At 63.7% G+C, this 44,088-nt stretch carries 26 protein-coding genes; 8 read left to right on the top strand and 18 right to left on the bottom strand.

The window, feature by feature from the left end; translation table 11 throughout:
- Positions 1–125: 125 nt before the first annotated feature.
- From truB to H3H36_RS24815, 8 genes are all read right to left on the bottom strand, one after another.
- Positions 126–1,049, bottom strand: coding sequence for a tRNA pseudouridine(55) synthase TruB (truB, locus tag H3H36_RS24780; protein WP_182220726.1), 924 nt, complete (start codon positions 1,047–1,049; stop codon positions 126–128).
- 46 nt (positions 1,050–1,095) lie between these two features.
- Positions 1,096–1,518, bottom strand: a complete 423-nt coding sequence (rbfA, locus tag H3H36_RS24785) for a 30S ribosome-binding factor RbfA (protein WP_182220727.1) — start codon at positions 1,516–1,518, stop codon at positions 1,096–1,098.
- A gap of 86 nt (positions 1,519–1,604) precedes the next feature.
- Entirely contained in the window at positions 1,605–4,439 is a 2,835-nt protein-coding gene (gene infB, locus H3H36_RS24790; protein ID WP_182220728.1) for a translation initiation factor IF-2, read from the bottom strand.
- Between the two features lie 46 nt (positions 4,440–4,485).
- Entirely contained in the window at positions 4,486–6,051 is a 1,566-nt protein-coding gene (nusA, locus tag H3H36_RS24795) for a transcription termination factor NusA (protein WP_182220729.1), read from the bottom strand.
- Entirely contained in the window at positions 6,048–6,536 is a 489-nt protein-coding gene (rimP, locus tag H3H36_RS24800; RefSeq protein ID WP_182220730.1) for a ribosome maturation factor RimP, read from the bottom strand. Before rimP ends, nusA begins: the two co-directional genes overlap by 4 nt.
- 291 nt (positions 6,537–6,827) lie before the next feature.
- Entirely contained in the window at positions 6,828–8,888 is a 2,061-nt protein-coding gene (locus H3H36_RS24805) for a pseudouridine synthase (RefSeq protein WP_182220731.1), read from the bottom strand.
- Positions 8,875–9,678, bottom strand: a complete 804-nt coding sequence (scpB, locus tag H3H36_RS24810) for an SMC-Scp complex subunit ScpB (RefSeq protein WP_182220732.1) — start codon at positions 9,676–9,678, stop codon at positions 8,875–8,877. The genes H3H36_RS24805 and scpB overlap by 14 nt, the downstream gene beginning before the upstream one ends.
- Before the next feature lie 350 nt (positions 9,679–10,028).
- Positions 10,029–11,054, bottom strand: coding sequence for a glucokinase (locus H3H36_RS24815; RefSeq protein ID WP_182220733.1), 1,026 nt, complete (start codon positions 11,052–11,054; stop codon positions 10,029–10,031).
- A gap of 269 nt (positions 11,055–11,323) precedes the next feature.
- Here H3H36_RS24815 and H3H36_RS24820 point away from each other — a divergent pair, with 269 nt between their 5' ends.
- Positions 11,324–11,818, top strand: a complete 495-nt coding sequence (locus tag H3H36_RS24820) for a hypothetical protein (protein WP_182220734.1) — start codon at positions 11,324–11,326, stop codon at positions 11,816–11,818.
- On the opposite strand, the gene H3H36_RS24825 is transcribed toward H3H36_RS24820, so the two are convergent.
- Genes H3H36_RS24825 through H3H36_RS24845 form a run of 5 tightly spaced genes read right to left on the bottom strand, consistent with a single transcriptional unit; the run spans position 11,796 to position 18,354 of the window.
- Positions 11,796–12,758: a VTT domain-containing protein gene (locus tag H3H36_RS24825; RefSeq protein WP_182220735.1), complete on the bottom strand. Its 963-nt coding sequence runs from the start codon at positions 12,756–12,758 to the stop codon at positions 11,796–11,798. The genes H3H36_RS24820 and H3H36_RS24825 overlap by 23 nt on opposite strands.
- 28 nt (positions 12,759–12,786) lie before the next feature.
- A complete protein-coding gene (locus tag H3H36_RS24830; RefSeq protein WP_182220736.1) occupies positions 12,787–14,478 on the bottom strand; it encodes an ABC transporter ATP-binding protein in 1,692 nt (563 codons plus the stop codon).
- Positions 14,475–15,608: an ABC transporter permease gene (locus H3H36_RS24835; protein ID WP_182220737.1), complete on the bottom strand. Its 1,134-nt coding sequence runs from the start codon at positions 15,606–15,608 to the stop codon at positions 14,475–14,477. Before H3H36_RS24835 ends, H3H36_RS24830 begins: the two co-directional genes overlap by 4 nt.
- Positions 15,609–15,617: 9 nt before the next feature.
- On the bottom strand, positions 15,618–16,556 hold the full coding sequence (locus H3H36_RS24840; protein WP_182220738.1) for an ABC transporter permease: 939 nt from the start codon (positions 16,554–16,556) through the stop codon (positions 15,618–15,620).
- 28 nt (positions 16,557–16,584) lie between these two features.
- Complete coding sequence (locus tag H3H36_RS24845; protein WP_229220094.1) at positions 16,585–18,354, bottom strand: ABC transporter substrate-binding protein; 1,770 nt, start codon at positions 18,352–18,354, stop codon at positions 16,585–16,587.
- A 499-nt stretch (positions 18,355–18,853) separates the two neighbouring features.
- Here H3H36_RS24845 and H3H36_RS24850 point away from each other — a divergent pair, with 499 nt between their 5' ends.
- The 3 genes from H3H36_RS24850 (at position 18,854) to H3H36_RS27235 (ending at position 22,493) form a co-directional block, all read left to right on the top strand.
- Positions 18,854–21,637, top strand: a complete 2,784-nt coding sequence (locus H3H36_RS24850; RefSeq protein WP_229220095.1) for a TonB-dependent receptor — start codon at positions 18,854–18,856, stop codon at positions 21,635–21,637.
- 196 nt (positions 21,638–21,833) lie between these two features.
- On the top strand, positions 21,834–22,106 hold the full coding sequence (locus H3H36_RS27230; RefSeq protein ID WP_229220096.1) for a hypothetical protein: 273 nt from the start codon (positions 21,834–21,836) through the stop codon (positions 22,104–22,106).
- 60 nt (positions 22,107–22,166) lie between these two features.
- A complete protein-coding gene (locus H3H36_RS27235; protein WP_311196690.1) occupies positions 22,167–22,493 on the top strand; it encodes a TonB-dependent receptor in 327 nt (108 codons plus the stop codon).
- A gap of 65 nt (positions 22,494–22,558) precedes the next feature.
- On the opposite strand, the gene H3H36_RS24860 is transcribed toward H3H36_RS27235, so the two are convergent.
- The gene (locus tag H3H36_RS24860; RefSeq protein ID WP_182220740.1) at positions 22,559–25,468 is read right to left on the bottom strand and encodes a TonB-dependent receptor domain-containing protein; all 2,910 of its coding nucleotides are present in this window, start codon (positions 25,466–25,468) and stop codon (positions 22,559–22,561) included.
- 1,070 nt (positions 25,469–26,538) lie between these two features.
- Between H3H36_RS24860 and H3H36_RS24865 the strand changes: the two genes are divergently transcribed.
- Positions 26,539–29,268, top strand: coding sequence for a TonB-dependent receptor domain-containing protein (locus H3H36_RS24865; protein WP_182220741.1), 2,730 nt, complete (start codon positions 26,539–26,541; stop codon positions 29,266–29,268).
- Between the two features lie 119 nt (positions 29,269–29,387).
- On the opposite strand, the gene aroG is transcribed toward H3H36_RS24865, so the two are convergent.
- The 4 genes from aroG to H3H36_RS24885 form a co-directional block, all read right to left on the bottom strand.
- On the bottom strand, positions 29,388–30,461 hold the full coding sequence (gene aroG, locus H3H36_RS24870; RefSeq protein WP_182220742.1) for a 3-deoxy-7-phosphoheptulonate synthase AroG: 1,074 nt from the start codon (positions 30,459–30,461) through the stop codon (positions 29,388–29,390).
- 313 nt (positions 30,462–30,774) lie between these two features.
- Entirely contained in the window at positions 30,775–32,235 is a 1,461-nt protein-coding gene (gene tldD / locus H3H36_RS24875) for a metalloprotease TldD (RefSeq protein ID WP_182220743.1), read from the bottom strand.
- 44 nt (positions 32,236–32,279) lie between these two features.
- A complete protein-coding gene (locus H3H36_RS24880) occupies positions 32,280–33,077 on the bottom strand; it encodes a carbon-nitrogen hydrolase family protein (RefSeq protein WP_182220744.1) in 798 nt (265 codons plus the stop codon).
- Between the two features lie 18 nt (positions 33,078–33,095).
- A complete protein-coding gene (locus H3H36_RS24885; RefSeq protein ID WP_311196691.1) occupies positions 33,096–37,241 on the bottom strand; it encodes a YhdP family protein in 4,146 nt (1,381 codons plus the stop codon).
- Between the two features lie 210 nt (positions 37,242–37,451).
- Here H3H36_RS24885 and glnE point away from each other — a divergent pair, with 210 nt between their 5' ends.
- The 3 genes from glnE to H3H36_RS24900 all read left to right on the top strand — a co-directional run bounded on the left by glnE (position 37,452) and on the right by H3H36_RS24900 (position 43,943).
- The gene (gene glnE, locus H3H36_RS24890) at positions 37,452–40,181 is read left to right on the top strand and encodes a bifunctional [glutamate--ammonia ligase]-adenylyl-L-tyrosine phosphorylase/[glutamate--ammonia-ligase] adenylyltransferase (RefSeq protein ID WP_182220745.1); all 2,730 of its coding nucleotides are present in this window, start codon (positions 37,452–37,454) and stop codon (positions 40,179–40,181) included.
- Between the two features lie 245 nt (positions 40,182–40,426).
- Positions 40,427–43,279 (top strand): TonB-dependent receptor plug domain-containing protein, encoded by a 2,853-nt coding sequence (locus H3H36_RS24895; RefSeq protein ID WP_182220746.1) that lies wholly within the window; start codon positions 40,427–40,429, stop codon positions 43,277–43,279.
- A gap of 205 nt (positions 43,280–43,484) precedes the next feature.
- On the top strand, positions 43,485–43,943 hold the full coding sequence (locus H3H36_RS24900) for a cache domain-containing protein (RefSeq protein WP_182220747.1): 459 nt from the start codon (positions 43,485–43,487) through the stop codon (positions 43,941–43,943).
- Positions 43,944–44,088 lie beyond the last annotated feature (145 nt).

The raw sequence follows: 44,088 nt of genomic DNA on the forward strand, positions 1-44,088 counted from the left end.
ACTGAGAAAACGGGCGCGACAAGCGTTTGCGGCTAAGGCAGGCAAGAAATTGCGCCTCGATAAAATCGAGGCGCCGGGACAGTATTATCGACTTGACGCTGGTTGGCTAATGGGTGACCCCGGTTTTAGCCGTGGGCGGTGGCGATCAGGCGCTCGGGTGCCAGGATGCTGTATTCGCCCAGCTGGGCCGTGCCCAGCAGCTTGTCGTCCAGATAGACGCGCACCCGGCCCTGCTCGGCCGGCACGGTCACGGGCTCCTTGCCCAGCGCCAGGCGCTGGCCTTGCAGGAAACGCTTGGCCAGCTCGGCGTTCAAATGCACGGCCGGGAAGCTCGACAGCAACGCATCGACGGGCGCCAGCAGGCTGCGCGGTTCCGGGTGCGCCAGCAACGCGTCCAGCGTGATCATGCCGTCGGCCGTCAGCGCGCCCACTTGCGTGCGGCGCAGCGCGTTCAGGTGGGCGCCGCAACCGAGCGCTTCGCCGATGTCCTGGCCCAGCACGCGGATGTAGGTGCCCTTGCTGCAGGTGACGGACAGCTTGAGGAATGGCACCTCGTAGCTGATCAGCTCCAGCTTGTGGATGACGACGTTGCGCGCTTCGCGCTCGAGCGTGATGCCGGCGCGCGCGTATTCGTACAGCGGCTTGCCGTCGCGCTTCAAGGCCGAGTACATGGGCGGCACCTGGGCGATGGGGCCGCGGAAGCGGGCCAGCACGGCGTCGATCTGCTCCAGCGTGACGTGCACCTCGCGCGTGTCGACCACCTCGCCTTCGGTGTCGCCGGTGTCGGTGGTCTGGCCCAGGTGGACCACGGTTTCATAGGTCTTGTCCGCTTCCAGCAAGTCTTGCGAGAACTTGGTCGCTTCGCCGAAGCACAGCGGCAGCAAGCCGGTGGCGAACGGGTCCAGCGTGCCGGTGTGGCCGGCCTTCTTGGCGTTGAGTACGCGCTTTGCCTTGATCAGCGCGTCATTGCTGGAAAAGCCGACCGGCTTGTCGAGCAGCAGCACGCCGTCGATCAGGTCGCGGACTTTCTTGGGATGGTTTGGCTTCATGTTGATGGCGGCGGGGGCCGGGGCGCGCGAGGCGCCCCACCCTTGCTTACTCCGCGTCCTTGTCAGCGTCCGTGCGCTGCTGGCTCTGCTCGTCGTCGAGCGCGCGGGTGGCGTTGGCCTGGTCGATCAGGGCCGACAGTTCCATGCCGCGCGCGGTCGACACGTCGTGCACGAAGTGCAGCTGCGGCAGGGTGTGGATGTGCAGCCGCTTGCCCAGCTGGTTGCGCATGTAGCCGGCCGCCTTGTTCAAGCCTTCGATGGTGTTCTGCACGGCTTCCTTGCTGTCCTTCAGCATGGTGAAGAAGATCTTGGCGTGCGCGTAGTCGGGCGTGAGCTGCACTTCCGTCAGCGTGATCATGCCCACGCGCGGGTCCTTCAATTCGAACGCGATGATTTCGGACAGGTCGCGCTGGATCTGGTCCGCCACGCGCTGGCCGCGCTGTGGAATGGTTTTGCTATGTTTTGCCATGATTCGATACTGCCTTCCTAAAACGGCAAGTGGACGGGAGCGCTGCGCCCCCGTCCACTTGCCTGGTCTCGCCGATACGTTGTGGATTACAGCGTACGTGCGATTTCCTGTACTTCAAACACTTCCAGCGAGTCGCCCACCTGGATGTCGTTGTAGTTCTTCAACGACAGGCCGCACTCGAGGCCGGCGCGCACTTCCTTCGCATCGTCCTTGAAGCGCTTGAGCGAGTCGATCTCGCCCGTCCACACGACGATGTTGTTGCGCAGCAGGCGTACCGAGGAGGTGCGCTTGACGACGCCATCGGTGACCAGGCAGCCGGCAATCGCGCCCACTTTGGACACCAGGATGACCTGGCGAATCTCGACCTGGCCGATCACGGTCTCGCGCTTCTCCGGCGCCAGCATGCCCGACAGCGCCGACTTCACGTCATCGATCGCGTCGTAGATGATGTTGTAGTAACGGATATCCACGCCGTTCGACTCGGCCAGCTTGCGCGCCTGGGCATCGGCACGGGCGTTGAAGCCGATGATGACCGCTTTCGAGGCCACCGCCAGGTTGACGTCCGATTCCGTGATGCCGCCGACGGCCGCGTGCACCACCTGCACCCGCACTTCCGAGGTCGACAGTTTCTGCAGCGAGCTGACCAGCGCTTCCTGCGAACCCTGCACGTCGGTCTTGATGATCATCGGCAGGTTCTTCACTTCGCCTTCGGCCATCTGGTCGAACATGTTCTCCAGCTTGGCGGCCTGCTGCTTGGCCAGCTTCACGTCGCGGAACTTACCTTGACGGAACAGACCGATTTCACGCGCCTTGCGCTCGTCGGCCATGACCATCACTTCTTCACCGGCTTGCGGCACTTCCGTCAGGCCCTGGATTTCGACCGGGATCGAAGGACCGGCTTCCGAGATCGGCTTGCCGTTCTCGTCCAGCATGGCGCGCACGCGGCCATAGGAGGAGCCGGCCAGGATCACGTCGCCGCGCTTGAGGGTACCGGACTGCACCAGGATGGTGGCGACCGGGCCCTTGCCCTTGTCCAGGCGGCCTTCGACCACCAGGCCACGGGCCGGCGCTTCCACCGGCGCCTTCAGTTCCAGCACTTCGGCTTGCAGCAGCACTTGCTCCAGCAGCGCGTCGATGCCCTGGCCGGTCTTGGCCGACACCGGCACGAATGGCGATTCGCCACCGTATTCTTCCGGCACCACCTGCTCGGCCACCAGTTCCTGGGTGACCCGGTCCACGTTGCCGCCCGGTTTGTCGATCTTGTTGATCGCCACCACCAGCGGCACACCGGCCGCTTTCGCGTGGGCGATCGCTTCCTTAGTTTGTGGCATCACGCCGTCGTCGGCCGCCACCACCAGGATCACGATGTCGGTCGCCTTGGCGCCGCGGGCACGCATGGCCGTAAACGCTTCGTGGCCCGGCGTATCGAGGAAGGTGATGATGCCGCGCGGGGTTTCCACGTGGTAGGCACCAATGTGCTGCGTAATGCCGCCGGCTTCGCCCGACGCCACTTTGGAACGGCGGATGTAGTCCAGCAGCGAGGTTTTACCGTGGTCGACGTGGCCCATCACGGTCACCACCGGCGCGCGCGGCACGGCTTCGAAGTGCGCGTGTTCACCCTGGTCGGCCAGCAGCGCTTCCGGATCGTCCTGCTCGGCGGCGTAGGCCTTGTGGCCCATTTCCTCGACCAGGATCATGGCCGTTTCCTGGTCCAGCACCTGGTTGATGGTGCACATCTGGCCCAGCTTCATCAGTTGCTTGATGACCTCGGATGCCTTGACCGACATCTTGTGCGCCAGTTCGGCCACGGTGATGGTTTCAGGCACGTACACGTCCTTGACCACGGCTTCCGTCGGCGCCTGGAAGTTGCTTTCGCGTTCTTCCACATGGCCGCCACGGCGACCACCGCCCTTGCCGCCGCTGCGCCATGCGTCGCGGCCGCCGGTCGGGGCATTGCCACGGCCTTTCGATGCGCCCGGCGCGCCGCGCTTCTTGGCGTCGTCCTGCCAGGTCGACGAGACATTGGCCGACTTGATCGACTTCTTGTCGGCCGTGGCCGGTTTCTTGTCTTCTTTCTTCTCGCCAGGTTTCTTGTCGGCAGGCTTATGCAGCGTGCCTTCGGGCGCCTTGGCCTTGACCGGGGCCGGCGCCGGCTCCGGCGCCTTGATGGCGCGCCGTGGCGCGTTCATCATGGCCTTGATCTGTGCCACTTCGTCGGCCACGGCCTTGCGGGCGCGCTCGGTGGCGGCCGCTTTTTCGGCGGCTTCCTTGGCGGCGGCCTCGGCCTTCTTCTTGGCTTCCTCGGCGGCAGCGGCTTTCTTCGCGTCCTCGGCGGCGTCGGCGGCCGAGGCGGCGGCGCCCGCTGCGGCGGTGGCGGCGGCCTGCTTGGCGTCCGCTTCCGCTTGTTTCTTCGCTTCCGCTTCGGCGGCAGCCTTCGCTTGCGCTTGCGCTTCCTTCTCCGCGTCCAGCTTGGCCAGCGCTTCCTGCTTCTCGCGCAGTTCCGCTTCCTGGCGCGCGATCAGTTCAGCCTGCTTGCGGGCTTCCTCTTCGCGGCGCGCCACTTCGGCGGCGTCGATCACGGGCGCGGCCGGCGCGGCCGGCGCTGGCGGCACGATGTCGTCGCGCTGCACGAAGGTGCGCACTTTCTTGACGGCGACCTGGATCGTGCGCGACTTGCCCGTGGCGTCGGCCTGCTTGATCTCGGTGGTTTCCTTGCGCGTCAGCGTGATCTTTTTCTTTTCGGTGTCAGCCGCTGCGCCGTGGGTACGGCGCAGGTGATCCAGCAACTTATCCTTATCATCTTTCGACAATGGATCTGACGTCGAACTTTTCTCGACGCCGGCAGAACGCAGCTGCGTCAGCAGCAAGTCTGCAGGCATCTTCAGTTCGGTGGCAAATTGGGCTACGTTGTTACTCGCCATTCAGTCCTCTTTTCTATGTGTCGCGGAGATGATAAAGATACTCAAATTAAGCCTTTGCGGATTCGGCAAGACTCCAGGCCTTGGCTTGCAGCGCCTTGGCACGGTCGTCGTACTTCGAGTCAACCAACTTCATCTCATCGTCGGTCACATCTTCAAATTCACTCTTAATCAGTTCTCGTGCCCGGTCGGACGACAGCGCCAGGATGGCACCGAATTCGTCGTAGGCCAGTGCGGCGAATGCTTCCACGGTCTTGATACCAGCCAGACCCAGCTTGCCGGCGGTGATGCGGTCCATGCCTTCCAGACCGACCAGCGCCTCGTCCATGCCTTCCAGGCCTTCTTCCGAAGCGATCGCCTCGGTCACCAGCGCGTCGCGGGCGCGGGTCCGGAGTTCATTGACGGTATCCTCATCGAACGATTCGATTTCCAGCATTTCGGAGATCGGCACGTAGGCGATTTCTTCCAGGCTGGCGAAGCCCTCTTCCACCAGGATGTCGGCCACTTCCTGGTCGACGTCGAGCTTCTCCATGAACAGGGCGCGCACGGCGGCCGTTTCCTGGGCAGCCTTGTCGGCCGATTCCTCGGCCGTCATGATGTTGATCTTCCAGCCCGTCAGATCGGACGCCAGGCGCACGTTCTGGCCCGAGCGGCCGATGGCGATGGCCAGGTTTTCCTCGTCCACCACCACGTCCATGGCGTGCTTTTCCTCATCGACCATGATCGACGAGACGTTGGCCGGGGCCAGCGCGCCGATCACGAACTGGGCCGGGTCTTCCGACCACAGCACGATGTCCACCCGTTCGCCGCCCAGCTCGCCGGTCACCGCTTGCACGCGCGAACCGCGCATGCCGACGCAGGTGCCGATCGGGTCGATGCGCTTATCGGCCGTGTAGACGGCGATCTTGGCGCGCACGCCGGCATCGCGGGCCGCCGATTTAATTTCCAGCATGCCCTGCTCGATTTCCGGCACTTCCAGCTCGAACAGCTTCATGATGAATTCCGGCGCCGTGCGCGACAGGATCACCTGCGGGCCGCGCATGTTGCGGTCGATGCGCAGGATGTAGGCACGCACGCGGTCGCCGATACGCAGGTTCTCTTTCGGGATCATCTGGTCGCGCGGCAGGCGCGCTTCGATCTTGCCCGATTCGACGATGGCGTCGCCGCGCTCCATGCGCTTGATGGTGCCGGTCACGAGCGAGTCGCCGCGTTCCAGGAAGTCCACCAGGATCTGTTCGCGCTCGGCGTCGCGCACGCGCTGCAGCACCACTTGCTTGGTGTCCTGCGCGAAACGGCGGCCGAATTCCACGGATTCGATCGGCTCCTCGATGTGGTCATCCACTTCGATGTCAGGGATCTGTTCCTTCGCTTCGAACAGCAGGATTTCCTGGTCCGGCAGCTGGAGGCCAGCTTCGTCCGGCACCACGTGCCAGCGGCGGAAGGACTCGAATTCACCCGACTCGCGGTCGATCGAAACGCGGATATCGACTTCACCTTCATAGCGTTTCTTCGTGGCTTGCGCCAACGCGAATTCCAGCGCGCCGAATACGACATCCTTATCGACGTTCTTCTCACGCGCCAGCGCGTCTACCAATAACAAAACTTCGCGACTCATGCTTTGCGTCCCTTAAAATCCACCTGCGGCACCAAGCGTGCCTTATCCACATCGGCGAGCGTAAACTCCAACAGCGCCGGACCATCTGTTCCTTCAAATTCCAACGACAATTTCTCGTCCTGGGGTTCCTGCAGAACGCCCTGGAAGGTGCGCCGGTTGTTCGTACCCGGCATGGCCACGCGCAGCTTGACGCTGGCTTCGCAGCCGGCAAAGCGCACATAATCGGCCAACTTGCGCAGCGGGCGGTCGAGGCCCGGCGACGAGATTTCCAAACGTTCGTAGTTGACGTTCTCGACCGTCAACACGTGCGACAGCTGGTGGCTCACGGTGGCACAGTCCTCCACGGTGATCGGGCCTTTTTCGGCCGCATCCTCCGCCGAGAAATCGATATACACGCGCAACAGTCCACGCTCGGCCCGTTCGACATCAACCAGCTCATAGCCCAGACCGGACACGGTCTTTTCAATTAATTGCGGCAGCTGCAAGAAATTCTCCAGTTCAAAGTCCGTTTCCACTTTGAAAAACGGACCACTCAAAACGGTTCACCAAAAAAAAAATGGGCATCTGCCCATCTTCTTGTCATTCCAACCAGACGGAAGCACTCTTGGCAAACAGACCTTGCGAAGAACTCCAATCAGGCTGTGAATTATAACCCGTTCTTCCCTGTGCCGCAATGCCGGACATACCCCAACAACGGCCTTACAACAAGGAAAATCGGGCTACACGGCCCAAAAACAAGCCAAACAACAGGCGACGGCCGGGCCGCCGCCCTCCCATCAACCTTTACGGCGACGCGGCATGCCGTGGTCGATGGCGCCGCCACGTGGCGGCTGGTTGCGGCGCGGCGCGCTGGCGTTGCCGAAACCAAAAGTTGTTTGCAGCGGATCAGGCTGGCGCGGACCGCGCTGCGGCCCCTTGGCAGCGCCAAAACCCTGCCCCTGGCCGCCCTGGCCACCCTGGCCGCCCTGTCCACGGCCCTGGGACTTGCCCCGGCCCTGACCCTGGCCTTCGAAACCGCCACCGAGCGGACGGCCGCCGGCGTAGGCGCCCAGCGTGCCGCCTTGCGGACGGCCACCGGGACGACCGCTTTGGCCCATGCCCATGCCCATGCCGCCACGGCCCTGGCCGCGACCCTGGCCACGAGCCGGTTTCGGGAATGGCAGCGCATTGTCATTGCTGACATCGAGGCGGTTGCCATTCGGCTCGTCGCGCTCGTCGCGCTCGCGCTTGGCGTTACCGCCCTTGGCATTATTGCCACCACGCTGCGCCTCGCCGCCGCCTTTCTTTTCCACGCCATAGGCGGCCATCAGGTCGCGCACGGTGTTTTCTTCCATTTCCTCCCAGCGGCCACGCTTCAGGCTGCTTGGCAAGGTCATGGCGCCGTAGCGGGTACGGATCAGGCGCGAGACGGTCAGGCCGATGGCCTCGAACATGCGGCGCACTTCGCGGTTGCGGCCTTCGCCGATCACCACGCGATACCACTTGTTGATGCCTTCGCCGCCGCCGTCGGCGATCTTGGTGAACTGCGCCAGGCCGTCTTCCAGCTCCACGCCGGCCAGCAGTTTCTGGCGCATGCCCTCTTCCAGCTCGCCCAGCGTGCGCACCGCGTATTCGCGGTCGATGCCGTAGCGCGGGTGCATCAGCCGGTTGGCCAGGTCGCCCGAGGTGGTAAACAACAGCAAGCCTTCCGTATTGAAGTCCAGGCGGCCCACGGCCAGCCATTTGCCGGCCTTCATGGTCGGCAGGCGGTCGAACACGGAGGGACGGCCATCCGGATCGTCATGGCTGACGATCTCGCCGGCCGGCTTGTGATACACCAGCACGCGCGGCGGCTTCTTGCTGACGCGGCGCTGGATCAGCTTGCCGTTGATACGGACCTGGTCTGTGCCCAGGATGCGCTGGCCGATGTGGGCCGGCTCGCCATTGACCGACACGCGGCCGGCGATGATCAGCTCTTCCATGTCGCGGCGCGAACCGAGGCCCGCTTCGGCCAGCACCTTGTGCAGCTTGGGCGCGTCGTCGTCCGAGGTCAGGTCGCGGCGCACGGCCTTGGCTGGCGCACGGCCCATGCCGCCTTCTTCGGTGTCGTACGCTTCCGAGGTCACGAACGAGAACACGGCGTCGGCATCGGCCACCTTGGGCGCGCCGCCTTTGCCACCTTGGGCGCCGCGCTGTTGTGGCTTGCCGCCCTTGCCTTTCTTCTGGTTCGGCTGGCCTTTGCCGTTGCCGCGCGCTTCGTTGCGCGGGCCTTGTTCGTGGCGTGGCTTGCCTTCCTTGGCGCGCACCACTTCACCTTCGGCAGGCGCCTCGCCTTCCACGGCGGCGACCGGCTCAGGACGCGGCATGGCAGCCTGGCGGGCTGCGCGCTGCTCGCGCATCTGGCGCGGACCGCGCGGCGGGCGGGGGCCGCGTTCGGCACGCTGGCCGCCGGCTTCGACCGGGGCTGCGGACACCGCGGCGACCGGCGCCGCATCGACAGTAACCGTGGCGGCGACAGGAGCGGCAGCGGCAGGCGCCGAGGCGACAGCCGGCGCCGGTGCTGGCGCCGCTTCTGGCGCGCCAGCACCGGCGCCAGTCGACTTGGCGGCCGGCTTGGCGCGCGGCTTCTTGACTGGCGCCTCAGCCGCAGCGGCAGCAGGCGTGTCGGCCGTCGCAGCCGGAGCCGCTTCGGCGACTGCCTTGGGCTTGCGTTTGGGCTTGGCCGCGACCGGCTCGCCGGCGGCGGCAGCGGCCGCTGCGTCGGCTTCGATCTGGGCTTTGGTGCGGCGTTTAGGCTTGGCGACCACTTCGGCGGCCGCAGTGCCGCTGACTGACTCTGGAGAATTAGGATTGTTCATTATTCATTTCTTGGTTGTGCTCAGCGTCAACCGTTAAATCGGGCGCAGGGCCGTGGGTAATGGCCGGGGCCGCCGAATCATCGGCCGCCCCCGCGTCGTGGCCGGCATCCGGGCTGGCCGTGACATCCACAGCCACTTCCGCCTCACCATCCGTACCAACTGCTTGTTGCGCGGCATTATGCGCCGCAAAATTTTCCTGCAGGGCCGCTTCCAGCGCTTCCATATCGGGACCGCCGCCCTGCATTTCGCTGATTTGCTGCAACGGCGGCAGCTGGGACAGCGAATTCAAGCCCAAATCATCCAAAAACTGCTTGGTGGTGCCCAGCAAGGCCGGGCGGCCCACCACATCGCGGTAGCCAATCACATCGACCCAGCCGCGGTCTTCCAGCATCTTGATCGTCTGCGAGTTGACGGCCACACCGCGGATTTCCTCGATGTCGCCGCGCGTCACCGGCTGGCGGTAGGCGATGATGGCCAGCGTTTCCAGCGTCGCACGCGAATATTTGGGCGGCTTTTCCGGATTCAGGCGGTCCAGGTACAACTTCATTTCCGGCCGGCTCTGGAAGCGCCAGCCACTCGACAGGCTGACCACTTCGATGCCCTTGCCGGCCCAGTCCAGCCGCAATTCTTCCAGCAAGGCCTTGATCGTATCGGCGCCCACGCCAGGCCCGCGTGGCCGGCCCTGGTCGTCCACTTCGACATACAGCTTTTTCAGACTGTGGATCGACAAAGGCTCATGCGCGCACAGCAGCGCGGTTTCGAGGACTTTTTTCGCCTCACCAGTATTCATAGCGATCTTATGGTTGCATTCACATGCAAGAAAGAAATCAATAACAATCAGTGAGGCGTATGGCTGGCATACGGGATGCCGCCTGGCTGGAGTACTCGCTGAAGCTGGTTTTTCCGACGCTAGTGCCGATGTGCGCTGAGCGGGAGGGAGAGACAGACCACTTACGGCACCGCCGCGACGACGCGGCAGCTACCGTTGATTTCAAGTGAAACGCAGTCCTGGCGCGCCGTTTTCGGGCGAAAAGCGGTGCGCACTACCTGGAACGATCCATGCCGTTTCATCCAACAGTGCGAATTGTACCTGATAAAAGACTGAAAAGCGCATTTCGCTACCGCGAAATGTAACAGGGCTTACGCTTGAGCAAGTCTTTCGGACAAGATTGCAGAGACGCCGACGAAGGCCGGGTATTCCGCCGTGATGACGAAAGTGGGCACTTTGGCCAGGTACGCAGCGAAGCGGCCCTTCTGTTCGAAGCGGGCGCGGAAGCCGGAGCGGTCAAAGCGCGCGCCCAGGCGAGGCACGATGCCGCCGCCAATATAGATGCCGCCTTGCGCGCCCAGGGTAATGGCCACGTTGCTGGCCACCGTGCCCAGCATGCAGCAGAAGGCCTCGATGACCTGGTCGCACAGGGCCGACTCGCCGGACAGTGCGCGGCGCGTAATTTCCGGGGCACCGATGGCTTCCGCCGGCACACCCGTATGATCAGCCAGCGCGCGGTAGATCAGTTCGATCCCCACGCCTGACATCAAGCGCTCGGCCGACACGTGTTCGAATTCACGCCACGCGAATTGCAGGATGGCCACTTCCGTCTCGTTGAAAGGCGAGAAACTGACGTGACCGCCCTCGCTGAGCAAGGCGGTCCAGCTGTCGCCGGACGGAATCAGGCCCGACACACCCAGGCCCGTGCCGGCGCCGATCAAACCCAGCGGCGCGCCAGCCTGCGCCACACCGCCACCGACCTGGTGCTTCTGCTGGTCGGACAACAACGGCAGCGAACGGGCCAGCGCCGTGAAATCGTTGACCACCACCAGCGTCTCGAAGCCGCACTCGACGCGCAGCGCTTCGATCGAGAATTCCCAGTGATGGTTGGTCATGCGCACCAGGTCGCCCGTGACCGGATTGGCGATGGCGATGGCGCCCTGCCGGACCGGGCCCAGATTGGCCTGCACCACGGCCGGCAAGGCCAGGTAAGCCTGCAAGGCGGCGGCCAGGGTCGGGTAATCGGCGCATGGCAGCACATTGATCAGCTCAATCTTGCCCGGCGCCAGTTCCAGAGCGAAACGGGCATTCGTCCCCCCAACATCCGCCAGCAGGCGCGGGCCGCCCGGAAAAGCGATGGATGGGGACTGTGGTGCGTGCAAGGACTGGGCTGTCATGATGAACCAAAAGAAGTTGAGCCCTAAGCTTAAAGGATTTCTTAGCCGATCCGCAAGCCTTCTTTGTAGTTTTAGTACACACTCAGCGAAATTTCCTACAAAAAATTACATTATGAAATATTGGTGTCGTAGTATGACTACCACTTACTTTCATATGTGCAAGCATTTTCGTCGATTGCACGGCACTTGCGAGCACTCAAGAATCTGTTCAAACGGGGCGGGTAGGCTGCAAAATCGAAGCACGAAGACGACAAAAACCGGAGCGGGCAATGCGCAAGCACAATGGCCAAGCGGCGCAATTGAAACAGAAGAAAAGGTGCGTGCTGGCAGCCGCATTTGCTACCGCGTCGACCTTGGCGAGTCCAAACGCGATGCCGGGATTCGCCCGATACCAAGTAACGCAACACTATGCAGGCCCCATGGCAAAGCCGGTACTGACCACCCGGCAGGACAAAGCGTTTCAACGCCAGCTACGTCGCGCCGCACATGGGCAGCCTAACTTCGCCGGCCATTATCGGGTCGTCACGTTTGGATGCGGCGCCTCGTGCGTGATGGGCGCCATGATCGACGCCAAGACTGGGAGAATAGTGTGGCTGCCGTTCACCGTGCGCTGCGGCAGCGATGCCAACAAGCCACCCGTGGACTTTCGCTCCGACAGCGCCCTGCTCGTCATCAACGGCATGCGCAATGAGGCGGGCGACGGCACGCATTACTACGTGCTCAAGGACAATCGACTGAAGTTTATTGGCTCACGCCCTCAATGACTTCCACAGTGGCAGCGGCCTGCTCCGGCGCGAACGCCGCGTTCCACGCCTCCAGCCCGCCATGCAGGGGCCGGGCACGGTGGAAGCCGTGGGCCAGCAATTCCTTGGCCACCTGGGCCGCCGTAACATCGTTGGGGCAGCTGCAATAGACGATGATGTGGCTATCCTTGTCCAGCGCCGCCAGTTCCGGCAGCCCTGCGCCGCCCTTGAACAGCAGCGCGCCCGGCACCGCCGGCTCCAGCGATTGCGCCGTGGCGCTGCGGGCATCCACCAGCACCGGCTCGTGGCCCTCGTCGAGCAGGCTTTTCAATTCGTCGATGGTGATCCGGTCCATTTGCGTGGCCTGATGGAAGCGCTTGCGCTCCACGTATTTGAACGTGACAAACAAGGCCAACAGCACACCCAGCACGATCAAGGCCGTCGTGCCCATGGTGCTGAGGATGCCCAGCACCTGCGCCACGCTGGTGTGGAAATACGCACCGATGCCGATGCCGGTGCCACTCCACAGCAAGCCGCCGGCCATGCTGAAGCCCAGGAACGTGGCCTTGGCCGTGCCCATGGCGCCGGCCAGCGGCGAGGCGATGGTATTGAAGCCAGGGATGAACTTGGACACCATCAGCGCTTTCGGCCCCCAGCGCTTGAAGTTATCTTCCGTCTGGCTCACGCAGTAGTCAGGCGACAGGGAAATGCGGCACAGCAGCTTGAGGATGCGCTTGCCGAAGTGGCGCCCGGCATGGAACCAGAACTGGTCGCTGATGACGCAGGCGATCAGACTCACGGCCAGCACGCCCGGCCACGCCAGGTCGCCATCCTTGGCCAGCGCCCCGGCCACAATCAGCACCGGATAAGCAGGAATGGGCAATCCGATCTGCTCGACCAGCACGACGGCGAACACGATCAGGACGCCGTATTGTTGCAGCAGTGGGATGAGATTGGCCATCCCGCTATCTTAACGTAAAACGGAACGGCTAGCCGGGCAGTCCGCGCGGGATGGCCGCCAGCAAACTGCGCGTGTAGGGATGGGCGGGATTACGGTACAGCTCGTCCGAATTGGCCAACTCCACCACCCTGCCCTGCTGCATCACCATCACCTGGTCGGCCATGTATTTCACCACCGACAAGTCGTGCGAGATGAACAAGTAGGACAGCCCATATTCGTCCTGCAAATCCTGCAACAGATTGAGCACCTGGGCCTGCACCGACACGTCGAGCGCCGACACGGATTCGTCGCACACGAGGATTTCCGGCTGCATCGTCAGGCAGCGGGCGATGGCGATACGCTGCCGCTGGCCACCGGAGAACTCGTGCGGATAGCGATGCATGGCCTGCGCCGGCAGCCCGACCCGCTCCAGCAACTGGCAGGCGATGGCGGTGCGGGCACGGTCGTCCGCACCGATGGCGTGGATGCGCATCGGCTCCAGCAATATCTGTCCCACGGTGTAGCGCGGATTCAGTGAGGCGTAGGGATTCTGGAAGATGATCTGGATGCGCCGCTTGTAGGGCAGGAATTCGCGCGCGCTCATGGCCAGCAGGTCGCGGCCTTCGAAGATGGCGCTGCCGGTCGTGGCCTGATGCAGGCGCAACAGCGTCAACCCTACCGTCGTCTTGCCCGATCCCGATTCGCCCACCACGCCCAGCGTCTTGCCGCGCGCCAGCGTGAACGACACGTCGCGCACGGCCTGGAACGCGCGCCGGCCGAACCAGCCTTCGCGCACATAAAAACTCTTGCCCAGGTTCTTCACCGTCAGCACGGTATCGTCGCCGGGCGCGTAGCCGCGCTCGCGCGCAGGCGTGGACTGATCGGCGCCAGCCTTGCCTTCCAGGTAGTCGGCGATCACGGGTAGCCGCCACGGCCGCGCCGCCAGCGGCGGCCGGCAATGCAGCAGCGCGCGCGTGTAGGCATCCCGCGGCTGGTCGAACACTTGCCGCAGCGTCCCCGCCTCGCGCACTTCGCCATGGCGCATGACGATCACGTGGTCCGCGATTTCGCCCACCAGTGCCAGGTCGTGTGTGATGAACAGCACCGACATCTGGTGCTTGCGGCGCAGATTGGCCAGCAAGGCCATGATCTGCTTCTGGATCGTCACGTCCAGCGCCGTGGTCGGTTCATCGGCGATCAACAGCTTCGGCTCACAGGCGATGGCCATGGCGATCATCACGCGCTGCTGCTGGCCGCCCGACAACTGGCCGGGATAGGCGTCGATCTTTTGCGCCGGATCGGGGATGCCCACTTCGTCCAGCAGCGCCAGCGTGCGGGCACGTGCTTGCCGACGATTCATGCCCATGTGCTGGCGCAGCACCTCACCGATCTGGAAGCCGACCGTGAACACGGGATTGAGCGAAGACATGGGCTCCTGGAAGATCATGGCCACATCCTTGCCGCACAAGGCGCGCCGTGCGCGCGCATCGAGTGCCAGCAACGCGCGTCCATCGAAGCGGATGCTGGACTCGGGCGCGATGGCGGCGCTGTCCGGCGGCAGCAAGCCCATCACGGCCAGCGCGCTGACGGATTTGCCGCTGCCCGATTCGCCCACCAGCGCCACGGTGGCGTCGCGCGGCACGTCGAACGTCACGCCCTTGACGGCTTCCACGCTGCGCTGCCGGTCCACGCGGAAACTCACGCGCAGGTCGCGCACTTCCAGCAAATGGCCGCCGCTCATGCCAGACTCCTTACCTTGGGATCGAGCGCGTCGCGCAGCGCGTCCGTCAGCAGCGAGAACGCCGTCACCAGCAGCGCCATGGCGGTAGCGGCGGCCGTCAGTTGCCACCACTTGCCCAGGATCAGTTCGTTCTGCGCTTCATTCAGCATGCTGCCCCACGACACTACGCCGACCGGCACGCCAAAACCAAGGAAGCTCAGGATCACCTCGGCCTTGATGAAGCCCACCACCAGGATGGACAGCTGCACCAGCGCCACGTGGCTCACGTTGGGGAAGATGTGACCGAACATCTTGCGCCAGTGCGAGGCGCCGATGGCGTCCGCCGCCAGCACGTATTCGCGGCCCTTGTGCTTGATGTACTCGGCCCGGATCAAACGGTATGGCCCGGTCCAGCCTGTCAGTCCCAGGATCAGCACGATGGTCAGCACGCCCTTCTGCTGCAACACGGCGGCCACGGCCAGGATCATCAGGATCGAAGGGATGGACGTGAAGATACTGTAGAACCAGTTGAACAAATCGTCGACCAGCCCGCCGAAATAGCCGGACACGGCGCCAAACAGCGTGCCCAGCGCCACCGCCAGCAAGGCCGCCACCAGCCCCACCACGATGGAGGTCTCGCCGCCCTTGATGGTTTTCTTGAGCACGTCATGGCCCCACTTGTCGGCCCCGAAAGGCAGGCTGGACAGGCGCGCGCCGTGGCCGCGCGACTGCGCCGGCAGCGTGGCGCGCAACCGGGCCAGGTCGGCGGCCAGCGGATCGGTGAGGCCATACATGTCAGGCACAGCGGCGCCCGGTTCCTTGCGTTGGGCGCGCAATTCAGCCAGGTCGGCGGCCAGCGGGTCGAAGGGATTATCAGGCGGCGGTGCGGCGGCGGATGCGCCTGCCGAGGCTGCAGCAACGGCCGCTGCACCGGCCAAACCCTGCGCCACATGGTCGAGCAGGAAGGTGGGCGGCGCGTAGTTGACGGCCACCTCGTCCTCCCAGTCCGCCACGATCAGGCCGCTGGCCGACAACAGCAGCATCAGCAGGAACGCCACCACCACGGCCAGCGCCGCCATGGCCAGGCGGTCGGCCCGCAAGCGGCGCCAGGCCAGCGCCCACAGGCCGGGGGATGCCAGCGCGTCACGCATCGCTCGTCCTCATGTCAGTTGCACCCGTGGATCGACGGCCTGGTACAGCAGGTCGGTGAGCAGGTTGACCAGCATGGTGGCGGCCGCCACATAGATCGTGATGGCTTTGATGACGGGAAAATCGCTGCGCTCGACGGCCAGGATCACTTCCCGCCCGATGCCGGGAATGCCGAAGAAGCGCTCCAGCAAAAAGGCGCCGATCAACAACGCCGGCAGGTTGGACATCACGTAGGTAATGATGGGAATGGCGGCGTTGCGCAGCACATGCACCCACATCACGCGCCGCTCGGACAAACCCTTGGCGCGGGCCGTGCGCACGTAATCCTGCCCGACTTCATCCAGCACGAAGCTGCGGAACAGGCGCAGCGTGGGCGCCACCGACACGGCCAGCCCGATCAGGATGGGCAGCGGCGCAAAACGCAGCAGGTTGATCCAGAAGCTGTCACCCCAGCCTTGCACCGGAAACAGCCCCAGCTTGTATGCCAGGCCATACTGGAACACGATGATGTAGACCAGGATGCTGACCGACATGCCCACCGTGCACGCCACCATCACGGCGCGGTCCGTCAGCGAACCGCGCACGAAGGCGATGGCCAGCGCCAGCGCGATGCCCAGTGCCGTCTCCAGCACGGTCAGTGGCACCAGCACCGTCAGCGACGGGCCCAGCCGGGTGGTCACGATGCTGGACACGGCCTCCCCCGTGGCCCAGCTCTGGCCAAAATCAAACATCACGATCTGCTTGATAAATATCCACAACTGCACGTAATAAGGCTGATCCACGCCCAACTGGTGCCGAATGTTGGCGATGCTCTGGGCATTGGCCATCTTGCCAGCAAGAATATAAGCGGGGTCACCGCCCACCCAGTTAAACAGGATAAACACCAGCAGCACCACACCCAGCATGGTGGGCAGCATTTGCCACAAGCGGCGGACAATATAAGCAAACATACTATTTTTCTTCTTCTATAAGCTGCGCTTATCTGGCTGGCCCGGCCGTGCGGTCCAGGTCGATGAATGGCCATTCCTGGTGCAGGATGGGATGCTTTTTATACCCGAGTACGGCCGGCTGCGCCAGCATATTGCGGTAGCGTGCGTAGCCCATCAGGGCCACGCCATTGACTTCGAGGCTGCGCGCCATCTTGTGGTACAGCGCGTCACGCTCCGGCCCTGCCGGCAAGGCATGGCTGGCGGCGTACCAGGCGTCGTATTGCGCATCCTGGTAGCAGGCGGCGTTGTTCTGATGCACGTTCGGGCCGTAGAACAATTGCATGAAGTTATCGCCATCGGGAAAATCAGCGATCCACTGGAAGTTGCGCGTTTGCAGCTTGCACAGGGTTTCCGCCTTCATGATGTCACCGAGGATGAGCCGGTCATTGTCCATGTGGATGGCCAGCGCATTGTAAGTCTTGCGCCACAGCTCCGCCTGCAACACGCCGCTGGCCTCGTTGCGCGACGTGTAGCGCACGTGCAGCGGCTTGCCGTCGGGCAGTGTGCGCCAGCCGTCGGCGCCCTTCTTGTAGCCGTAGCGGTCGAGCAGCTTGTTGGCCAGCACGGGATCATATTGCAGCAGGCTGCGGTAATGGGGATCGTGGCCCACCACGCCAGGCGGGATCGGATATTGCACCGGCGTGGCCTGGCCGTTCCACACCAGCCGGATTTCCTCGTCCACGTTGTGCGCCATGGCGATGGCGCGCCGCAGGGCGATCTTTTCCTTGCTCAGGCCGCCCAGCACCGGGTCCTGCATATTCCAGTAGTAATACGTGATCTCGGGGTCGATCAGGCGCGACAGCTGTATGCCCCTGGCTGCCAGTTCCGGCCGCAGCTTGCCGTCGATCAGGGCCTTGGGCGCCAGCGGGCCGTCCAGCCAGAACAGGTCGGCTGCGCCGCTGGTGAAGGACAGCCAGCGCGACTGGTCCTCCAGCTGCACGGTGATCTCGATGCGGCCGATCTGCGGGATTTTCTTGCCCCGCATCTGGCGCACGATGCGCTGGTCGTCAGGATCGTCGCCGGGCTGGAAATTCCATACCATGGGCCGGTGGCCGGGATTTTCGTCGAGCACGATGCGGCTGCCGCGCACCCACTGCCCCAGCAGGTAAACGCCCGTCCCCACAGGATGGTCGGCCACCTCGCCCTTGGCGTCGCCATAACGTTCCACCACTTCGCGCGCCACCGCCGCCAATGGCACATAGGCCAGGATCATGCCCAGGCTGAAATCGGTCTGCGTCAGGTGGATGCGCAGCGTGTAGCGGTCGAGCTGCTCCAGTCCCGCGACGGGGCGGTCGTAATCGAATTTGCCGCTGCGCGCGGCGTCAGCGGCCAGCTGGTCCAGCCCGACGATCTTGCCTTCAAGCAGCCAGGTGTGCGGTGAGGCCAGCCGCGGATCGAACAGCCGCTTCCATGCATACACGTAATCGGCCACCGTCAGTTCACGCCGCTTGCCGCCGAACGCGGGGTCGGGCGTGAAATATATGCCGCGCTGCAGGTGGATGGTGTAGGTCTTGCCGTCGGCTGATATCTCGGGCAAGGCGGCCGCCGTCTGCGGCGCCAGCTTGACGGGCCGCGCCAGGTAATCGTAGGTGAACAGGGTTTCGAAGATGGCTTCGTTGACGTGGCCCGTGTACAGGTCGCGCGCGATGGCCGGATCAAAACTGGTCTCGGCCGCCGGCAAAATGTAGTGCAATACCTTGGCCGGTTCCGCGCCGTGCGCCGGCGTGGCCGCCGGCAAGCCGAGCAGGCATGCCAGCATAAATACATTCTTGATGAGTGTTGCCGGCATCCGGGCGCTCGCGATAGGGTTTCTGATGAGCAAACAACCATAACGATAACCGAATTCTCCCCGCCGGCAATGGACAATTTTGCATCAATTTGGTGCATTTTTCGCACCGTCAAGGTGCAAGCATATTGCGGCGCAGCATATTCGAGCTAAGTTTGCTGCAATGCCACGCAACTCGCAGGCCTGCTTTCCTGCCGTTTCCCCAACTCTGCCATAAAGTTCGGTGCTGCAACGCAGCAAAGAAAAATTTACGCATTTACATAGTGCAAACAAAATGTTGCATTCATACGTCAAAAGCAACGATTTTATTTGACAACCAAGGTCGCGCGGTGTTCTTATGCGCCCCTTCTGAAAATACATTAAGTGATTTTTGGAAAGAATTGGCGACTGATGCTTTCCGCTCCGCTACCCACGAGGTGGCAGGGCGGGCGTTTTGCCGCCGTCTAGATATCTTTCTATGGAGTTTTTGGTAATGATGATGGAAACGGTAATTTCCCGTTCCGTGCGCCTGATGTTCTCGGGCGGCGTGGCGGCAGTAAGCCTGGGCCTGGCCCAGCCGGCATTCGCACAAGACGCCAACATCCAGCGCGTCGAAATCACGGGTTCGAGCATCAAGCGCGCATCGGCGGAAACCGCTTCGCCAGTCCAGATGATCGGCCGCGAAGAACTGATGAAGTCGGGCAAGGCGACGGTCGCTGAATTCCTGCAAACCCTGACCGTGGACGGCGCCGGTTCGCTGCCGACCGGTTTCGGCAGCGGCTTCGCCGCCGGCTCGACCGCCATTTCCCTGCGTGGCCTGGGCGCCACCTCCACCCTGGTGCTGCTGAACGGCCGCCGCATGGCGCCGTACGCCCGTGCCGATGACGGCCAGAAGAGCTTTACCGACCTGTCCAACGTGCCGATGCAGATCGTCGAACGCATCGAAGTGCTGAAGGACGGCGCCTCGTCGACCTACGGCGCCGACGCCATCGCCGGCGTGGTCAACATCATCCTGCGCAAAGACTTCGAAGGCGTACAACTGAAGGCCGACACCGGCGCTTCGCGCTACAGCGACAACAAGCAGAACAACATCGCCCTGACCGTGGGCAAAGGCAACCTGGACGACGACAAGTACAACGTCGTGTTCAACGCCGAGTACAAGAAGTCCGACCTGCTGGCCGCCAGCGACCGCGCCGACCGCGGCTGGATCGGCCATGGCGACATCCGTCCATGGGGCTACATCCAGAACACCCAGTACATGGGCGGCTACATCACCCCGGGCAATTCGTCCTACACCCCGACCGGCGCCCTGCGCGATCCGAAGACGGGCAATTTCGTGTCGCTGGGCGGCTGCAGCCAGTTCTCGCAAACCGTCAAGCAAGACCCGGCCGGCGGCTGCCTGTGGTCGCAAGACCAGTTCCGCTCGCTGCAACCGAACGTGGAATCGGTCAACCTGTACACCCGCGGCACGCTGCAGCTGAACGCCGACAACCAGATCTACACGGAACTGGGCTACGCGCAGCGTAACAGCTCGTTCATGCTGGCGCCCGTGTCGGCCACGCCGAACGTGACCTTCCCGGCCAATGCGGCCAATCCGACCGGCATCATCCTGTACACCAACGACTTGCTGATGGCCGCCTCGCACCCGCAGAACATCTTCGGCGTGAACACCCGCATGCGTTATGCCATGTTCGACGTGGGTCCAAGCAACCACATCGCCAACAACCAGTTCAACCGCTTCGTCATCGGCGCCAAGGGCACGGCCTTCGGCTGGGATTACGACACCGGCCTGACCCACTCGGAATCGAAGCTGCACATCGAGTGGACCAACCAGCTGAACATGCCCGTGCTGAAGGCCGCCCTGGGCGACCCGACCAGCAAGTTCTTCCCGTACTACATCGGCAGCCAGGCGTACAAGAACCCCGCTTCGCTGTACGCGGCCATGGTGACGAGCCCCACCTCCGACTCGACCACCAAGCTCGACATCGTCGACTTCAAAGCCTCGCGTGAACTGTTCGCGCTGCCAGGCGGCAACCTGGGTTTGGCCGTGGGCGCCGAGCACCGCCGCGAGCAGCTGGACAACCCTTCGCTGACCGGCACCGCCGACGGCTCGACCAACTCCAGCTACGTGGCCGCCAAAGGCGAGACCAAAGTGTCGGCCATGTACGCCGAACTGCTGGCGCCTATCGTGAAGACGGTGGAACTGTCGGCCGCACTGCGTTATGACCACTACAGCCAGTTCAACTCGACCACCCCGAAACTGGGCCTGAAGTGGACCCCGGTCAAGACCTTCGCACTGCGCGGCACTTACACGGAAGGCTTCCGCGCCCCTGGCGTGGCTGAATCGAGCGCCGCCAGCCAGTCGACCGGCTCGTCGTCCGTGATGGACCCCGTGCGTTGCGCTGGCGGCAAGCCGGCCGCGGGCGGCGCCACTGCGCTCGACTGCAACATCCAGATCGGCGCCGTCAAGATCGGCAATCCTGACCTGGCACCGGAAAAGTCCAAGGGTTACACCCTGGGCATGGTGTGGGATCCGCTGAACGACACCAACATGTCGCTGGACGCGTGGAAGATCCGCCGCACCAACGAGATCAACCCGCTGTCGTACGTGGAAGCGGCGTCGCTGCCGTCGGCCGTGCGCCTGGATAACAACCTGGTCGTCAATGGCGTCGTGATCCAGAATTCGGGCACACTGCTGATCTCCAAGGCGCCGTACCAGAATTCGAGCTACACGGAAGTCAAGGGTATCGACCTGGACGTGAAACAACGCCTGCGCCTGGGTAACTACGGCAAGGCCACCATCAACCTGGTGTGGTCGCACGTGGCCTCGTGGGTACGCGCCGACAAGAACCAGACCTTCCAGTTCGCCGGCACCCATGGCAACTGCGATACGTCGGACTGCGCCGGCACGCCGAAGGACAAGATCAACCTGATCACGTCCTGGGACAAGGGTGACTGGAACGTCAGCGGCACCATCAACTACCGTTCGGACATGAAGAACATCCGTTACGAAGGCGCCAAGTGCGCCACCGTGATGGTGGACGGCAGCAACTCGCCGAATGGCGCCTGCCGCCTGGCTTCGTTCACCACGCTGGACCTGTCGACCCGCTACAACTACAGCAAGCAGTTGCAACTGTACGCGTCGATCAACAACGTGTTCGACAAGATCGCCCCGCTCGATCCGCTGACCTACGGCGGCATGAGCTTCAACCCGATGGACGCCTCCGGCGCCACCGGCCGCTACTTCAAAGTGGGCGCGCAGTACAAGTTCAACTGATCTGATCGGTTGTAAGCAATAGGAGAAGGGAGCGAGCGATCGCTCCCTTTTTTTTCGCGGGTCCAAATGTTGTTCTTCGTCCAAGAACACTTCCCATGCTGACATGAACTATCTGACAATGTTCATACTGAAAAATTACTTATTTTATAAGTACAAGTAAATCCCGTCCGGCACCGGACACGCTCCGCTGGCCAACATGACGCTGGCGCTGGACTACTGGAACATCCACCTGCGCGACAGGATCGGCGCCTTGCCGGAACAATCGATCTACGGCAACTACGCGAAGTACAAGGACCTGTTCCTGCGCAATCCGGATGGCTCGCCCTACGCCATTTCGGACTTGAACAACAACCTCGGCGAAGTGAAGACGGACGGCCTGGACCTCAGCCTGGCCCTGTCCTCGGGCGCCTCGTCCTACGGCAAGCTCAACTTCACGCCCGATGGCACGTATATCCACAAGTACGATTAGCAGAACGAGCGCGACGGCGCGTTCCTGCACAATGTCGGCGTCTATGGCGACAACAATCCGGTGTTCCGCTGGAAGCATCACGCCGCGCTGAGCTGGCGGCTGGGCCCGTGGGGCGCTACCCTGAGCCAGTCGTTCAAGTCCGGCTACACCGACCAGAACCAGGTGGACGCCCAGTACAAGCAGGACGTGGGCCGTTACGCGCTGTGGAATTTCTCCGGCAGCTACACCGGCTTCAAGGGATTGACCTTGATGGCGGGCGTGAAGAACCTGTTCGACAAGAATCCGCCCTTCACCAACCAGGGCACCATGTTCCAGAAAGGCGATGACCCGCGCTACACCGCCCCGGTCGGCCGTGCCCTGTACCTGCGCGGCAGCTACAGCTTTTGAGCGCGGCGGACATAAAAAAACCCCGGGCAAGCCCGGGGTTTTTTGGGGTGCTAAGCCTTACGGCATCAGAACTTGACGTTACCCGACAGGTAGAACGAACGGCCAATCGGATCAGCGTAACGACCATCGTAGCCGGTCTGGTTGCCGCCACCAGCGTTCTGCAGCGTCAGCGGTGGGTTACGATCGAAGATGTTCTTCACACCGCCGGTCAGGCTGAACTTGCCGAAGTCGTACTTGCCCTGCCAGTCGAAGGTGGTGTACGAAGGGGTCCACAGGCCATCAAACGCCACCGACGAACCTTTCGTGCCATCCGGGTTGGCGGCGTAGATCGAGGTGCCCACAGGGTAGGCCTGGTCATGGTAGCCCGACTTGTAGTGCGCCGTCACGGTGTTGGTCATCTTGCCGTTGGTCAGGCTCAGCGACAGGTTGGTCTGCACGCGGAACACGACAGCGTTGTCAGGACCGAAGGTGCCCAGATCGGAGTTCACCGCGCCACCCGCTTCGGTGGTGTAGTTCTGCTTGATCATGTAGGTACCATTCCAGTTCGCACGCAGGTCGCCGAACGACGACTTGGCACGATAGGCGAAGTCCCAATCCACACCGCGGTAGTTAGCCACACCACCGTTGATCGGCGCCAGCAGGTAAGCGATCGTGGTGTAGCCAGCTGGGTCTGGGTACGGGTTGGTGAACAGGTACTTGTACTGTTGCGGGTTGGCGAAGCCAACCTGCTCAGGCGTACCGGCGGACAGCACCTGGTTGCGGATCTGCACGTTCCACAGGTCCATACCGAGCGACAGGCCTTTGACTGGCTCGATCACGCCACCGAAGGTCCACTGCTTCGATTTCTCAGGCTGCAGGCCGGCCGAGCCGCTGGCGCCGTTCGGGCCACTCAGCAGATCGTACTGGGCGTTGCCCACCAGGCAGCCGGTCGAACCAGGGAATGGGCAAGCGTAGCTGCCCGAGGTGCTGCCACCGAAGGTGTTGGCACCGGCGATGTCGTTGATGTTAGGCGCCTTGAAACCGGTGCCGTAAGCGGCGCGCACCAGCACGCTCTCAACCGGGGTCCAACGGGCGCTGACCTTGTAGGTGCCGGCGCTGCTGGTGTTGCCCAGATCGCCGCTGGCCAGTTGCTGCTGGATGCCATTGGCATCAGGCACGGTCGCGAAGATGTAGTTGCTGTGGGTCTTGCCGTAGCTGTCGTAACGGCCCGACACGGTCGCTTCCAGGGTCTTGGTCACTGGCAGCAGGATCTCGGTGAACGCACCCCAGTTGTTGCGGCTGGCGTCGAACGGTACCTGGCCATAGTTGCCGCCGACTGGGTAGTCGTCGGACGCTGGCTGGGTCGAGAAGCCGGACTGCGACAGGATCAGCGGGCTGTACGCGGTCTGGTAGTGGGTCTTGGAGTAGTCGCCACCGAGGGAGATGATCGACGTACCGCCGCCCAGTTCCATCAGGTCATGCTGCGCCTTGGCGTGCAGCGTGTTCAGCTTGGAGTCGGTGGTCGAGAAGTTGACGCCGTTCAGCAGCGCGTTCTTCAACAGGCCCGCACCAGTGCCCATCACAGGATCGTAGGCGCCCGAGGCCACCAGCGACTGCAGCTGGCTGAAGTCGGTGTAGCCACCGGCCGCGTTGTCCTTGATCTTGCTGCTCGACAGGATCAGGCTGGCCGTGTAGCCCCAGCCGGCCGCCTGGCCGTCGATACCGGCGGCGAAGTGACGCGCGTCGGTCACGAATTCGTCGGTACGGCCGCCCACCAGCACGGAACGGTAGCCCAGGGTTGCTTTCTGGGTTGGGTTTTCCAGGCCGTTCGCATCCAGGTAGGGCTGCACGTATTTGGCGTACAGGCCTGGGAAACGGGTGGTCGAGTTGACGCCCATCGGCTGTGCCGAAGGTGCGAACTGGGCGGTCATCGAGAAGCTCGACAGGACCAGCTCACTCCACAGGGTGGTATCTTCGTTCAGTTGCAGGGTGCCCTTCAGCAAGCCACTGTCGCGGCGGTTGCCGGGAATGTCTTCCACGGTGGCGGCGTAGTTGAAGCGGCACTGGGAACCGGCGGCGCCAGCCAGCGGGCTGCCGCAGTTGCCGTTGGCGGCCAGGAACGGGTTGATGGCCACGCCATGGGTGGCGACATCGGCGGCCGAACCGGCGGGACGCACGTTGAAGGTCAGGTTGGCCGGCTCGGTGTTGCCGGTGCGCTGGTCAAAGAAGTAGTCCTTGCCGCCGTTGCTGAACTTGAAGTAAGCGCCCTTGGCCGAGAAGTCACGCTGCAGCGCGGTCAGGCGCTGCTGTTCGTCGTGGCTGTACGAGAACAGGATGTTGAACTTGTCGGTGTCCAGGTCGCCCCAGCCCTTGGTGATGCCGGCGTTCATCGAACGGCCGCCAGATTTCTTGGGCTGGTTGTAGGTGGCGTAGGCTTCGCCCTTGGTGTTGTTCTTCTTCAGGATGAAGTTGACGACGCCGGCGATGGCGTCCGAACCGTACAGGGCGGAAGCGCCATCGGTCAGGATCTCGACGCGCTCAACCGCTTCCAGCGGGATCGATTCGATGTTGACGGCATAGCCGCCGCCCTGGCCCGAACCCACGGCCGTGGGCGCCATGCGCTGGCCGTCCAGCAGCACCAGCGTGTATTTCGATGGCAGCGAGTGCAGCGCCGCGGTGGTGGCGCCGCCGCCGCCGCCGTTCACGGAGCTCGACGATGGCACGAAGCCTTGCATCGATGGCAGCATCTGGATCAGGTCCGACGCCGATGCGGCACCGCTCTTCTTGATGTCATCCTGGTTCAGCACTTGAACCGGCAGTGCGCCTTCCTTGGCGATCCGCTTGATCGACGAACCGGTGATTTCCACCCGCTGGATGGTCGTGTCCGTGGTCGTTTGCTGCGCCAGTACGGGCTGGGCCAGCAAACCGAAACCTACAGCTACACCGCCCGAGAACATCAGGCGCAGTGAGCGCGACAGTACAGTTTCTTTAATCATTGCTATCCTTGAATTTGAATTTTATTAAGCGACACGCCGGCTGGTAGGTTGGTGCGTCGGCTAAACACTGCTCTCTTTAAGCATGAATTGCGCGGATTTGAGCATTTTGTGATGCCACAAGGCCGCATGGTTCAAGCAAGGCCGGGGGCCGGTTTCTCCCCGATTTATTTACCAGTTCACCATTTCAGGCAAATTTAAGTAGGCTTTTGGACGAAAACAGCCACTTAACTGATCATGGATGAGAACATGGCTGCACAAACAGTGTCAACGCGCCCCATGTCATCAAGATGTAATAAAACAACAAACATGCAAGTATTCCTCGCCCTCAGCCCGATTCTTGGTGCACTATGCGACACTGGGGTGGTACACATCAGCCATATCCCGTCAAAAAACTGTCTCTTTTCAGTCTTAGCATGATGTAAATATTGCCTGAGACATCCTTGCGGCGACGTCCAAAACGGCACGGACAACCATGCCGCGCCATCCCTGCCCAACTTCAAGCTCCGGTCTCCGGCCGGCCGCCACTTTGACTCAAGCTTCCCATCAACCGTGGCGCCCCTTCATGGCGGCCATTGCGCGTCCGATCAGGGACGAACATGTTGTTCTGGCGCCACAAAAAATATCACAAATATAAGTTAATGCCTTCCAGGAAAGTTTTGGAAATTCAAAACAAGTTACCGGTTATCAAAACATTATGGATGTGGTGCAATTTTTAAAGCACTTTAATTTCTCACTCGCGATTATTTTATAAACAAAATTAATTTTCATCACTTTTCCTGTGAAAAGAGGGGGCGGGCAAGACACATAATTAGTAAAGGACATCAACATTTACAGATTGACACCCCAGTACGCGAATGATTAGATGCCAGCCGAAGAAGGGGCAAACCAGCCCTCTTTTCCGGGGAGGGGAAACATGGCCTCTTTTGCGCGACCCAGCAGCCGACGCGACGACCGGTCGTGACAGTCACTGGGACTTTTAGTAGAAATTCGGGGAGTCTAAAGAAATGATGGTTGAAACAGTTTTATCCCGCTCGATCCGTCTGATGTGCGCAGGCGGTCTGGCTCTGGGCATGCATGCGGCATACGCACAGGAAGCCCAACCTCAAACGGTGCAACGGATCGAGATCACCGGCTCCAGCATCAAACGCATCGCGGCCGAAGCGTCGCTGCCGGTGCAGACTTTTAACGAAAAAGACATCAAGCGCGCCGGCGTCACGTCGGCCACCGACTTCATCCAGCAGCTGCCGGTCATGCAAGGCTTCACCACGTCGGCCGACGCGGTCGGCGGCGGCGGCGGCGGCATCACCACCGCCTCGCTGCACGATGTGGGCGAACAATACACGCTGGTGCTGGTGAACGGCCGTCGCATCGCGCCGTCCAATTCCGGCACCACCATCGACATCAGCACCATTCCACTGTCGGCCATCGAGCGCGTGGAAGTGCTGACTGACGGCGCCTCCGCGCTGTACGGCGCCGACGCGATCGCCGGCGTGGTCAACTTCATCCTGAAAAAAGGCGCCGCCCCGCTGTCGATCGACGCCAAGTACAGCAAGCCGCAAGGTCCGGGCGGCAAGGACAAGTCGGTCAGCATCGCCAAGGGCTTCGGCGACATCGACGACGACGGCTACAGCGTGTTCCTGGCGGCCAGCCACCAGGAATCGGAGCGCATGAAGGCGTCCCAGCGCGACTTCGCCAAGACCGGCATCATCAACTTCAACGACCCCGTCACGGGCAAGCCACTGCAGTTCTTCAACGGCTCCTCGCGTTCGATTCCGCCTAACGTCACCATCCGCTACAAGGATGCCGCCGGCGCCAGCAAGTCGGTCAACGTCAATCCTTACATGAAGATCAACGGCAAGTGCCCACCGGCACACGTTGACGCCTTCGGCGACGGCCAATGCTATTTCGACTACACCTCGACCGTGGAAATCGCGCCGGAAGTCAAGCGCGACAACGTCTATGGCTCGGGCACCGTCAAGCTGGGCAACAGCGGCTTTAACGCCTTCACCCAGATTGCGCTGGGCGAATCGCACACCTATGCCAACATCGCCCCCTATCCCGCTGAATTCGCGCTGGCGAAGTCCTCGCCCCTGTTCGCCAAGTACGTCACGCCTTACCTGACGCCACAGCAGCTGAGCGGCATGACCTCGGCCACCGTCAAGTACCGCCTGCAGGACCTGGGTGGCCGCGCCTATGACTACGAGAGCAAGACGGCCGACGTGGTCGCCGGTGTCGACGGCAGCGCCATGGGCTGGGATATCAATTCCGCCTTCACCTATTCGACCAACCATGCACCAACCAACTATGTCGGCGGCTTCCCGCTGGCTGACAAGTTCAACGCGGCGCTGGCCAGTGGCGCTATCGATCCGTTCCCGTACGCAGTCGGCCAGATGCCCAAGGACATGATCGACGCGCTGAAAGCGACCCAGTACGTCGGCAACTACACCGACGTGAAGATCAAGATGCACGGCTTCGACGTGCACGGCTCGCACGACCTGTTCGCCATGCCAGGCGGCAAGTCGCAGATCGCCGTGGGCGCCGACTACCGCAAGACCAGCTACTCGGAAAAAGGCAACGACGCGGTCGCCCACTCGGAAATCCTGTTCGATTCGGACCAGACCCCGTTTGACTTCACCCGCCACAACGCCGGCGCCTTCACGGAAGTGCTGATGCCGATCGTGAAAGACCTGGAAGTGACGGGCTCGCTGCGCTACGACAGCATCAGCAAGCTGACCGACAACCTGGCCAACACCTCCATCGGCGACAACCAGTCGGCCACCACCTACAAGCTGAGCGCCCGCTACCAGCCGGCCAAGACGGTGCTGCTGCGCGCCGCCTACGGCACCGGCTTCCGCGTGGCCGACATGAAGCAGATCGGCCAGCCACTGGCTGACTTCGGTGTCACCGGCGGCACCTACAACTGCCCGCTGAGCGCCGCCAACGGCCTGGCCAACCATCCGCTGGCCCAGTACTGCGATGGCCGCAACCAGCTGGAAGTATGGAAAGGTGGCAATGCCAACCTGAAGCCTGAGCACTCCAAGCAGTGGTCGTTCGGCACCGTGTGGGAGCCAAATGCCTCGTTCAGCGCCAAGGTTGACGTGTGGAACGTGGAAATCCGTGACGCGGTGACCTCGGTCAGCGAATCGCTGATCGCCAACAACCCGAACAAGTACATCGACCTGTACACCACCAAGTACAAGGCGTCGACGGGCGTGAACGCGCTGGCGATCAAACTGATTCCGATTAACATCGGCCGTCAGGAAAACCGCGGCATCGACTACGACCTGCTGTTCAAGACCAAGCTGGGCGAAGCCAAGCTGACCAACCGCCTGGCCGGTACCTTCCTGCTCAAGTCGCGCCATACCACCCCAGGTACCAGCGACAGCTGGGAAAGCAGCCTGAACGAATATGGCAGCGATGACAACGTCGCGTTCCGCAACGTCGTGAAAGCTTCCAGCACCTACGAGCTGGGCCCATGGACGCATACCCTGACCGCCAACTACCGTAACGGCTACAAGGACAAGCACCATGACATCGACAACTGCGCCGTGACCACCAACGACGCAGCCCAGGATTGCGTCGATGTGCAGCTGGAAGTGCCAAGCTACATGACGTTCGACCTGCAGTCGCAGTACCACGTGATGAAGAACCTGGACATTACGGCCGGCATCAACAACCTGGCCGACCGCAATCCACCGCTGTCGCTGCGTAACACGGGCTCGCACCAGCTGGGCTACGACCCACGCTACGCCAGCGCCGTGGGCCGTACCTTCTACCTGAGCGGCTCGTACAAGTTCTGATACGCTAAGCTCTGTAGCTAAAAAGCCCGCCGGTTCGCACCGGCGGGCTTTTTTCATTGTGGCGGGCGCGGCCAGCGTGCTCCGCCATGGAACCGGCCCCGCGCGGGGCCGGCGCCGCTTCAGTCGGCGGCCCGTTCCTCGGCCTTCAGGCGGCGCTGGCGCACGGCGTCGGCCAGGCTGTGCAGCACTTGCACGCTGCTGTCCCAGTCGATGCAGCCGTCCGTGACGGACTGGCCGTACACCAGTTCCTTGCCCGGCACCAGGTCCTGGCGGCCGGCCACCAGGTTCGATTCCACCATCACGCCGATGATGCGGCTGTCGCCGCCGGCCACCTGGCTGGCGATGTCGGCACATACGGGGATCTGGTTCTCCGGCTTCTTGGAACTGTTGGCGTGCGACGCGTCGATCATCAGGCGCGCCGCCAGGCCCTGGGCTGCGATCGCCTTGCACGCCTCTTCCACGCTGGCCGCGTCATAGTTGGGCGCCTTGCCGCCGCGCAGGATGATGTGGCAATCCTCGTTGCCGTTGGTCGACACGATGGCCGAGTGGCCGCCCTTGGTCACGGACAGGAAGTGGTGCGGCTGGGAGGCCGCCTTGATGGCTTCCACGGCGATCTTGACGTTGCCATCCGTACCGTTCTTGAAGCCAACCGGGCACGACAGCCCCGACGCCAGTTCGCGGTGCACCTGCGACTCCGTGGTGCGCGCGCCGATGGCGCCCCAGCTGATCAGGTCGGCGATGTACTGCGGGCTGATCACGTCCAGGTATTCGGTGCCGGCCGGCAAGCCCAGCTCGTTGATGTCGCGCAGCAGTTCGCGCGCCATGCGCAGGCCGTCGTTGATGCGGAAGCTGTTGTCCATGTAGGGGTCGTTGATCAGGCCCTTCCAGCCCACCGTGGTGCGTGGTTTCTCGAAATAGACGCGCATCACGATCTCCAGCTCGCCGGCCAGTTCCTGGCGCAGCTTGACCAGGCGCTGGGCGTACTCCATGGCCGCCTTGGGATCGTGGATCGAGCACGGGCCGATCACCACCATCAGGCGGTCGTCCTGGCCGTGCAGGATGCGGTGCAGCGCCACGCGTGCCGCGGCCGCCGTCTGCTCGGCCGCTTCCGTGCAGGCAAATTCACGGATCAGGTGCGAAGGCGGCGTCAGTTCCTTCATTTCGCGGATACGCAGGTCGTCGGTACGGGGCATGCTGTTACTCCTTCAGGGTTCGATGGTGAGCTGGATAAGAAATTCGGGGTAAAAAAAAACCGCCATCGCTGGCGGTTTTCTCGGATTCTGCTGGGTTACGTTTTGCTGCTACGTGTACCGGCCGCTACTCCACCGCCTTGAGGCTGGAATTGCTAAAGTAAAAATAGCCGGTAAAGAAAACAATCGAGCGCATGAACGAAATCCGTGGTGTTTGGACGACTATAACAACAATAGACTGAAATTGGCAAGGCTTTCCTTGGAATAAGCTTATATCTGAGCCATGTTGTTGTTCTTCACTTGATCCGGCGATGGCTTACGCCGTGCCGCCCACCGTCACGCCATCGAGACGCAACGTAGGCTGGCCCACGCCCACCGGCACGCTCTGGCCTTCCTTGCCGCATACGCCCACGCCCGGATCGAGGCGCATGTCGTTGCCGATCATGGATACGCGGTTGAGCACATCGGGACCGTTGCCGATCAGCGTCGCACCCTTGACCGGATAGCTGATCTTGCCATCCTCGATCATGTAAGCCTCGCTGGCCGAGAACACGAACTTGCCGTTGGTGATATCGACCTGGCCGCCGCCGAAATTGACGGCGTACAAACCATTCTTGACGGACGCCAGGATCTCCGCCGGGTCCTTGTCGCCACCGAGCATGTAGGTGTTGGTCATGCGCGGCATGGGCAGGTGGGCGAACGATTCGCGCCGCGCGTTGCCCGTCACGGGCATCTTCATCAGGCGCGCGTTCATGGTGTCCTGGATGTAGCCTTTCAGGATGCCATCTTCGATCAGCGTGGTGCACTGGGTCGGGTTGCCCTCGTCGTCCATGTTGAGCGAACCGCGGCGGTCGGCCAGGGTGCCGTCGTCCACCACCGTCACGCCCTTGGCCGCCACGCGCTCGCCGATGCGGCCGGAGAAGGTGGACGAACCCTTGCGGTTGAAGTCGCCCTCGAGGCCGTGGCCGATCGCTTCATGCAGCAGGATGCCGGGCCAGCCCGGGCCCAGCACCACGGTCATGGGACCGGCCGGGGCCGGCCGCGCATCGAGGTTGACGATGGCCGAATTGACGGCGTCCGTCGCGTACTGGTCCAGCAGCGCATCGCTGAAGTAGCCGTAGTCGTAGCGGCCACCGCCGCCGGACGAACCCACTTCGCGGCGGCCGTTCTGTTCCACGATCACCGTCAGCGACACCCGCACCAGCGGGCGGATGTCGGCCGCCAGCACGCCATCGCTGCGCACCACCAGCACCACGTCGTATTCGCCGGCCAGGCCCGCCATCACCTGCACCACGCGCGGGTCCTTGGCGCGGGCCATTTTCTCGATCCGCTCCAGCAGCTTGACCTTGGCCGTCGCGTCCAGCGACACCAGCGGATCGTGCGGCAGGTACAGCGAGCGCACGCCCTGCTGCGTCATGGCGCCGGCCACCTTGACCTTGCCGGCGCCCGCGCGCGCGATAGTGCGGGTGGCAGCGGCCGCGTCCAGCAGCGCGCTTTCGGAAATGTCGTCCGAGTAGGCGAACGCCGTCTTGTCGCCGGACACGGCGCGCACGCCCACGCCCTGGTCGATCGAGAAGCTGCCCGTCTTGACGATGCCCTCTTCCAGGCTCCAGCCTTCGTTCTTGGTGAACTGGAAGTACAGGTCGGCGTAATCGACCTTGTGGGTAAACATGGAGCCCAGCGCCTTGAGCAGCTTGGCTTCGTCCAGGCCGAACGGCGTCAGCAGGATGTCGCGCGCCACGGCCAGGGTGGAAAGATTCGGTTCAAATGGGGTCATGATGTTGCCTCTGATTAGTTGCTGCCATTGTATCGGAAGGCGGCTCACATGGTGCGGTGTTTCAGCGCCGGCAAGCTCTCGCGCACGCTGGCCATGAAACCGGGATCGACCTCGCCATGGATCACGCCTTCGCCCTCGGGCAGCACGGCCTTGATCTCGCCCCACGGGTCGACCAGCATGCTGTGGCCCCAGGTACGGCGGCCATTGACATGCAAGCCCCCCTGGGCCGCGGCCAGCACATAGCACTGGTTCTCGATGGCGCGCGCGCGCAGCAGCACTTCCCAGTGGGCGCGGCCGGTGGTGTAGGTGAACGCGGCCGGCACCACGATCATGGCCACCGGGCCCATGGCGCGGTACAGCTCCGGGAAGCGCAAGTCGTAGCACACGGACAGCCCGACCTTGCCGAACGGCCCGTCAACCGTGCCCACGGTGCGGCCCGGCACGATGGTCTGCGCCTCGTCATATGATTCGGTGCCCTTGCTGAAGCCGAACAGGTGGATCTTGTCGTAGCGGCCCACGTGCTCGCCGTCGGGGTTGTAGATCAGCGTGGTGTTGATCACCTTGCCCGCCTGGTCCGATACCAGCGGCAAGGTGCCGCCGATCAGCCACACGCCATACTGGCGCGCCATGGCGGCCATGAACTGCTGGATCGGGCCGCTGCCGGGGCGCTCCGCGTGATCGACCTTGTCGCTGTCGCTCAAGCCCATGATGGCCCAGTATTCGGGCAACAGCACCAGCTCGGCGCCCGTGTCGGCGGCCTGGGCGATCAGGCGGCGCGCGGTGGCGATGTTGTGCGCCACATCGGGCGAGGAAATCATCTGGACGGCGGCGACGGTATGCATGGGGTACCTCGGAGAAAGTTATTGGGCCGGCACGGTGGCGGGCGCCGGTTCGGGCTGCGCGCTGGCCAGCTTGGTCACGACGGGCGCCTTCCACGGCCCCGTCACCTGCATCTGGTAAGTGAGCGCCTTCATCACGGGCGCGCTCAGGAACAGCTGGGCCAGGAAACTGCCCAGCCCGATCACGGGATTGACGGCCAGCGCGTACACCAGCGGCGCCGTGCCCAGGTTCACCTGCGGGATCACCACCACGTGCAGATTGGTCGACTCGTTGGCAATATCGGCCGTGCCATCCATCAGTACAGTAGCGGCCACGCCGTGCATTTTCAAGTTGTCCGTCTTGACGATGCCGTGGTCGATGGCGGCGTTGGCCGTGATGCCGTCGAACGCCAGCCCTTCCGAGAACACGTCGTGGAAGTCGAGCTTGAGCAGGCGCGGCAAGGCTTGCAGGCTCAGCACACCGAGCAGCTTGGCCGCGCCCGGGTCCTGCTTGAGGAACTGGCCTTTTTCCACGTTCATCGTGATCTGGCCCGACAGGCTGGGAATGTCGAACGCATACGGCAAGCCCTTCCAGGCGATGTCGCCCGACAGCGTGCCCTTGCCGCCGCGCAGCGTGCCGGCGAAGCCGAAGCGGTCCAGCAGCTTGCCCGCGTCCACCAGGTCCAGGCCGAAATTGAGGCTGCTGCGCTGCACGCCATCCCGGCTCACCCAGCGGCCCGTGCCTTTCAATTCGCCATCGGGATTGGCCAGCGACAGCTTGCTCACGCGCCATTCGCGTCCCGTGCTCAGCATGACGTTATTGGCCTGCAATTCCAGCTTGCCCAGCGGCTTGTTGAACAGCTCGAAGCGCTCGGCCATGATGTCGAGCGCGGGGATGGTGGCCGTGCTGTTCTTGCCTTCGAGCAGGTCGCGCACGTCGCCGGCGGCCGACTCGGGAATGATCAAGGTGGACAGGCGGGCCGTGACCTTGCCCAGGCCACCGGGCGCTTCGGCCCACGTCAGGTAACCATTGGCCTGGCCGGAATCAATGTTGGCTTGCCACACGTTTTTCTGGTGCGACAGGCCCAGCAACACATTCTCGAACTTGCGGTCGCCTGCCAGCAGTTCGCCGGCCCGCACCACGATGGCGTCCGGCTGCACGAACTGGGCCACGTCCATGCCCTCGTCGTCGGCGGCCGGCCTCGCCAGCCCTGGCGCGGCGGCGGGCGCGCTGTTCATGGCGCTGGCCAGGTCCAGCCACGCGTCCACGTTCAGCGCCCGCATGTTGAGGTTGAAGGCCACGCCGCTGTCGGGCTCGGGCGCCGGCGCGTTCACGCCGATGCCGCCGCGCAGCAGCCGCCACGGCCCCTTGCCCGTCTTCTGGCGCTGGTAGCGGGCCGCGATGGCGTTGCCGATACCAATACGGATATCGTCGCGCCACGCGCCCCCTTCCGGATTGAGGTTGCTGCTCATCACAAAGCGCAGCGGCAGCGCTTCCGGCGCCGCCTTTTTCAACGGTGCCGGCAAGTCCAGCCCCGCCCCCACCAGGCTGGTATCGACGGCAATCTGCAATTGATGGTCGCGCACCGTGACCTGGCCGCCGAACCGGGTGGCGCCCGAGAAATGGCTGCCCAGGCGTTGCATGGCTGGCGCCGGATAATTCCTGCGGAAGCCGTCCGCCGTGACGGTGCCGGCCAGCTTGACGACGATGGCGTTGTCGCGCTGGCTGCCGCCGCTGATGGCCACCGGCCCCCCCAGGAAACTGCCGCCCAGCCCGTTCAGGTTCACGCCCCGTTCATTGAATTCGATCTTGCCCTGCGCGCCCAGCACGGGCGGCAAGTCGTTGAACAGCGCCACGTCGTTGCCCTGCAACTGCAGCACGCCCAGTACCTTGGCGTCGATGATGTGGTTGAGCGGCAGATGCAGCTTGAGCGCCAGTTTCGTGTTCCCGCTGGCCTGGGTTTCGTCCGTGAAGTGGCTGATCCATTCCTGCACCGGGCTCACCGTCACGTACTTGAGGAATTCCTGCATGGGGCCGGTGGCGGTGCCGTCGATGTCGAGCATCATGTCGTGCACGGTCAGGTCGGGAATCACGGCCTTCACGTTGGCCAGCGCGGCGCCGCCGGTGCGCGCCGTGTCACCACGGATCTCCATGCGTGGGCCTTCGAACACGAAGCTGCCCTTGATCTTTTCCGCCTGCGGCCACAAGGGCAGCTTGCCATCATCGTGCAGGAATTCGCCGGGCGTGTAGTTCAGGCGCGCGTTCTCCAGCCGGCCCGCGACCCGGAATTCGCCGCGCGCGCGCTCGGCCGCCGAGTCGGTGCGAAACGGGAAGTGGGCCAGGTCGCCGCGCAGGCGCAGCGTCACGTCCTGCGCCACGCCATCCTCCAGCGCGCCCGTCAGCCAGGCCCGCAAGTCATGTGGCGTTTGCAGCGGCAGGTAGCGGTCTATCGTGTTCAGGGCGAAGCCGTTGAGCTTGCCCGTGAAATCCACCTGGCCCAGGCCCTTGCCGACCAGCGGCAACACGTGGCTGCCCGACAGCGAAGCCGTCAAGCCCTGCTGGGCGAAGTCCAGGCTGTCCACCTGCACGCGCAGCTGGTCATCCTTTTCGAACGACCAGCGCGCCTGCATGGCCAGCCGGTCGAACGGCATCGACGGTTCCGTGAAATAGGCGGGCATCTGCAACACCAGCTGCCGGGTATCCAGGCTCAGCGTGCCGCCCTTTTCGGTGGCGTCGATCGAGCCGCTCAGGTTGTCGAAGCCGGGAATGGCGGGCATGCCGGCGATGGCCGGACTGTGGGCCGTCTTCGGCTGCGGCGGCTGGGCCGGCAGCGGGTTCAGGCCCAGCCCGTCCAGGCGGCCGCGCAGGCGGTAGGTTTGCAGGGCCGGATAGGCGCCCCGCCATTCGGCCGACACGTCCAGCAGCCGGCCATGGGGCGCGAAGTCGGCCAGCATCTTGCGCTGGCGCGGCGTGAGCGGCAGGCGTCCGGCCAGGCTGGCCAGCGTTTGCAAGTCCAGCAGCGGCGCGCGCAACTCCGTCTTTTCCGGCTGCTTGCCGGTGGCGGCCAGGTGATGTTCGAACAGCGAGGTGGGCGCCAGCGTGAGGCCATCGCGCGTGGTCAGCGAAAAGTTGCTCAGCTCGACCGTGTGGCCGCGTGCGCCGAAGGTGGGCTTGCCTTCCTTGTCGCCGGCCGGATATTCCTCGCGCGCGGCCAGCCGGCCCTGCACTTGCAGCAAGTCCAGCGGCGGCAAGTCCTTGCCCAGCACGGCGGCCACGTTGGCCAGGCGCACGTCGGCCATGAAGCCGGCCAGCTTGGCGTGGTCGAGGTCGACCCAGGCCCGCAGCGAACCCTGGCCTGTTTGCACCGTGAACGGATAGCTCAGGTAGGTGTTCCAGGCGGCCAGGTCAGCGTCGCGCAATTGCGCGTACAACTGGCCGGTCCACATGGCCACGTTCGAGACGCGGGAAGTGAAGGCCGGATGGGTGAAGTCGGCGCGCACATCGAGCGGCGCGCTGAGCGCGGCCGGCGGCGTCGCCTTCAGGGCGAACTGGTGGCGCCGCCACTGGTTGCGCAGCACCAGCGTCAGCTGCTCCAGCGCCAGCGGCGGCGCGGCCCGCAACTGGTCGGTCCAGACGATGCGCCCTTCGCGCACGACGATCTCGCGCTGGCCCAGCAGCCAGTCGGCCGTCTTGCCATCGCCGCCCTGGTTCAGGTTGATGTGCACCCCGGCCACCACCAGCGTGCCGTCGGGCAGGCGGCGCGCATCCAGGTCGGGCCGGATCAGCTCCAGCGATTCGAAGCGCACGTCGGCCGCCAGCACGCTCCACCACGACAGCGTGGCCGAGACGCTGGGCAAGGCCAGCACTTGCCGGCCCTGGGCGTCGCGCAGCAGCACGTCGCCCAGGAACAGGTTGGGATGCAGGCCGTTCCACGACGCATACAGGCGCGCGATGGTGACCTGGTTGCCCACGGCGCGGCTGGCCAGCCGTTCGATGTCGGGCTTGTAGTGGTCGATATTGGGCAGGATGGCGTAGCGCAACGCCAGGAACAGCACGCCGAATACGAAATACAACAAGGCCACCGACTTGATGGCGAAGCCAAGCACATGGTGGCTGGCCAGGTTACAGACCCGATAGACGGCACGCAGCCGCTGCCAGCGCACGGCCAGGGGCACGTTGCCTGTCACGGTCTCCTCTGCTGTTTTTTTGTCGAGTAAGCTAATAAATTCAGGCCCGGCGTAAAATACATCGCTACAATCGTCCAGCGCACTTGGGTCCGGGGCACCTCACCGGGCACAAGCCTTTTCGCCTGCGCGGCAATTTTACCGCAACCGCCGAACCGACCGCGCCCCGCTTACATCCGGTTACCGCCACCACGCCAGACTACATCATTGTTCATGAGCCCAACTTCCCTCACGTCCGCCTCCCGCTACTACCAACGCTGGCTGGCCGCCAGCCCCGAACGCCAGCGCCAGGTCGATGAACTGGCGCAATTATCGCTTGCCCGGCTCGATTTTGCTGAATTTTTGGCAAAAGAGACGGGCACCGGGCTGCCGCTGGTGCGCGCCATGCGCCGCCTGCGCAACCTGGTCGTGTGCGGCCTGATCCGACGCGACCTGGACGGCGCGGCCGACCTGGACGAGGTGGTGACCACCATGACCCGCTTCGCCGACTTCGCCATCCAGACCCATCTGGCCGAACTGGATGGCGAGATGCGGGCCGCCCACGGCGTACCCACCGGCCACGACAGCGGCGAGGTGCAGCAACTGATGGTGCTGGCCATGGGCAAGCAGGGTGGCGGCGAGCTGAACGTGTCGTCCGACATCGACCTGATCTTCGTCTACCCCGAGGATGGCGACACGGTGACGACGGAAGCGGGCCAGCGCAGCCTGTCGAACCACGAATACTTCATCCGGCTGGGCAAGAAGCTGATCGCGGCCCTGTCCGAGATCACGGAGGATGGCTACACCTTCCGGGTCGACATGGCGCTGCGCCCGAACGGCGCCTCCGGCCCGCTGGCGGCCAGCCTGGGCATGGTGGAACAGTACCTGATCGTGCAGGGCCGCGAATGGGAGCGCTACGCCTGGGTCAAGGCGCGGGCCGTGACCGGCCGCGCCGAGGATATCGCGGCACTGGACGCCATCGTGCGCCCGTTCTGCTTCCGCCGCTACCTGGACTTTGGCGTGATCGAGGCCATCCGCACCATGCACGCCCAGATCCGCGCCGAGGTCAACCGCCAGGAACGGCTGCATCCGGACCGCAGCAACAACGTCAAGCTGGGCCGGGGCGGCATCCGCGAAATCGAATTCCTGGCCCAGGTGTTCCAGCTGATCCGTGGCGGGCGCGACGCGGCCCTGCGCGACCGCTCCACCCGCGCCACCTTGCGCACGGTGGCCGAGAAAGGCTTGCTGGCGCCGGCCATCGTCGAGGAATTGCTCGCGTGCTATACCTTCCTGCGCAATCTTGAGCACCGGCTGCAATACCTGGACGACGCCCAGACCCACACCCTGCCCGCCAACGAGGCCGACCGGCGGGTGGTGGCGCAGATGATGGGCCTGCCCGACACGGCCACCCTGCTGGCCCGGCTCGATGAATGCCGCGCCTTCGTGGCGACCCAGTTCGACGCCATGTTCGCCGACAAGTCGGCCGGCGCCGAGGCCGACATCGATCCCCAGTCCAGCAACGAATGTGCCGACCCCGACAACCGCGAAGCGATCGAAGCCCGCTTCGCCGCGCTCGGCTTCGAGGACGCGCCCGGCGCCGCCAAGCGCCTGATCGCCACCTGGCAGGCGCCGCGCCTGCAATCGCTGCCCGAGGCCAGCCGCAACCGCCTGGTGGCCCTGGTCAACACGGCCCTGCCCCTGATCGCCCGCTGCGCCGACGAGGCGCGCGCCGGCAACCGCCACGACACGCTGGGCCGCCTGCTCGACTTCCTGGAAGCGATCGCGCGCCGCTCGGCCTATCTGTCGCTGCTGACGGAATACCCGCACACGCTCGAGCGCGTGATCCGCATGGTGCACGCCTCCGGCTGGGCCGCCACCTTCCTCAGCCAGCACCCCATCCTGCTCGACGAACTGCTCGACGACCGCATCCGCAACCTGGTGTTCGACCCGCAGGCGCTGGCGGCCGACCTGGCGCGCCAGCTCGACGCGGCGGCCGGCGACACGGAACGCCAGATGGACATCCTGCGCGAAGTGCACCACGCCCAGCTGTTCCACCTGCTGGCCCAGGACCTGGCCGGCGACCTGACGGTGGAGAAACTGGCCGACCACCTGTCGGCGCTGGCCGACACCATCGTGGCCGCCACCGTGCAAGCCGTGTGGCGCACGGTGGCCACGCGCCACCGCGAAGTGCCGCGCTTCGCCGTGATCGCGTACGGCAAGCTGGGCGGCAAGGAACTCGGTTACGTGTCCGACCTGGACGTGATCTTCCTGTTCGATGACGACGACCAGGAAGCCCCGGCCCAGTACGCCAAGCTGGCGCAGCGTTTCATCACGTGGATGACCTCGCACACCTCGGCCGGCATCCTGTTCGACATCGACATCGCGCTGCGCCCCGACGGCGCCAGCGGCATGCTGGTGTCGAGCGTGGCCGCGTTCGAGCGTTACCAGGCCAGCTCGGCCTGGGTGTGGGAACACCAGGCGCTGACCCGGGCCCGCTATTGCGCCGGCGACGCCGCCATCGGCGCCCGCTTCGAGCAGATCCGCGAGCAGGTGCTGCGCACCCGCCGTCCGCCCGACGGCCCGCTCAAGAGCGAAGTGCTGGCCATGCGCCAGCGCATGTTCGACGCCAAGCCCAACCGCTCGGCCCTGTTCGACCTGAAGCAAGACCGGGGCGGCATGATCGACATCGAATTCATCGTCCAGTTCCTGGTGCTGCAATACGCGGCCGACTATCCCGCACTGACGGGCAACATCGGCAACATCGCCCTGCTCAAGCTGTGCGGCGAACTGGGCCTGATCGACGCCACCCTGGCCGGCCACGTGGCCGACGCCTACCGCGCGCTGCGCAAGTTGCAGCACCAGTTGCGCTTGCAAGGACAGGAACTGGCCAGGGTCGCCCCGGACTTGGTGGCCTCCCAGGCCGCCGCCGTACGCCAGCTGTGGCAAGCCGTTTTCGAGCGCTGATCCCGCCCGCGGTGGCGGACCTGGCCGCCACCGCCCCCTCCCCCCCCGCCATACACCATCTGCACAATTATGCAACTGTGCACAGAAAACAACGAACCGAGTGTTTCCCCCAATTCCGTTAGTGATTCCGTCAGGTAAATTCAGTTTCTGACAACTATAATTAAATAGCATCTATAAATATAGTTTTTGTCACAACCTGGAGCAGCGGCAAGACCGCGCGCCCCGGTCCACTCGGGAGTAATTCTTTGAAGAAGCAAATCAGTCTCAAAAAGAGCGTCGTTGCGGTCGCCCTGACGCTGGCATCGTCACAAGTGGTGATGGCGCAGGAGAGCGGCACCGACAAACCCATCGAAAAAGTCATCGTCACCGGCTCCAGCCTGAAGCATATCGAAGGCGAAACCGCGACCCCGGTGCAAATCATCAAGGCCGAGGAAATCCGTCGCCTGGGCGTGGGTTCGGTCAAGGAATTGCTCGACACCATCACCTCGGCCAGCAGCACGTCGTTGTCCGACATCGGCGGCTCCAATTCGTTCGCCTCGGGTGCCTCGGCCGCCGACCTGCGCGGCCTGGGCAAGCAATCGACCCTGATCCTGCTCAACTCGCGCCGCGTGGCGCCGTATGCGCTGGCCGACTACAACGAAGTGTTCACCAACCTCGATTCGCTGCCGCTGGAGGCGGTGCAACGGGTGGAAGTGTTGCGCAATGGCGGTTCCTCGCTGTACGGCTCGGACGCCGTGGCCGGTGTGATCAACATCATCACCCGTTCCGACTATGAAGGCATCTCGGCCAACGCCAGCCGCGACCAATCCGTGGCCAACGAACAATTCCACAAATACACGGCCAGCCTGACGGGCGGCTTCGGCAACCTGGTCAAGGACCGTTACAACGTGCTGGCCAACGTGGAAGTGTTCAAGCGCGGCGCCGCCACCTGGCGCGACGTGCTCGACGATATCAACCCCGCCTACGGCAACAAATTCAGCGCCGTCGCCAACAAGAGCGGCCTCATGTTCGGCAACCGCGGTACGCCGTCCACCTTCAGCTATCCGGGCAACATCATCGGGGTCGGCCCCGTACCGGGCTGCACCACGTTGAACGCGGGCGGCCTGTGCGTGTACGACCGTTTCGGCCGCTTCGAGGCGCAACCGGCGGCCCAGCGCGTCAATGGCCTGGTGTCGGGCAAGTTTGACATCAACGACAATCTGCAGGCCTTCTCGGAAGTGCTGTTCTCGCACACCCGGACCGACTACCTGCCCGCTTTTGGCTATTACGACTCGACCGCCAGCGACGCTGTCTGGGGCGACCCCAGCACCGGCCAGGCCAAGACCTTCACCTCGCGCTACCTGCCCGCCACCCACCCGCTCAACACCAGCGGCGACGAGGCACCGCTGCGCTATCGCTTCGCCGATTCCGGCGCCAGCCACACCACCACCTCGGACGAGTACCGCGCGCTGGCCGGCTTGCGCGGCACGGTCGGCAAATACGACTGGGAAAGCGCGGTCGGCGTGATGGGCGGCAAGGTCACCGATGACAGCCGCGGCGCGCTCAGCGACAGCGGCTTCCGCCGGGAGATCGGCAACTACGATCCGTCGCAAACCGATCCGCTGTTCTTCAACCGCGGCTACAAGATTGGCCAGGTCAATGCGCCCGACGTGCTGAACGCCTTGTTCCCGCACTACGGCTATGAAGGCAAGATCACCCAGACCTTCGCCGACGCCAAGATCAGCGGCGAAGTGGCCCAGTTGAACGGCCGTCCCGTCGGCCTGGCCGTGGGGGGCGACGTGCGCCACGAGAAGATGAGCATCCTGCCGTCGGCCAACCTGCTGGCTGGCGACATCGTCAGCAATGGCGCCGCCACGGCCGACGCCAGCCGCACCAGCAGCGCGCTGTTCACGGAGCTGAATGTGCCGCTGAGCGCGGCGCTGGAGGTGGTGGGCGCGGCCCGCGTCGACAAATTCCCCGGCTTCAAGGCCCACGTCTCGCCCAAGCTGGCCGCCCGCTTCGAAGCGAGCAAGCAACTGCTGTTCCGCGGCACGCTGGAATCGGGTTTCCGCGCGCCTAACCTGACCGAGAGCGCGCAGTCGAGCAAGTTCTCGTTCAACAATGGCCTCACCGACCCCAAACGCTGCGACCAGGCCCAGGTGCTGGCCAACGACTTGCGCAACAGTGCCGCCAAGCTGCCCGACAACGACACCAACAAGGCGCTGCTGCTGGCCCGCGCCGACGTTGTGGAAGGTAATGAATGCGCGGCCGGCGTGGCCAATATCGTGCGCAACAATCCCGGCCTGAAACCGGAAGTGTCGCACAGCCTGTCGTTCGGCTTCGTGATCGAGCCGGTGCCCGGCACCAACCTGTCGCTGGACTACTTCAACATCAAGCGCAAGGATGAGATCGGCCTGAAGACGACGGACGAACTGCTGGCGGCCGAGGATAGCCTGGCCGCCGGTGTGGTCAACCGCCTGCCCATTGCGCAGGACAAGACCTTCAGCGCCGACGAGCGCGCCAAGTACGGCGTGACGGCGGGCCCGCTGGCATCGATCAGCGGCAGGTTCGAGAACGTCTCCAAGACCAAGACCAGCGGCATCGATATCGGCGGCGCAACCCGGGTCGATACGCGCTGGGGCCGCCTGGACCTGAGCACCAACGCCACCTACCTGCTGGACTTGCGCAATTTCGCCAGCACGCTGGGCCAATACGGCGACAACCTGGCTGGCCGCTACACCTACTCCAAACTGGTGGCCAACATTGGCGGCAGCTTGAAGACGGGTGACTTCACCAACAGCCTGCGCCTGACCTATCACAGCGCGACCAGCCTGCAGGGCGATTACTTCGACAGCGGCTACACGCTGGCCGCCTGCCAGGCCAAGCACTGGAGCGCCGACGAGTGCCGCATCGCGTCCTACCAGCGCCTGGACTACAACGTCAGCTACACGGGCGTGAAGGACTTGACCGTGTCACTGTTCATCGGCAACCTGCTGGGCCGTCGCCCACCGCTGGACCTGAAGAGCTTCAACAAGGACGGCGGCGGCGTGATCCCGCAAGACCTGGCCGACGTGCAAGGCCGTACCGCGCGCGTGATGGCGGAATACAAATTCCGTTAATCGCCTGACGGCGACCAGCGCATGGCGGGTGCCTGGCACCCGCCATTTTTTTGTCTGCGCGCCCCAGCCCAGCTTGCCCTCGGGATGAACAAATCATCAATGTTGCCACAAAACAACATCAGTTGTTGCAATTAAGGTTAGCATGACGGTGAACAATAATCGGCGAACCGGGTGGAGCGCCTGGCTCCCCACGATGGAGATCGACATGCGAGCATACTTTTGCGCCCTGGCCGCTGCTGCGGCCACGGCGACGTCCTGGAGCGCCGCGGCGGCCGACCAGGGCACGCCCGAGCAGGCCGTGGCCATGGTCAAGCGGGCTGTTACCCTGATCAAGAGCGAAGGCCGGGCCAAGGCGTTCGCCGCTATCGGCGACACGGGCAACCCGGACTTCCACCAGCGCGACTTGTACGTGTATGTGTACGACCTGAACGGGGTCGCCCTGGCCCACGGCAACAATCCCAAGATGGTGGGCAAGCCCCTGATCGGCCTGCGCGATAACGAAGGCAAGCCCATCATCCAGGAAATGGTGAAGGTGGCCACCACCAGCGGCAAAGGCTGGGTCGACTACAAATGGCCCAATCCCGTCACCCATGCCGTGGAAGCCAAGTCCGGCTACGTGGAGCGGCTCGACGACATGCTGGTCGGCTCGGGCGTCTATAAATAAGCGCGGCGGCCGGCGCCGAAAAAAAAGGCTATGTCCCCGTTAAGTATTGAACTTCTTGCGGTAAAGGCCCTCCAAGACTGAGTAAATTCATGCTTGGAGGGGCCATGAGAAGCGCAGACTTTGGGCAATTGCTGGCACAACTTAA

Source organism: Rugamonas fusca, assembly GCF_014042365.1.
GTDB classification, from domain to species: domain Bacteria; phylum Pseudomonadota; class Gammaproteobacteria; order Burkholderiales; family Burkholderiaceae_D; genus Rugamonas; species Rugamonas fusca.

What these genes read in the sequence shown, in the direction of transcription:
- H3H36_RS24815 (WP_182220733.1), bottom strand. Translation starts at nt 11,054, where the DNA reads ATGACAGCCCAGTCCTTGCACGCACCACAGTCCCCATCCATCGCTTTT.
- H3H36_RS24825 (WP_182220735.1), bottom strand. Translation starts at nt 12,758, where the DNA reads ATGGCCAATCTCATCCCACTGCTGCAACAATACGGCGTCCTGATCGTG.
- aroG (WP_182220742.1), bottom strand. Translation starts at nt 30,461, where the DNA reads ATGCCCCGTACCGACGACCTGCGTATCCGCGAAATGAAGGAACTGACG.
- infB (WP_182220728.1), bottom strand. Translation starts at nt 4,439, where the DNA reads ATGGCGAGTAACAACGTAGCCCAATTTGCCACCGAACTGAAGATGCCT.
- H3H36_RS24820 (WP_182220734.1), top strand. Translation starts at nt 11,324, where the DNA reads ATGCGCAAGCACAATGGCCAAGCGGCGCAATTGAAACAGAAGAAAAGG.
- truB (WP_182220726.1), bottom strand. Translation starts at nt 1,049, where the DNA reads ATGAAGCCAAACCATCCCAAGAAAGTCCGCGACCTGATCGACGGCGTG.
- rbfA (WP_182220727.1), bottom strand. Translation starts at nt 1,518, where the DNA reads ATGGCAAAACATAGCAAAACCATTCCACAGCGCGGCCAGCGCGTGGCG.
- scpB (WP_182220732.1), bottom strand. Translation starts at nt 9,678, where the DNA reads ATGAATACTGGTGAGGCGAAAAAAGTCCTCGAAACCGCGCTGCTGTGC.
- H3H36_RS24860 (WP_182220740.1), bottom strand. Translation starts at nt 25,468, where the DNA reads ATGATTAAAGAAACTGTACTGTCGCGCTCACTGCGCCTGATGTTCTCG.
- H3H36_RS24830 (WP_182220736.1), bottom strand. Translation starts at nt 14,478, where the DNA reads ATGAGCGGCGGCCATTTGCTGGAAGTGCGCGACCTGCGCGTGAGTTTC.
- H3H36_RS24850 (WP_229220095.1), top strand. Translation starts at nt 18,854, where the DNA reads ATGATGATGGAAACGGTAATTTCCCGTTCCGTGCGCCTGATGTTCTCG.
- H3H36_RS24845 (WP_229220094.1), bottom strand. Translation starts at nt 18,354, where the DNA reads ATGCTGGCATGCCTGCTCGGCTTGCCGGCGGCCACGCCGGCGCACGGC.
- H3H36_RS24865 (WP_182220741.1), top strand. Translation starts at nt 26,539, where the DNA reads ATGCATGCGGCATACGCACAGGAAGCCCAACCTCAAACGGTGCAACGG.
- H3H36_RS24835 (WP_182220737.1), bottom strand. Translation starts at nt 15,608, where the DNA reads ATGCGTGACGCGCTGGCATCCCCCGGCCTGTGGGCGCTGGCCTGGCGC.
- H3H36_RS24880 (WP_182220744.1), bottom strand. Translation starts at nt 33,077, where the DNA reads ATGCATACCGTCGCCGCCGTCCAGATGATTTCCTCGCCCGATGTGGCG.
- H3H36_RS24900 (WP_182220747.1), top strand. Translation starts at nt 43,485, where the DNA reads ATGCGAGCATACTTTTGCGCCCTGGCCGCTGCTGCGGCCACGGCGACG.
- nusA (WP_182220729.1), bottom strand. Translation starts at nt 6,051, where the DNA reads ATGAGTCGCGAAGTTTTGTTATTGGTAGACGCGCTGGCGCGTGAGAAG.
- H3H36_RS27230 (WP_229220096.1), top strand. Translation starts at nt 21,834, where the DNA reads ATGACGCTGGCGCTGGACTACTGGAACATCCACCTGCGCGACAGGATC.
- H3H36_RS24805 (WP_182220731.1), bottom strand. Translation starts at nt 8,888, where the DNA reads ATGAACAATCCTAATTCTCCAGAGTCAGTCAGCGGCACTGCGGCCGCC.
- glnE (WP_182220745.1), top strand. Translation starts at nt 37,452, where the DNA reads ATGAGCCCAACTTCCCTCACGTCCGCCTCCCGCTACTACCAACGCTGG.
- tldD (WP_182220743.1), bottom strand. Translation starts at nt 32,235, where the DNA reads ATGACCCCATTTGAACCGAATCTTTCCACCCTGGCCGTGGCGCGCGAC.
- H3H36_RS24840 (WP_182220738.1), bottom strand. Translation starts at nt 16,556, where the DNA reads ATGTTTGCTTATATTGTCCGCCGCTTGTGGCAAATGCTGCCCACCATG.